The 57,671-nt window shown below is 64.1% G+C and carries 51 protein-coding genes and 1 pseudogene (2 of these 52 cut by a window edge); 25 read left to right on the top strand and 27 right to left on the bottom strand.

The features are described 5' to 3' along the window. Both QA642_RS43560 and QA642_RS43565 read right to left on the bottom strand, forming a co-directional pair. Nucleotides 1-1,518: the 5' portion of an extracellular solute-binding protein gene (locus QA642_RS43560; protein WP_283082305.1), read on the bottom strand. Its footprint begins 384 nt before the window's first position; the window shows 1,518 of its 1,902 coding nt (coding positions 1-1,518); it begins with the start codon at nt 1,516-1,518; its stop codon lies off the left edge, out of view. Nucleotides 1,519-1,730: 212 nt separating this feature from the next. Then, on the bottom strand, nt 1,731-2,288 hold the full coding sequence (locus QA642_RS43565; protein ID WP_283082306.1) for a cytochrome c family protein: 558 nt from the start codon (nt 2,286-2,288) through the stop codon (nt 1,731-1,733). A gap of 221 nt (nt 2,289-2,509) precedes the next feature. Between QA642_RS43565 and QA642_RS43570 the strand changes: the two genes are divergently transcribed. Together QA642_RS43570 and QA642_RS43575 are read left to right on the top strand one after the other, a co-directional pair. Beyond that, entirely contained in the window at nt 2,510-3,250 is a 741-nt protein-coding gene (locus QA642_RS43570; protein ID WP_283082307.1) for a 3-deoxy-manno-octulosonate cytidylyltransferase, read from the top strand. Between the two features lie 37 nt (nt 3,251-3,287). After that, the gene (locus QA642_RS43575) at nt 3,288-4,145 is read left to right on the top strand and encodes a prephenate dehydratase (protein WP_283082308.1); all 858 of its coding nucleotides are present in this window, start codon (nt 3,288-3,290) and stop codon (nt 4,143-4,145) included. A gap of 123 nt (nt 4,146-4,268) precedes the next feature. Here QA642_RS43575 and QA642_RS43580 read toward each other — a convergent pair whose 3' ends face one another. Further along, entirely contained in the window at nt 4,269-5,282 is a 1,014-nt protein-coding gene (locus QA642_RS43580) for an LLM class flavin-dependent oxidoreductase (protein ID WP_283082309.1), read from the bottom strand. Between the two features lie 384 nt (nt 5,283-5,666). On the opposite strand from QA642_RS43580, the gene metF reads away from it, so the two are divergent. Together metF and metH are read left to right on the top strand one after the other, a co-directional pair. Next, on the top strand, nt 5,667-6,587 hold the full coding sequence (gene metF, locus QA642_RS43585) for a methylenetetrahydrofolate reductase [NAD(P)H] (RefSeq protein ID WP_283082310.1): 921 nt from the start codon (nt 5,667-5,669) through the stop codon (nt 6,585-6,587). Between the two features lie 6 nt (nt 6,588-6,593). After that, complete coding sequence (gene metH, locus QA642_RS43590; protein ID WP_283082311.1) at nt 6,594-10,439, top strand: methionine synthase; 3,846 nt, start codon at nt 6,594-6,596, stop codon at nt 10,437-10,439. Between the two features lie 416 nt (nt 10,440-10,855). On the opposite strand, the gene QA642_RS43595 is transcribed toward metH, so the two are convergent. Together QA642_RS43595 and QA642_RS43600 are read right to left on the bottom strand one after the other, a co-directional pair. After that, complete coding sequence (locus QA642_RS43595; RefSeq protein ID WP_283082312.1) at nt 10,856-11,485, bottom strand: glutathione S-transferase family protein; 630 nt, start codon at nt 11,483-11,485, stop codon at nt 10,856-10,858. A gap of 152 nt (nt 11,486-11,637) precedes the next feature. After that, the gene (locus QA642_RS43600; protein ID WP_283082313.1) at nt 11,638-11,940 is read right to left on the bottom strand and encodes a winged helix-turn-helix domain-containing protein; all 303 of its coding nucleotides are present in this window, start codon (nt 11,938-11,940) and stop codon (nt 11,638-11,640) included. A gap of 27 nt (nt 11,941-11,967) precedes the next feature. Between QA642_RS43600 and QA642_RS43605 the strand changes: the two genes are divergently transcribed. Beyond that, the gene (locus QA642_RS43605) at nt 11,968-12,951 is read left to right on the top strand and encodes a threonine/serine dehydratase (protein WP_283082314.1); all 984 of its coding nucleotides are present in this window, start codon (nt 11,968-11,970) and stop codon (nt 12,949-12,951) included. 13 nt (nt 12,952-12,964) lie between these two features. Further along, nucleotides 12,965-13,387 carry a DUF6636 domain-containing protein gene (locus QA642_RS43610; protein ID WP_283082315.1) on the top strand — a complete coding sequence of 141 codons (423 nt, stop codon included), beginning with the start codon at nt 12,965-12,967 and terminating at the stop codon, nt 13,385-13,387. 43 nt (nt 13,388-13,430) lie between these two features. On the opposite strand, the gene QA642_RS43615 is transcribed toward QA642_RS43610, so the two are convergent. From QA642_RS43615 to QA642_RS43665, 11 genes and pseudogenes are all read right to left on the bottom strand, one after another. Beyond that, complete coding sequence (locus QA642_RS43615; protein WP_283082316.1) at nt 13,431-13,904, bottom strand: hypothetical protein; 474 nt, start codon at nt 13,902-13,904, stop codon at nt 13,431-13,433. A 248-nt stretch (nt 13,905-14,152) separates the two neighbouring features. Next, the gene (locus QA642_RS43620) at nt 14,153-15,760 is read right to left on the bottom strand and encodes an RNA-directed DNA polymerase (RefSeq protein WP_283082317.1); all 1,608 of its coding nucleotides are present in this window, start codon (nt 15,758-15,760) and stop codon (nt 14,153-14,155) included. A 96-nt stretch (nt 15,761-15,856) separates the two neighbouring features. Further along, a pseudogene (locus QA642_RS43625) lies at nt 15,857-16,042 on the bottom strand (glycerol kinase); the annotation flags it as partial. A 110-nt stretch (nt 16,043-16,152) separates the two neighbouring features. Further along, nucleotides 16,153-16,746 carry a GNAT family N-acetyltransferase gene (locus QA642_RS43630; RefSeq protein WP_283082318.1) on the bottom strand — a complete coding sequence of 198 codons (594 nt, stop codon included), beginning with the start codon at nt 16,744-16,746 and terminating at the stop codon, nt 16,153-16,155. Then, complete coding sequence (gene glpK / locus QA642_RS43635; protein ID WP_283082319.1) at nt 16,747-18,249, bottom strand: glycerol kinase GlpK; 1,503 nt, start codon at nt 18,247-18,249, stop codon at nt 16,747-16,749. It abuts the gene before it with no gap. Nucleotides 18,250-18,518: 269 nt separating this feature from the next. Further along, nucleotides 18,519-19,292: an SDR family oxidoreductase gene (locus tag QA642_RS43640; RefSeq protein WP_283082320.1), complete on the bottom strand. Its 774-nt coding sequence runs from the start codon at nt 19,290-19,292 to the stop codon at nt 18,519-18,521. Between the two features lie 157 nt (nt 19,293-19,449). After that, on the bottom strand, nt 19,450-20,592 hold the full coding sequence (gene pimD / locus QA642_RS43645) for a pimeloyl-CoA dehydrogenase small subunit (protein ID WP_283082321.1): 1,143 nt from the start codon (nt 20,590-20,592) through the stop codon (nt 19,450-19,452). Nucleotides 20,593-20,725: 133 nt separating this feature from the next. After that, nucleotides 20,726-21,916: a pimeloyl-CoA dehydrogenase large subunit gene (gene pimC / locus QA642_RS43650; protein WP_283082322.1), complete on the bottom strand. Its 1,191-nt coding sequence runs from the start codon at nt 21,914-21,916 to the stop codon at nt 20,726-20,728. A 16-nt stretch (nt 21,917-21,932) separates the two neighbouring features. After that, on the bottom strand, nt 21,933-23,120 hold the full coding sequence (locus tag QA642_RS43655; protein WP_283082323.1) for an acetyl-CoA C-acyltransferase: 1,188 nt from the start codon (nt 23,118-23,120) through the stop codon (nt 21,933-21,935). Then, nucleotides 23,117-24,799 (bottom strand): dicarboxylate--CoA ligase PimA, encoded by a 1,683-nt coding sequence (gene pimA / locus QA642_RS43660; RefSeq protein WP_283082324.1) that lies wholly within the window; start codon nt 24,797-24,799, stop codon nt 23,117-23,119. The genes QA642_RS43655 and pimA overlap by 4 nt, the downstream gene beginning before the upstream one ends. An 88-nt stretch (nt 24,800-24,887) precedes the next feature. Then, on the bottom strand, nt 24,888-26,984 hold the full coding sequence (locus QA642_RS43665) for a 3-hydroxyacyl-CoA dehydrogenase NAD-binding domain-containing protein (RefSeq protein ID WP_283082325.1): 2,097 nt from the start codon (nt 26,982-26,984) through the stop codon (nt 24,888-24,890). A 130-nt stretch (nt 26,985-27,114) separates the two neighbouring features. On the opposite strand from QA642_RS43665, the gene QA642_RS43670 reads away from it, so the two are divergent. The 9 genes from QA642_RS43670 to QA642_RS43710 all read left to right on the top strand — a co-directional run bounded on the left by QA642_RS43670 (nt 27,115) and on the right by QA642_RS43710 (nt 37,334). Then, nucleotides 27,115-27,981, top strand: a complete 867-nt coding sequence (locus QA642_RS43670; protein ID WP_283087102.1) for an IclR family transcriptional regulator — start codon at nt 27,115-27,117, stop codon at nt 27,979-27,981. Between the two features lie 66 nt (nt 27,982-28,047). After that, nucleotides 28,048-28,845, top strand: a complete 798-nt coding sequence (locus QA642_RS43675; RefSeq protein ID WP_283082326.1) for an ABC transporter ATP-binding protein — start codon at nt 28,048-28,050, stop codon at nt 28,843-28,845. Next, entirely contained in the window at nt 28,842-29,555 is a 714-nt protein-coding gene (locus QA642_RS43680; RefSeq protein WP_008135694.1) for an ABC transporter ATP-binding protein, read from the top strand. The genes QA642_RS43675 and QA642_RS43680 overlap by 4 nt, the downstream gene beginning before the upstream one ends. 219 nt (nt 29,556-29,774) lie before the next feature. Then, a complete protein-coding gene (locus QA642_RS43685; protein WP_283082327.1) occupies nt 29,775-30,653 on the top strand; it encodes a branched-chain amino acid ABC transporter permease in 879 nt (292 codons plus the stop codon). Nucleotides 30,654-30,655: 2 nt separating this feature from the next. Further along, a complete protein-coding gene (locus tag QA642_RS43690) occupies nt 30,656-31,675 on the top strand; it encodes a branched-chain amino acid ABC transporter permease (RefSeq protein ID WP_283082328.1) in 1,020 nt (339 codons plus the stop codon). A gap of 31 nt (nt 31,676-31,706) precedes the next feature. Next, nucleotides 31,707-32,942 carry an ABC transporter substrate-binding protein gene (locus tag QA642_RS43695; protein WP_283082329.1) on the top strand — a complete coding sequence of 412 codons (1,236 nt, stop codon included), beginning with the start codon at nt 31,707-31,709 and terminating at the stop codon, nt 32,940-32,942. Between the two features lie 116 nt (nt 32,943-33,058). Further along, nucleotides 33,059-34,285, top strand: coding sequence for an ABC transporter substrate-binding protein (locus QA642_RS43700; protein WP_283082330.1), 1,227 nt, complete (start codon nt 33,059-33,061; stop codon nt 34,283-34,285). A 242-nt stretch (nt 34,286-34,527) separates the two neighbouring features. Continuing rightward, nucleotides 34,528-35,757 carry an ABC transporter substrate-binding protein gene (locus QA642_RS43705; RefSeq protein ID WP_283082331.1) on the top strand — a complete coding sequence of 410 codons (1,230 nt, stop codon included), beginning with the start codon at nt 34,528-34,530 and terminating at the stop codon, nt 35,755-35,757. 293 nt (nt 35,758-36,050) lie between these two features. Further along, on the top strand, nt 36,051-37,334 hold the full coding sequence (locus QA642_RS43710; RefSeq protein ID WP_283082332.1) for a glycerate kinase: 1,284 nt from the start codon (nt 36,051-36,053) through the stop codon (nt 37,332-37,334). 37 nt (nt 37,335-37,371) lie between these two features. Here the strand turns inward: QA642_RS43710 and nuoB are convergent, their stop codons facing one another. From nuoB to QA642_RS43750, 8 genes are all read right to left on the bottom strand, one after another. Continuing rightward, on the bottom strand, nt 37,372-37,896 hold the full coding sequence (gene nuoB, locus QA642_RS43715) for an NADH-quinone oxidoreductase subunit NuoB (RefSeq protein ID WP_283082333.1): 525 nt from the start codon (nt 37,894-37,896) through the stop codon (nt 37,372-37,374). Between the two features lie 3 nt (nt 37,897-37,899). Then, entirely contained in the window at nt 37,900-39,408 is a 1,509-nt protein-coding gene (locus tag QA642_RS43720; RefSeq protein WP_283082334.1) for an NADH-quinone oxidoreductase subunit C, read from the bottom strand. Nucleotides 39,409-39,411: 3 nt separating this feature from the next. Continuing rightward, nucleotides 39,412-40,851 (bottom strand): hydrogenase 4 subunit F, encoded by a 1,440-nt coding sequence (locus QA642_RS43725; protein ID WP_283082335.1) that lies wholly within the window; start codon nt 40,849-40,851, stop codon nt 39,412-39,414. Next, the gene (locus tag QA642_RS43730) at nt 40,848-41,510 is read right to left on the bottom strand and encodes a hydrogenase-4 component E (RefSeq protein WP_283082336.1); all 663 of its coding nucleotides are present in this window, start codon (nt 41,508-41,510) and stop codon (nt 40,848-40,850) included. Before QA642_RS43730 ends, QA642_RS43725 begins: the two co-directional genes overlap by 4 nt. Nucleotides 41,511-41,512: 2 nt before the next feature. Beyond that, nucleotides 41,513-42,469, bottom strand: a complete 957-nt coding sequence (locus QA642_RS43735) for an NADH-quinone oxidoreductase subunit H (protein WP_283082337.1) — start codon at nt 42,467-42,469, stop codon at nt 41,513-41,515. Then, on the bottom strand, nt 42,466-44,466 hold the full coding sequence (hyfB, locus tag QA642_RS43740) for a hydrogenase 4 subunit B (protein ID WP_283082338.1): 2,001 nt from the start codon (nt 44,464-44,466) through the stop codon (nt 42,466-42,468). Before hyfB ends, QA642_RS43735 begins: the two co-directional genes overlap by 4 nt. 40 nt (nt 44,467-44,506) lie before the next feature. Beyond that, the gene (locus QA642_RS43745; RefSeq protein WP_283082339.1) at nt 44,507-44,776 is read right to left on the bottom strand and encodes a transcriptional regulator; all 270 of its coding nucleotides are present in this window, start codon (nt 44,774-44,776) and stop codon (nt 44,507-44,509) included. 220 nt (nt 44,777-44,996) lie between these two features. Further along, complete coding sequence (locus QA642_RS43750) at nt 44,997-45,518, bottom strand: MarR family transcriptional regulator (RefSeq protein WP_283082340.1); 522 nt, start codon at nt 45,516-45,518, stop codon at nt 44,997-44,999. A gap of 177 nt (nt 45,519-45,695) precedes the next feature. On the opposite strand from QA642_RS43750, the gene QA642_RS43755 reads away from it, so the two are divergent. The 3 genes from QA642_RS43755 to QA642_RS43765 are packed head-to-tail and all read left to right on the top strand — an operon-like array spanning nt 45,696 to nt 49,239. Then, nucleotides 45,696-46,736 carry a branched-chain amino acid ABC transporter permease gene (locus tag QA642_RS43755; protein WP_283082341.1) on the top strand — a complete coding sequence of 347 codons (1,041 nt, stop codon included), beginning with the start codon at nt 45,696-45,698 and terminating at the stop codon, nt 46,734-46,736. A gap of 5 nt (nt 46,737-46,741) precedes the next feature. After that, entirely contained in the window at nt 46,742-48,511 is a 1,770-nt protein-coding gene (locus QA642_RS43760; RefSeq protein WP_283082342.1) for a branched-chain amino acid ABC transporter ATP-binding protein/permease, read from the top strand. Beyond that, entirely contained in the window at nt 48,508-49,239 is a 732-nt protein-coding gene (locus tag QA642_RS43765; RefSeq protein ID WP_283082343.1) for an ABC transporter ATP-binding protein, read from the top strand. The genes QA642_RS43760 and QA642_RS43765 overlap by 4 nt, the downstream gene beginning before the upstream one ends. A gap of 180 nt (nt 49,240-49,419) precedes the next feature. On the opposite strand, the gene QA642_RS43770 is transcribed toward QA642_RS43765, so the two are convergent. Further along, a complete protein-coding gene (locus QA642_RS43770; RefSeq protein WP_283082344.1) occupies nt 49,420-50,055 on the bottom strand; it encodes a pyridoxamine 5'-phosphate oxidase family protein in 636 nt (211 codons plus the stop codon). Between the two features lie 122 nt (nt 50,056-50,177). Here QA642_RS43770 and QA642_RS43775 point away from each other — a divergent pair, with 122 nt between their 5' ends. Beyond that, nucleotides 50,178-51,062, top strand: coding sequence for a LysR family transcriptional regulator (locus QA642_RS43775; protein WP_283082345.1), 885 nt, complete (start codon nt 50,178-50,180; stop codon nt 51,060-51,062). A gap of 170 nt (nt 51,063-51,232) precedes the next feature. Here QA642_RS43775 and QA642_RS43780 read toward each other — a convergent pair whose 3' ends face one another. Further along, nucleotides 51,233-51,652, bottom strand: a complete 420-nt coding sequence (locus QA642_RS43780) for a PaaI family thioesterase (RefSeq protein WP_283082346.1) — start codon at nt 51,650-51,652, stop codon at nt 51,233-51,235. A 232-nt stretch (nt 51,653-51,884) separates the two neighbouring features. Next, entirely contained in the window at nt 51,885-53,054 is a 1,170-nt protein-coding gene (gene pobA / locus QA642_RS43785) for a 4-hydroxybenzoate 3-monooxygenase (RefSeq protein ID WP_283082347.1), read from the bottom strand. 264 nt (nt 53,055-53,318) lie between these two features. Here pobA and QA642_RS43790 point away from each other — a divergent pair, with 264 nt between their 5' ends. The 6 genes from QA642_RS43790 to QA642_RS43815 form a co-directional block, all read left to right on the top strand. Further along, entirely contained in the window at nt 53,319-54,335 is a 1,017-nt protein-coding gene (locus tag QA642_RS43790) for a TRAP transporter substrate-binding protein (RefSeq protein ID WP_283082348.1), read from the top strand. Between the two features lie 198 nt (nt 54,336-54,533). Beyond that, nucleotides 54,534-55,070, top strand: a complete 537-nt coding sequence (locus QA642_RS43795) for a TRAP transporter small permease (protein WP_283082349.1) — start codon at nt 54,534-54,536, stop codon at nt 55,068-55,070. A 2-nt stretch (nt 55,071-55,072) separates the two neighbouring features. Continuing rightward, complete coding sequence (locus tag QA642_RS43800) at nt 55,073-56,392, top strand: TRAP transporter permease (RefSeq protein WP_283082350.1); 1,320 nt, start codon at nt 55,073-55,075, stop codon at nt 56,390-56,392. 220 nt (nt 56,393-56,612) lie between these two features. Beyond that, nucleotides 56,613-57,071: a DUF3237 domain-containing protein gene (locus QA642_RS43805; protein ID WP_283082351.1), complete on the top strand. Its 459-nt coding sequence runs from the start codon at nt 56,613-56,615 to the stop codon at nt 57,069-57,071. A gap of 44 nt (nt 57,072-57,115) precedes the next feature. Then, nucleotides 57,116-57,304: a type II toxin-antitoxin system HicA family toxin gene (locus tag QA642_RS43810; protein WP_283082352.1), complete on the top strand. Its 189-nt coding sequence runs from the start codon at nt 57,116-57,118 to the stop codon at nt 57,302-57,304. Nucleotides 57,305-57,309: 5 nt separating this feature from the next. Continuing rightward, a protein-coding gene (locus QA642_RS43815; RefSeq protein ID WP_283082353.1) for a type II toxin-antitoxin system HicB family antitoxin crosses the window boundary here: on the top strand, nt 57,310-57,671 show its 5' portion. It continues 37 nt past the right edge of the window; 362 of the gene's 399 nt are visible here — the first part of the coding sequence; its start codon is at nt 57,310-57,312; the stop codon falls past the right edge of the window.

Raw genomic sequence — 57,671 nt, forward strand, 5'->3', positions numbered from 1 at the left:
ATCGCGCGTCCTGTTCTCGTATTGGGTCGGATCGACCGTCCGCACGCTGACGGCAATGCCGAGCCGCTCCAGCGACGGCTTGTAGAACAGCGTCACGCGCTCGAAGCTCGGGTCCTGGTTCAACAGTTCCAGAGAGAACTGGGCGCCGGTCTTGACGTCGACCAGCTTGCGGTCGCGCACCTCGTAGCCGGCCTCCTTGAACAGGCGCAGCGCCTCGCGCAGATTATCGCGCACGGCTTCCGGACTGCCCCCGACTGGATTGGTGTAGGCCGTCGTGAAGACTTCCGGCGGGACCTCGGCGCGGACGGTCTCGAGAATCTCGAGCTCCTTTCCTTGCGGCAAGCCGGTCGCCATGAGCTCGTCGATGCCGTCGAAATAGCTGGTGATGCGCTTGTACTGGCCGTAGAAGATCTGCTTGTTCATCTCCTCGAAGTCGAACGCGTAGTTGAGCGCACGACGCACGCGGGGATCGCTGAACTTGGCGCGACGCAGGTTCGGCACGAAAGCCTGCATGACGCCCGAGCTGCGATTGGCAAATTCCTCGAGGATCACGCGCTTTTCGGCGACGGCCGGGAAATCATAGGCGGTCGCCCAACTCTTTGCGCTGTTCTCGGTGCGCCAATCCACCTGATCGGCCTTGAACGCCTCGATCGCCACGGTGGCGTCGCGGAAATACTCGTAGCGCAGCTCATCGAAATTGTTTCGGCCGACATTGGCGGCAAAGTCGCGCCCCCAATAATCCTTGACGCGCTCCAGCGCGATCGAGCGACCGGCAACGAATTCCTTGATCTTGTAGGGGCCGGAGCCGAGCGGCACTTCCAGTGTGGTCGCGGAGACGTCGCGCTTGCGGCCTTGCGCGTCGGTGCCCTCCCACCAATGCTTCGGCAACACCGTGAGCTGCCCGACGATCTGCGGCAGCTCGCGGTTGCCCGGCGCGTCGAACACGAATTTCACTTCGCGCTCGCCGACCTTTTCGGCCTTCACCACATGGCTGTAATAGGCCGAATACATCGGATGATGCTTCTTGAAGGAATCGAGCGAGAAGATCACGTCATCCGCGGTGACCGGCTTGCCATCGTGCCATTTGGCCTCCGGCCGCAGCCGGTAGGTCACGAAGGAGAAATCGTCGGGGTGGCTCACGGCTTCAGCCAGCGCGCCGTATTCGGTCGAGACCTCGTCGAGCGCGGGCGTCAGAAGCGATTCATAGATGAACGCGACGGCCCCGGCGACCTGCCCCTTCACACCGGAGACGACGATGTTGAAATTGTCGAATGTACCGACGGCAATCTGGCGCGCGACGCCGCCTTTGGGTGCTTCCGGATTGACGTAGTCGAAACGTTTGAAGTCTGCGGGGTACTTGACCTTTCCGAACAGCGACAGCGCATGGCGCCAGGGTAACTCACTCGCCGATTGCGCCTCGGCGGCGCCGACGACGGGAATGCCGGCAACGGAGCCGAGAACGGGAAGCGCGGCAGCAGCGGCGCCGGTGAGCAGGAGATCGCGTCGGGTAATGGCCAAATCAATAGTCCTGTCTTGAAGGAGGCTACTCCTTTAAGGTCCCAATATAGGCGAGGTTTCGACGGAATATGTTGCTTTTTCCTCATGTTGGAAGGCCGGACGGCCTCTCGGATGCGGCCAAACGCCCCGATAACGTCATCGCGAGGCCCGGATAACGAAACGGCCAGGCTTTTCAGCCTGGCCGCATGTTCCAGAAGAGGTTTTTGACGCCCTTACTTCGACGCCGTCGGGATCGGCTGCGGATGCTCTGACAGCGAATTCAGATAGGCAATGACGTCGGCGCGCTCGGAATCCTTGGGGATACCGGCGAAGCCCATCGCCGTGCCCGGGATGAAACCCTTCGGACTGGCAATGAACTTGTTGAGGTCGTCGAACGTCCAGGTGCCGCCCTTGGCCTTCATGGCGGCCGAGAAGTTGAAGCCGTTGCGGCCCTCGCCCCTGGCTTCACCGACGACGCCATAGAGGTTCGGACCGACGCGATTCGGGCCGCCCTTCTCGAAGGTGTGGCAGGCGCCGCACTTCTTGGCGGCGGCAGCGCCCTTCTCGACGGAAGCGGTCTGGAGCAGCTTTTCGATCGGTTCGGACGATGCGGCGGCCGCGCCACCTTCCTTGCCACCGTGGCCGGCATCTTCCTTGACCGCGATCTCGAAGCCCGGCTTTTCCGGCATCTTGGGCGAGAACAGCGCCTGGGCGGTGAAGCTCGTCACCAGCAGGATGAGACAGGTGCCGAGCACGGCACCGAGAATCTTGTTGAGTTCGAAAGAGTCCATTTCCGGCCAGGCCCCACACCGCAAGAAGGAAACAGCGGCCCAAGCGGGCCGCCAGGACGAGCCTCGGGAGAATCAAAACGTTCCTTGTTGTTTCCCCGAGTTTTGCCATTGAGATATCGGTTTGCCCGGGGTCTGGCAACCCGTATAAGCGACCCGGCTTCGAACCCGTCCCCACCCCATTTCTCGGCGCGGAAAACGCCCCGTTTCCAGGCCCTTGACCGATGATCGATCCCCGCATTTTGGTGCTGATCCCAGCCCGCATGGCCGCCACCCGCCTGCCCGGCAAGCCGCTCGCCGACATCGCGGGCCTGCCGATGATCGTGCATGTGCTGCGCCGCGCCGAGGCCGCTGCAATCGGCCGGGTCGCGGTCGCAACCGACACTGACGAGATCGCCTCGGTGGTTACGGCCCATGGCGGCGAGGCCGTGATGACCCGCTCTACACACCCCTCCGGCTCCGACCGCATCCACGAGGCCATGCAGAAGCTCGATCCGGACGGCAAGGCCGAGATCGTGATCAATCTCCAGGGCGATTTCCCGACCATCACTCCGCAGACCATCCGCGAGGTGCTGCCGCCTTTTGACGACCCCGCGGTCGACATCGTGACACTGGCCTCCCAGATCCACACCGAGGAAGAAGACCTCGCTCCGAGCGTCGTGAAGGCGATCGGCTCGCCGATCGGACCGCGGCGGATGCGGGCACTTTATTTCACCCGCGCCACCGCCCCCTACGGCAACGGACCGCGATACCACCACATCGGCCTCTATGCCTATCGCCGCGCCGCGCTGGAGCGGTTCGTGTCGCTGCCGCCCTCACCGCTCGAAAAACAGGAGAGCCTGGAGCAGCTCCGGGCGGTGGAAGCCGGCATGCGCATCGACATCATGATCGTCGACACCGTGCCTCGCGGGGTGGATACGCCGCCCGATCTCGAAACCGCGCGCAGCATCCTTTCCAAATCCTGAGCCGCTGCTACAAGGCCGACCAGGAGCACTTCAAGACATGAGCAAGATGAAGATCGCATTCCAGGGCGAGCCCGGAGCCAATTCCCACATTGCCATCGTCGAGGCCTATCCCGACGCCGAGCCGATGCCCTGCGCCACCTTCGAGGACGCGCTGTCGGCGATCTCCTCGGGCGAGGCAGATCTCGGCATGATCCCGATCGAGAACTCGGTCGCCGGCCGCGTCGCCGACATCCACCATCTGCTGCCGGCCTCCGGCCTTTTCATCATCGGCGAATGGTTTCTCCCCGTCCGCCACCAGCTGATGGCGGTGAAGGGGACCAGGCTCGACGACATCAAGAGCGTCGAGAGCCATGTGCATGCGCTCGGCCAGTGCCGGCGCATCATCCGCAAGCTCGGCATCAAGCCGATCGTGCATGCCGACACCGCCGGCAGCGCCCGCGACATCTCCGAGCGCAACGACAAGACCGTCGCCGCGATCGCCTCGCGCCTCGCCGCCAAGATCTATGGCCTCGACATCCTTGCCGAGGACATCGAGGACGAGGCCCACAACACCACGCGCTTCGTCGTGCTGGCGCGCGAGCCGAAATGGGCGGTCCAAGGTTCGGGCCCGCTGGTCACGACTTTTGTATTTCGCGTGCGCAATTTGCCGGCCGCGCTCTACAAGGCGCTCGGCGGCTTTGCCACCAACGGCGTCAACATGACCAAGCTCGAGAGCTACATGGTCGACGGCAATTTCTTCGCCACGCAGTTTTATGCCGACGTCGATGGCCACCCCGAAGACAAGGGCCTTGCGTTTGCGATCGAGGAGCTGAAGTTCTTCTCGCGAGAATTCCGCATCGTCGGCGTGTATCCCGGCCACCCGTTCCGCGCGACGTTCAGCGAGGCACAGGATTAGTCTCGTGTCCCGGACGCGCGAAGCGCGAGCCGGGACCCAGGGGCTGCAATTCACAGGACTTCGATGGGCCCCAGCTCTGCAGCGCATCACTGCGCGCTGCGCTGCGTCCGGGGCACGAGAGATTTACGCTGCAGCGCGAAGCCCAAACGCCTCCGCCAGCAGCGAATACGACTTCTTCCGCGCCTCGTGATCGTACACGGCCGTGATCACCATCAGCTCGTCCGGCTTGCTGGCATCGATCAGCGGCTGGAGCTTCTTCTGCACGGTCGCGGGACTACCGACGAACAGGCGCGAGCGGTTGCGGGCAATCGAGACGCGCTCGGAATCCGTATAGGGATAAGCCAGCGCTTCCTCGACGCTCGGCAGCGGCAGATATTGACCGCGATCGCGGCGCAGACGGTTGAGATCGAACGAGGTGGCGAGCTTCTCGGCCTCTTCATCGGTATCCGCCGTGACGATTGCGACCGCGAGGATCGCGTGCGGGCTGTCGCTCCAGGCCGAGGGCTGGAAGTGGTTGCGATAGTGCACCATCGCGTCGATCGCATCATGGGACGCGAAATGATGGGCGAAGGCGAAGCCCATGCCGACCTGGGCGGCGAGCTCCGAGGAATAGTCGCTGGAGCCGAGCAGCCAGATCGGCGGCAGCCGCGTATCGTCGGGCATCGCGACGACGTTGTTGTAAGGATGTCCCGACGGGAATTCGCGGGTCTCCCACAGGATCAGCTCGTGCAGCCGCTCCAGGAAATCGTCGCCCTCGCGGCGGTCGAGCCGGCTGCGCAGCGCATAGGCCGTGGCACCGTCGGTGCCGGGCGCGCGGCCAAGGCCAAGATCAATGCGGCCGGGAAACAGCGCCTCCAGCATCTTGAAGCGCTCGGCCACCACCAGCGGCGCGTGGTTGGGCAGCATCACGCCGCCGGAGCCGACGCGGATGTGCTTCGTCACCGCCGCGATCTGCCCGATCATCACGTCGGGCGCGGGGCTCGCGACGGAAGCGAGGTTGTGATGCTCGGCGAGCCAATAGCGGACATAGCCGAGCCCGTCGACATGGCGCGCCAGATCGATGCTGTTACGCAACGCCGCGGCGGGTTTTGTGCCTGTGGTGACGACCGAGAGGTCGAGGACTGAAAGCGGGATCATGGCGCGGTAACGTAATGGAGGCCGGCGCGGCAGCAATGGGCAGACTGCGCAGGTCTGGCGTGTGCCGGCCGCGAGCGCAGGCGGCGGGCGGAGCTAGGGGAGTGGGACGAATTCCGTCCAAGCAACACAAGATTCACATTGCCCACTCAACGAAATCGCTACAACAGCCACTTTCATTCGCGCAATGCACTGATATATATACGTATTATAAAGCTTGCTATTTCCCACCCCATTTCTCACGCTGGCGATAATTCGTATAATTAGTTACAAAGTGGGCCACTTCCCATCAACGATGGGCTGTCGAGCGCAACCGCTTTGGCTTATCTTGGCGTCTTCCAATCTAGACCTGACCGCCGGCCGCCAAAATTTGGAGTGAGTGGTGCCATGACCGACCTGACGATTCCTGCCCGCAACGAAGGGCAAGATGGGTACCTGAAGCGGCCTGCGATCTCCTTCGAGTTCTTTCCGCCCAAGACGGAAGATATGGAGCGGAATCTCTGGGAGACAATCAATCGGCTGGCCCCGCTCGATCCGAAATTCGTCTCGGTGACCTATGGCGCCGGCGGCTCGACCCGTGAGCGGACGCATTCGACCATCTCGCGCATCCTCAAGGAAACCGCGCTGCTGCCGGCGGCGCATCTGACCTGCGTCGGCGCCTCGCGCGGCGAGATCGACGAGATCGTCGACCGCTATCACGAGGTCGGCGTCCGCCACATCGTCGGCCTCCGCGGCGATCCCGCAGGCGGCATCGGCACGCCCTATTCCAGCCATCCCGACGGCTATCAGAGCTCGGCCGAGCTCGTCGCAGGGATCAAGAAGCGGCACGCGGACATCGAAGTGTCCGTGTCGGCCTATCCCGAGAAGCACCCCGAGGCGCGCGACTTCGACGCCGACATCGACACGCTTCAGGCCAAGGTCGACGCCGGGGCGACGCGCGCGATCACCCAGGTGTTCTTCGATAACGACCTCTACTTCCGCTATCTCGACCGGGTCCGCGCCCGCGGCATCAATATCCCGATCGTGCCGGGCATCATGCCCATGCACAATTTCAAGCAGGCCCGTAATTTCGTCACCCGCGCCGGCACCACCGTGCCGGACTGGTTCGCCGCGAAGTTCGAAGGCCTCGATGACGATGCCGAGACTCGCAAGCTGGTCGCGGCGACCGTCGCCGCCGGCCAGGTGCAGAAGCTCGCCAAGCACGGCGTCGACACCTTCCATTTCTACACCATGAACCGCGCCGATCTCGTGTTCGCGATCAGCCATTTGCTCGGCATTCGCGCCAAGAGCGCCCAGAAGGCTGCGTAAGAGAAAATGACCGTGCCCGTTTCCGCCAAGCGAACTGCCCTGCTCAACGCCGCGCGCGAGCGCATCCTCGTGCTCGACGGCGCCATGGGCACGATGATCCAGAACCTGCAGCTCGACGAGGCCGCCTTCCGCGGCGAGCGCTTCAAGAATTTCCATCGCGACCTGCGCGGCAACAACGACCTGTTGATCCTGACCCAGCCGCAGGCGATCGAGGACATTCACGCCGCGTACCTGCGCGCGGGCGCCGACATCGTCGCCACCAACACGTTCTCGACGACCTCGATCGCGCAGGCCGATTACGATCTCACCGACATCGTCAACGAGATGGCGCGCGAAGGCGCCCGGCTCGCCGGCAATGCCGCCCGCCGCGTCGCTGCCGAGGACGGCAAGCCGCGCTTCGTTGCCGGTGCCATCGGTCCGACCAACCGCACCGCCTCGATCTCGCCCGACGTCGCCAATCCCGGCTACCGCGCCGTCACCTTCGACGATTTGCGCAAATCCTATGGCGAGCAGATCCGCGGCCTGATCGACGGCGGCGTCGACCTCCTGCTGGTCGAAACCATCTTCGACACGCTCAACGCCAAGGCGGCGCTCTATGCCATCGCCGAGATCACCGAAGAGCTCGGCATCGACATGCCCGTGATGGTGTCGGGCACCATCACCGACAAGTCCGGCCGCCTGCTGTCGGGCCAGATGCCGGAAGCATTCTGGAATTCGGTGCGGCACGCCAAGCCCATCACCATCGGGTTCAACTGCGCACTCGGCGCCGAAGACCTGCGCGCCCATATCGCCGATATCGGCCGCGTCGCCGACACGCTCGTATGTGCTTACCCGAACGCCGGCCTGCCCAACGAGTTCGGCCAGTATGATGAGACGCCTGAGTACATGGCCCGTCTCGTCGGCGAATTCGCCCGCGACGGCCTCGTCAACATCGTCGGCGGCTGCTGCGGCACCACGCCGGACCATATCGCGGCGATCGCCGCCGCGGTCGCCCCGCACAAGCCGCGCATCGTGCCGGAGATCGCACCAAAGCTGCGGCTTTCCGGCCTCGAACCGTTCGTGCTGACCGACGCGATCCCGTTCGTGAACGTCGGCGAGCGCACCAACGTCACGGGCTCCGCCCGCTTCCGCAAGCTGATCACCGCCGGCGACTACACCGCCGCGCTGCAGGTCGCGCGCGACCAGGTCGAGAACGGCGCGCAGATCATCGACGTCAACATGGACGAAGGCCTGCTCGACTCCGAAGCGGCGATGGTGACCTTCCTCAACCTCGTCGCCGCCGAGCCCGACATCGCCCGCGTCCCCGTGATGGTCGACTCCTCGAAATTCTCCGTGATCGAGGCCGGCCTGAAATGCGTGCAGGGCAAGCCGGTCGTCAACTCGATCTCGATGAAGGAAGGCGAGGAGAAGTTCATCCACGAGGCGAAGATCGCCCGCCGTCACGGCGCGGCGGTCGTGGTGATGGCGTTCGACGAGGTCGGCCAGGCCGACACGTTCGCGCGCAAGACCGAAATCTGCAAGCGCGCCTACGACATCCTCGTGAACAAGGTCGGCTTCCCGCCTGAGGACATCATCTTCGATCCCAACATCTTCGCGATCGCGACCGGCATCGAGGAGCACAACAATTACGGCGTCGACTTCATCGAGGCGACGCGCTGGATCCGCCAGAACCTGCCGGGCGCGCACATCTCGGGCGGCGTCTCCAATCTGTCGTTCTCGTTCCGCGGCAACGAGCCGGTGCGCGAGGCCATGCACTCGGTGTTCCTGTATCACGCCATCAAGGCCGGCATGGACATGGGCATCGTCAATGCCGGTCAGATGATCGTCTATGACGACATCGATCCCGAATTGCGCCAGACCTGCGAGGACGTCGTCCTCAACCGCGATCCCGGTGCGTCCGAGCGCCTGCTCGCGCTCGCAGAAAAATTCCGCGGCAAGAAGACCGAGAGCAAGGAAGCCGACCTCGCCTGGCGCGAATGGCCGGTGGAGAAGCGTCTGTCGCATTCGCTGGTCCACGGCATCACCGAGTTCATCGAGCAGGACACCGAAGAAGCTCGCAAGAGCTCGTCGCGTCCGCTCGACGTGATCGAGGGACCGCTGATGGCCGGCATGAACGTGGTCGGCGACCTCTTCGGCGACGGCAAGATGTTTTTGCCGCAGGTGGTGAAGTCCGCCCGCGTGATGAAGCAGGCCGTTGCCTATCTCATGCCGTTCATGGAGGAGGAGAAGGCGCGCAACCTCGCCAACGGGATCGGCACCGAGGGTTCTTCTTCCGCCGGCAAGATCGTGCTCGCGACCGTGAAGGGCGACGTCCACGACATCGGCAAGAACATCGTCGGTATCGTGCTCCAGTGCAACAATTTCGAGGTCATCGACCTCGGCGTGATGGTGCCGGCCGCGAAGATCGTCGAGACCGTGAAGGCGGAGAAGGCGGACATCGTCGGGCTGTCAGGCCTGATCACGCCCTCGCTCGACGAGATGGCGTTCTTCGCCGGCGAGTTGCAGCGCGAGGGCCTCAAGCTGCCGCTGCTGATCGGCGGCGCCACCACGAGCCGCGTGCACACGGCGGTGAAGATCGATCCGAGCTATCGCGCCGGCCCCGTCGTGCATGTCAACGACGCCAGCCGCGCCGTCGGCGTCGCCTCCTCGCTGCTCTCGCCCGAGAAGCGCGAAGCCTATGCTGCCGAGGTCCGCGCCGAATACGCCAAGATCTCGGATGCGCATCTGCGCGCGCAGGCCGACAAGAAGCGGCTGAAGCTGGCTGATGCCCGCGCCAACCGCGTGCCGGTCGATTTCGCCAAGAGCAAGCCGGTGAAGCCGACCTTCCTCGGCACCAGGAGCTTCGACGAATACGACCTCGCCGAGCTCGTGCCCTATATCGACTGGACCCCGTTCTTCCAGACCTGGGAGCTCGCGGGACGCTTCCCCGCGATCCTCAAGGACGACAAGGTCGGCGAGGTCGCGCGCTCGCTCTATGACGACGCGCGCAAGATGCTCGACACCATCGTCAAGGAAAAGTGGTTCCGGGCCCGCGCGACGGTCGGCTTCTGGCCGGCGAATGCGCAAGGCGACGACATCGTGCTCTATGCCGACGACAGCCGCACCAAGAGAATCGCGACGCTGCACACGCTGCGCCAGCAGCTGGAGAAGCGCGAGGGCCGGTTCAACGCCGCGCTCTCCGACTTCATCGCGCCTGCGGGGGTGCCCGACTATGTCGGCGGCTTCGTCGTCACCGCCGGCATCGGCGAGGACGCGGTTGCCGATCGCTTCAAGATGGCGAACGACGACTACTCCTCGATCCTGTGCAAGGCGCTGGCCGACCGCCTTGCGGAGGCTTTCGCCGAGCGCATGCATGCCCGCGTGCGCCGCGAGTTCTGGGCTTACGCGCCAGACGAGGCGCTCTCCAACGAGGAGCTGATCCTCGAAAAATATCAGGGCATCCGCCCCGCGCCCGGCTATCCCGCGCAGCCCGATCACACCGAGAAGGCGACTCTGTTCGAGCTGCTCGATGCGGAAGCCACTGCCGGCGTGAAGCTGACCGAGAGCTTTGCGATGTGGCCAGGCTCATCCGTATCAGGGCTCTATTTCGCGAATCCCGAGAGCTATTACTTCGGCGTCGGCAAGATCGAGCGCGACCAGGTCGAGGACTACGCCGCGCGCAAGGGCATGACGGTGGCGGAGACCGAGCGCTGGCTCGCGCCGGTGCTGAACTACATCCCGTCGCAGCAGGACAAGGCCTTCGCGGCGACGCCTGCGAACGACGAGACGTCAAAGGATCTCGCCTCGCATCCGCCCGGCTGCACTTGCGCGGTGCATCTGGTCTGGCAGAAGAAGCGGGTGGGCGCGGGATAGGCGCGCCCCGCCCCAAAACATGAAAATGAAAAACAACCCCATGCACAGTAGCGATGGGGTTGAAAGGGCTACGCAATTTCGGTCTTGCCGACAACGGCTTGCGCCGTCGGGCAAAACACCTGTAATATTCCATCATCGCCAGCCGCGTCGGTGTCGTACTGCGGCAGATGCGAGTGTGTCCCTCACATCTCTCGCCTACACGCACGGTCCCCATCCTCCCCTGGAGGGCTATCGCATATGGGGATTTACACGAGGTCGTCATGCCCGGGCTTGTCCCGGACATCCACGTTCTTTGTGTCGCGGGGGAAACACGTGGATGGCCGGGACAAGCCCGGCCATGACGCCGTGGAAGCTTCAATGCCCACGCGCACATCATATGCGATAGCCTTACCCTCCAGGGGAGGGTCAGAGGGGCCTCACCCCTTCGGCGGGGCGAGCGGCTGCACGATCTCTTGGAAAGGCGGCAGTGCCTCGCAGCGATCGGAATGAGCAGACAGCGCCGGATAGCGCGCCGCATCGAACAGTTGCGGATGGGCCTCGCGGGTGAAGCGGGTGACGCAGGCCACCGCCACGTCTGCGTGGCCGATGCGATCGCCCAGCCAGTACGGCGTCGTCACCTTGGCGCGCTCGGCCTCGAGCACACCGAGCACGTCGGAGATCTGCGCCTGGCAACGCTCGACCCACAACGCGAGCTGCTCCTTCCGCAGCACGCGCTCGTAGAGCAGGCTCACCCCCTTGTCGCCGAGGCCTGAGGCGAGCGCGCAGATGCGCAAATGCCTGCGCCGATCGGCGCCGCCGCGCGGCAGCATCGCCTTCGCCTCGCCGACGAGCTCGTCGAGATAGTCGAGGATGACAGTGCTCTCGATCAGCGCCTCGCCGTCGTCGAGCACCAGGGTCGGCACGCGACGCAGCGGGTTGTACGGCGCGATCTTGTCGGCATCGCCGAAGGTCGACCACGGCTTGTGCTCGAAGGCGAGCCCGTAAAGCTTCAGTGCAATGGCGACGCGGCGGACGAAGGGGGAATCATATTGGCCGATCAGGAACATGGTTCGCGCTCTTCTCGTTCAATGGGCACGGCAGGGCCGATCAGTATCCGCGAGAGGAGCGCTGCGGCGCAAGGAAGATATTGAACATGGAGCATTGAGCCGGATGCAACGGCGCGCTCGACTGCGTCCCGTGCAGCTCACGCGCGGCGCGCTCAAAGACCGTCCCGGATCTCGCGCTTGATGGCGGCGATCGCGGTCTCGTCGCGCTTGTACATCGTCCACTGCTTGATCCGCTTGGCACGCACCAGCTTTGCCGCCGTCAGCACCCGCATGTGCTCGCTCAAGGTCGGCGCGCTGACGCCGAGCTTTTCGGCGATCAGCAATCCGCAGACGCCGTCCTCGACCAGGTCGCCATCGGCCTGCTCGCGGAAATGCTTTCGCGGATCCCGCAGCCAGTCCAGGATCTGCAGGCGGCGCTCATTGGCCAGCGCGCGCAAGGCGATTGCGAATTTCATTTAGCCATTTTGCTAATTACCTAATTGATGTCAACTCTCCGATACGGTATGAAGGATGCCATCATGACAGCGACAATGGACATCAATCGGGAGCGGATCGCGGCGACCGAGGCGGTCATCCGTCCGCATATCAGGCGCACGCCGCTCATTCAGGCCGACCTCGCCGATTTCGGCCTGCCGGCGGCACCCGTGACGTTCAAGCTCGAGATGCTGCAGCATTCCGGATCGTTCAAGGCGCGGGGCGCCTTCGCCAATCTGCTGCTGCGGCAGGTGCCGGCGGCCGGCGTCGTCGCGGCATCCGGCGGCAATCACGGCGCGGCGGTCGCCTATGCGGCGCAGCGGCTCGGCATTCCCGCCACGATCTTCGTGCCCGACATCACCTCACCGGCCAAGGCCGAGCGCATCAGCGGCTATGGCGCAAAGCTCGTGATCGCCGGCAACCGCTACGCCGATGCGCTCGCCGCGAGCGAAGCGCATGTCGCGCAGACTGGCGCGCTGGCCGTCCATGCCTACGACCAGGCCGAAACCCTGCTCGGCCAGGGCAGCGTCGCCCTGGAGCTGGAGCAGGATGCGCCCGGCATCGACACGCTGCTGGTGGCAGTCGGTGGCGGCGGGCTGATCGGCGGCATCGCGGCGTGGTGTGCCGGCCGCACGCGCATCGTGGCGGTCGAGCCGGAGCAGTCGCCAACCCTGCACGCCGCCTTCGCGGCCGGCGCGCCGGTCGATGCGCCGGCCGGCGGCATTGCCGCCGACAGTCTCGCGCCGCGGCGCGTCGGGGAATTGATGTTTCCGATCGCGCGCTCCCATGTCGAGCGCGTCGTCCTCGTCAGCGACGACGCGATCCGGCAGGCCCAGGCCGCGCTGTGGTCGCGCCTGCGCCTCGTCACCGAGCCCGGCGGGGCAGCCGCATTTGCCGCGTTCCTGTCCGGCCGCTATCGTCCCGCGGCCGGCGAACGCATCGCGGTGCTGGTCTGCGGCGCCAACACCACGGCAGTGAAGTTCGACAGCTAGTTGCGGAGATTGCATGATCAGGCCGGGCACCGTTTTCCTGATGTCGATCCTGCTTGCACTGCCCCCTGGTCGCGCTCAAGCGCAGGACCGTCCGATCGGATTCCTGACTCCGTCGAGAAACATCGTCTGCCAGGTCTTTGCCGATAACGGCCAGGGTGTACTTCGCTGCGACATCATGGTGACCGACACGCTGCCGCGCCCTCCCTCCGATTGCGAGCTCGACTGGGGCCACGCCTTCGAGATGAGCACCAAGGGCAGCGCCGGCCGCATCTGCGCCGGCGACAGCGTGATGGACGCCTCGCTGCCGGTGCTCGCCTATGGCGAGGTGTGGCAGCGCGCGGGCTTCACCTGCCGGTCGGAGCAGACGGGAGTGACGTGCTTCAACGCCATGCAGCACGGGTTCTCGCTGGCACGGGCAGAGCAGAAGGTGTTTTGAGGGCAATCATCAAAGAGCGCTCGACGGTCTACATCTCCTGCATTCACCGCGAAATGTCGCCGCTTGATATTGCAGCCACGATATCGAAGAAGAGATCGCTAGATTGCTTACCACTAATCTCGGCACACAAATCGTCAACCGGTATTGTCGCCGAAACTCCGACCCGTGGATTGAACAATCCCAAACTATCAATTTGGAAGCGCTTCGAAACATAGTTCAATGCGCTATAGGTTATTAGCTGCCGAACATCGACAGAACGGAAGAGGCGATCCCCTGCCTTAATCTCGTAAAGTGCATTCGAGTAAATTAGATCGCCCTTTCCGGCGTCAATCATGCCGCATCCAGGAAAGCTTGGCTCGATTAGCAGAGCGCCGCCCATGCCATCGAAGCAAAACATGCGTGAAAGCCGATTACGCTGTTCCTCGATGTCGAAGAGCTCGTTCGCTGTGACGTTATCAGAAGCACCCGCTTGAACTCGCAGTTCTCTGTGCGAAGATCGCGAGTGAACTTCGGCCAAGGCCCTTTGCACATCCTCCGTCGTCAACTTCGGTGGAGGCCAGCTGACGTTACGCCTCACTTCCTGGCAAAAGATCGTGAATGCCGTTTCGTTGATAAGTCCACGCCTCAACGGAGACGTAGACGCCTTCAACTCCGGAAATTCACGTTCATATTGCCCAAGGTTTAGACGCCGAACGAAGACATCCATCGTCGGCGTTAGATCTCTCCAGAACGAAGAATGCACCTTGCAAAAGGAGGACACCGTGATCACAGGGGAATACTCCACCCGGTCTTATTTGCCTTTTCGCCAGCCCACCGCTGTACCAGCTGCTCAAATGGAGAGAATTCGTCTGCGGTATGGTTTCGCCAATGCTTCCCCTCGTCTCTCAAGGCATATGACGCGATAATAAACGCTCTTCTCTCGGCTACGCCCAAGGACCTGAAGCTAGCTCGCAAGTCCGACAACCAGTACCAATTTTTCCATTTAGCCATCACAAGGATGATGTCTCTCCGCAGGAGAGAAGAGGATGATGACAACTTAAAAAGTTTCGCCAGCACGGCTTCTGCCTCGGGCGAGTGCTTGCATGACAGCAACCTTATCGCAAACGCCAAATTGAGTTCGACGCTTAAAACGTGTGAGTGGCTTTCGATCAATGAGATGATCTTTTGATGAACGACGTCTTGTGCTTGGGCTGAAAGCTCGTCGAACACGCTCCTTGCGACAGTCAAGACGCTAGAAAAAATCGGGTACAATAGTTCCGCGCTGTTTATCATCGTAGCGACCGCGTCATCCCGAGACTTCGGATCGAGATACCGTACGGCAGCAACAATCTTCCGCGTTAGGCCGATGTGAACTCTGCTCTTTAGCAGTTCCTCTCGGAGCAACTCGAGAATATCGAAGCGCTCAATCTCGGCTCGCAAAGCCTCGTAGTCCTCTTCCTTGGTGGGCGAATATGGATCGAAGCGAAGCGAGAGCTTCATCAGTCCCCTCGCACGCTCGTGCAACGCGGCAACCTCTCCGTCACTTGCGTTCGGAGTGAGGGGGTTCGTCGCGATGAACTCCGCGCTGGACATAATGCGCGTTTTCGCCTTTTGTAGCTGCAGCCCTTGCGTGCGTAACAGCTTCTCCGAAAGAAAAATTAGACGCCCGTACGCCTCTTCATTGCTATTGCAGAAAATATGAAAATCGTCTGCAAAACGACAAAAGCTAATCCCCTCCATCTCTAAGAGTCGGTCAATCTGATTTAGAACCAACTCAGACAGAATCCTTGCCGCGGGACCTCCAACGGGAAGACCGAAGGAATTTGTATTGGAGAAGTTCTTCAAGAAAGCCATTATCCGGCTATGCGTGTCTCCAAGCGTAGCCAACTGAAGAAGCGCGTTTTCGAGTCGATGGTGTCCTAGTCTCGGATAAAACTCAGAGATATCACAAACCACGACAAACTTCGATGTTGCGGCGCGTTCAAGGGAGCATTCCATGAAATCGCGCCAGCCGCCGGTATCGTCAAAAATATCTGCGCTTTCTTCGCTCCATCGGTATCGATAGGAGAAGACTCTTCTAGAGCTTGTTGGAAGTCGAGCAGCTTCAACTTTCTCCGCGATCGCGAGGACAAGACCGAGGAAGTAGAGGTTCCACAATGGGTCCATTTGCGTAGCCCAGCGAAACCCCGTGTAGTTCACGGGAGCGAGGGCAGCGTCATGAGCCGGGGGGTGCCGACTCAGATATCCATCAAAATCCCGGTGTATTTCTTGAAGTAGAGTAAGTGTTTCGTTCGCTTTATCGAAGAAAATGTGATTTTCGACTGGGAACGGGAAGATGTCCGTGTCTCCATGCCGGATAACATTGGCAATGGCCCTCTTGAAGAATTCGTCCATTCGAGACCGGTCCGATCACTGGCATGCAACTACCGAAGTTGCATGTGAATGATTGTTCTACCCATCGAATGACCGACCTGCAAGTAAGCTCATATCCTATCCCTTCCCCTCATCGCTCGCCAGCACACCTTTCATCGCACGCGCCCAGCCCGCAAGCTTTCGCGCCCGTGTCGCATGGCTCATGTTCGGCTTGAAGCGGCACTCGAAGCGCCGGTTGTCGGCGAATTTTATCGGCTCGGGATAGACGCTGGTCTGGAGACCGGCGAGATAGGCGGTCCCCACACTCCGTCATTGCGAGCGCAGCGAAGCAATCCAGAGTCTTTCCGCAGAGGCAGTCTGGATTGCTTCGTCGCAAGGGCTCCTCGCAATGACGGTGGGGAGGCAGCCGCGTACTACTCAATGATCGGCACATGCTTCGCCGCGTCGCGCGGCGCCGTTCCATCGAGCCGCGGATCGTCCGCCACCTCGACCTGGCGGCGGAACGGACGAAATCCCGAGCGCTGGTAGAACGCGACGGCGGAGGGATGATCGAAGGTGAAGGTGTGCACCCAGACGCGGTGGAGGTCGCGCGACCACGCGATCTCCAGCGCACGGTTCATCAGGAAGCGGGCGGCGCCGGTTCCGATCAACGCTGAAGTGACACCGAAATAGACCAGCTCGCATTGGCCGGGCTGGCGAAAGTCCAGCTCCAGCAGGCCTTCGTCGCGACCGTCCGCAACCAATGCGTAGACCTCGATATCAGGCGCATGGATGATCGCAGCAAGCTCCGCATCAGTCATGCGCGGCCGGGAAAACCACAGCCACTCCTCGCCCACGCGACGATAGAGGTCGCGGTACCAATCAAGCGGGGGCGCATCGACCTTGCGCAAGATCCACGCGCCGGGCGGATTGTCACGGCGCGCGGGAGGTGCGGTCATCTCCAGATGGGTGACGACCGCCGCGAGCTTGCCGTTCGGCACATCGGAATAGCCGTCGGGGAGGATCACTCACTCCCCCTCATCGCTCGCGAGCACGCCCTTCACTGCCCTTGCCCAGCCGGCGAGCTTCCGCTCGCGCGTCGCCTCGCTCATGTTCGGCTTGAAGCGGTGCTCGAGGCGCCAATTGTCGGCGAACTTCGTCGGCTCAGGATAGACGCCAGCGTGAAGGCCGGCGAGATAGGCGGCACCCAGCGCGGTGGTCTCCTGGATCACGGGGCGATCGACCGGTGCGTTGAGGAGATCGGCGAGGCGCTGCATGGTCCAGTCGGAGGCGGTCATGCCGCCGTCGACGCGGAGCACGACGCTGGCGGTTTCCGAGCTCGGCCAGTCCGCGCGCATCGCGGCCCAGAGGTCGAAGGTCTGATAACAAACGCTCTCCAGCGCGGCATGGGCGAGCTCGGCGGGGCCGGTGTTGCGGGTGAGGCCGAACAGCGCGCCGCGCACGCGCGGATTCCAGTAGGGCGCGCCCATGCCGACAAAGGCCGGCACGAGATAGACGCTCTGCATGGAGTCGGACTGGTCGGCAAGCGGTCCGGTCTCGGCGGCGTGCTTGATGATGCCGAGGCCGTCGCGCAGCCACTGCACCGCGCTGCCGGCGACGAAGATCGAGCCTTCGAGCGCGTAGGTGCGTTTGCCATCGAGCTGGTAGGCGACGGTGGTGAGCAGCTTGTTGTTGGAGACGACCGGCGTGGTGCCGGTGTTGAGCAGCGCAAAGCAGCCGGTGCCGTAAGTGGATTTCATCATGCCCGGGCGGAAGCAGGCCTGGCCGATGGTCGCGGCCTGCTGGTCGCCGGCGATGCCGGAGATGGCGATGGCGCCGCCGAACAGATCCGGCGTGGTCTCGCCGAAGCGGGCCGAGGAATCCTTCACCTCGGGCAGCATCGAGCGCGGCACGCCGATGATCTCCAGCAGCTCGTCGTCCCACTGGCCGGTGTGGATGTTGAACAGCAGCGTGCGCGAGGCGTTGGTGGCGTCGGTGGCGTGCACCTTGCCGCCGGTGAGGCGCCAGAGCAGGTAGCAGTCGATGGTGCCAAACATCAATTCTCCGCGCGCGGCGCGGGCGCGCGCGCCGGGAACGTGGTCGAGGATCCAGGCAACCTTGGTGCCGGAGAAATAGGGATCGATGATCAGGCCGGTCTTCTGCGAGATCACGGGCTCGCGACCGTCGGCCTTCAGCTTGGCGCAGATGTCGGCGGTGCGGCGGTCCTGCCAGACGATGGCGCGGTGCACGGCCTGGCCCGTGGCGCGGTCCCACACCACGGTGGTCTCGCGCTGATTGGTGATGCCGATCGCGGCGATGTCCTTTGCGCTGATGCCGACCTGCTCGATCGCCTCGCGGCAGACGATCACGGTCGAGGTCCAGATGTCCTCCGGCTCGTGCTCGACCCAGCCCGAGGCCGGGAAATGCTGCGGAAACTCGGCCTGCGCCTTCGCCGCAATGGAAATATCGCCGCGAAACACGATCGCGCGCGAAGAGGTGGTGCCCTGGTCGATGGCAAGGACGAAAGACATGGCGGCTTACCCTGGCGTTTACCCTTGGAGGGGTCATTGTGTCGCGCCAAAGGGAGCGGATTGGAGGCGGAAGGTCAAGGTTGGATGCGGGGCGCGACTGCCCTACCCTTCTCCCCTTGTGGGAGAAGGTGGCGCGCGGAGCGCGCCGGATGAGGGGTCTGCTTCAGCGCATACAAATGTGAGAGCATCACCCCGCGGAAGCAGACGCCTCACCCGTCTCGCCGCTTCGCGGCGAGCCACCCTCTCCCACAAGGGGAGAGGGAAGAAGGCTACACCGCCGCCGTGGTCACGCCACCGTCGATGACGATGGTCTGGCCGGTCATGAAGCTCGAGGCGTCGGAGGCGAGGTAGGCGACGGCGCCGGCGATCTCGTCGGGTTCGCCGATGCGGCGGAGCGGCGTGGTGGCGGTGCGGCGCTTGAGCATGGCTTCGTCTTCCCACAGGGCGCGGGCGAAATCGGTCTTGACGAGGCCGGGCGCGATGCAGTTGACGCGGACGCCTTTCGGGCCCCATTCGCCGGCGAGCGAGCGGCACAGCGCGAAGTCGGCGGCCTTGGAGATGCCGTAGGCGCCGATCACGGTGGAGCCGCGCAGGCCGCCGATCGAGGAGATGATGACGACGGAGCCGCTGCCGCGCTCGGCCATCTGCGGGATCGCGAGCGCGGAGAGCCAGATGTTGCTCTTGACGTTCGAGCCCATGATCTTGTCGAAGGCCTCGTCGGTGATGTCGAGCAGCGGGCCGTAATAAGGGTTCACCGCGGCGTTGCAGACGAGGATGTCGATCTTGCCGTAGTGTTTTGTGGCGCCCGAGATCAGCGCCACGACCTCGTTCTTGCGCGCGATGTTGCAGGGGATGACGATGGCGTCACCGCCTGATGCGTTGATGCCGTCGGCGACTTCCTTGCAGGCTTCCGCTTTCCGGGAGGAGACCACGACCTTGGCGCCGAGCTTGGCGAGCAGCTCGGCCGAGGAGCGGCCGATGCCGCGGCTGGAGCCGGTGACGACGGCGACTTTTCCGGTGAGATCGAACGGGGTGTTTTTCATTGTTGTTGCTCCGCTGATGCCGCTTGTTCGGTGTCATCGCCCGCGAAGGCGGGCGATCCAGTATTCCAGAGACAGCTCGGCTGGAATCGAGAAGCCGCGGCGTACTGGATCCCCCGCCTTCGCGGGGGATGACAGTGTTGGTGTGGTCTAGATCAACTCAGACCAACCCACCCGCATCCGCGACGCGGCGCTGGTGGTAGTCGGTGTCGCCAAAGGTGTTCTCGATCATGGTGAGGCGCTTGAAGTAGTGGCCGATCTTCGCCTCCATGGTCATGCCGATGCCGCCATGGAGCTGGATCGCCTGCTGGCCCACGAATTTCAGCGACTTGCCGATCTGCACCTTGGCCGCGGCGATCGCGTTGCTGCGCTCTTTCGCGTCCTCGAAATCGTTCGCCATGGTCGCGAACATCGACATCGAGCGCGCCTGCTCAGTGGCGACGAACATGTCGGAGGCGCGGTGCTGCAGCGACTGGAACGAGCCAATCGCGACGCCGAACTGCTTTCGCGTCTTGATGTACTCGACAGTGGTCTTGAGCGACTCGTCCATCAGGCCGACCGCCTCGGCGCAGAGCGCGACTCGGGCTTCGTCGACGACGCGCTCGATCAAAGCGAGCGAGTCCTCGGGATTGCCGATGGCGGCGTCGCTGCCGACTTCGACACCGGTGAAGGTGATGTCGGCGGCGTGAAGGCCGTCCTGGGTCGGGTAGGACTTCTTGGTGACGCCCTTGGCATTGGCCGGGACCAGGAACACGCCGATGCCGGCCTTGTCGCGGCGGTCGCCCTTGGTGCGGGCGGTGACGATGAGCGTGTCGGCGTTCTCGCCGTTGAGCACGACGAATTTCTCGCCGTCGATCACCCAGCCGTCGCCCTTCTTCTTCGCGGTCGTGGTGACGTCGAACAGATCGTAGCGCGAGTTCTTTTCGAGCTGGGCGAAAGCCAGCGTCTTGCTGCCGTCGATGATCCCCGGCAGGTGCGCGGCCTTCTGAGCATCAGAGCCGGCATGACGCAGGAAGCCGCCGCCGATCACGACCGTCGCCAGATACGGCTCCAGCACCAGCGCCTTGCCGAGCGCTTCCATCACGATCATGGTCTCGACACCGCCGCCGCCGAAGCCGCCATCGGCCTCGCTGAAGGGCAGGCCGAGCAGGCCCTGCTCGGCCAGCTTGCCCCAGACGGCCTGGCTCCAGCCGCCCTTCTCCTTCATGTATTTCTTGCGCTGCTCGAAATCGTAGGAATCGGTCAGCAGGCCGTCGATGCTTTCCTTGAGAAGCCGCTGCTCCTCGTTCAGGTCAAAATCCATTTTATCTACTCTCCCGGTATCTGATTTCGTCATGCCCGGCCTCGTGCCGGGCATCCACGTTCTTCGTGCCGTTAGGCGTGGATGGCCGGGTCAAGCCCGGCCATGACGGCGAGTGCGTGGTGGCGGGCAGAAATCAAAGCCCCAGCACTGCCTTGGCGATGATGTTGCGCTGGATTTCGTTGGAGCCGCCGTAGATCGAGACCTTGCGGTTGTTGAAGTAGCTCGGCGCGATCTGGGCGGTCCAGTCCATGGCTTCGTTGGAGCCGTCGTCCCCGTGCACGTCGTAGGGAGCCGCGAACGGGCCGATCACTTCCATCAAGAGCTCGGTGGTGGTCTGCTGGATCTCGGAGCCCTTGATCTTCAGCACCGAGGAGGCCGGATTGGGCTTGCCCTTGCCGTGCTTGCCCTCGTCGGCGACGACGCGGAGCTGCGTCAGCTCGAGCGCCTTCAGCTCGATCTCGCAGGCCGCAAGCTTCTCGCGGAAGGCTGCGTCCTGGATGACCGGCTTGCCGCCCGACTCGACCTTGCCGGCGAGATCGCGGATGCGGCGCAGCCGCTCCTTGGAGACGCCGACGCGGGCGATGCCGGTGCGCTCATTGCCGAGCAGGAATTTTGCGTAGTCCCAGCCTTTGTTCTCCTCGCCGATCAGGTTCTCGATCGGGACTTCGACGTCGTCGAAGAAGACCTCATTGACTTCGACGCCGCCGTCGATGGTCTGGATCGGGCGCACGGTGACGCCCTTCGACTTCATCGAGAACACGATGAAGGAGATGCCCATCTGCTTCTTGGCATTGTTGTCGGTGCGGCAGAGGCAGAAGATCATGTCGGCGTGCTGGGCGAGCGTGGTCCAGGTCTTCTGGCCGTTGATGATCCACTTGTCGCCACGGCGCTCGGCTTTCGTCTTGAGCGAAGCAAGGTCGGAGCCGGAGCCCGGCTCGGAGAAGCCCTGACACCACCAATCGTCGACATTGGCGATGCGCGGCAGGTACTGCTTCTTCTGCTCCTCGTTGCCGAAGGTGTAGATGACCGGGCCGACCATGCTGACGCCGAAGGCGAGCGGCTGCGGCGCCGGATAGGACTGCAGCTCCTCGTTGAAGATGTAGTGCTGCACGGAGGTCCAGCCCGTGCCGCCATATTGCTTGGGCCAGTGGCTGACGCCCCAGCCCTTCTTGTTGAGGATGCGCCACCACGTCACCATCTCGTCCTTGGTGAGGTGGCGGCCCTCGACCAGCTTGCGCCGCGTATCCGGCGGCACGTTGTCGCGGAAGAACGACCGCACTTCCTCGCGAAACGCCTGCTCTTCTTTCGTGAATGCGAGATCCATCGGATCCTCCTGTGAATTACTGCAACACTTCGAACAAGCCGGCCGCGCCCATGCCGCCGCCGACGCACATGGTGACGACCGCGTACTTGGCCTTGCGGCGGCGGCCTTCGATCAGGGCGTGGCCGGTGAGGCGCGCGCCGGACATGCCGTAGGGATGACCGACCGAGATCGCGCCGCCGTCGACGTTGATCTTCTCGGGGTCGATGCCGAGCTTGTCGCGGCAATACAGCACCTGCACCGCGAAGGCTTCGTTCAGCTCCCAGAGGCCGATATCGTCGACGCTGAGGCCGTGACGCTTGAGCAGGCGCGGCACGGCGAACACCGGGCCGATGCCCATCTCGTCCGGCTCGCAGCCGGCCGAGACGAAGCCGCGGAAGATGCCGAGCGGCGCAAGGCCGCGCTTGGCGGCTTCCTTGTCACTCATGATCACCGACGCGCTGGCGCCGTCGGAGAGCTGGCTGGCATTGCCGGCGGTGACGGTGAAGCCGTCGCCGCGCACCGGCTTGAGGCCGGCGAGGCCCTCGATGGTGGTCTCTGGGCGCGGGCCCTCGTCCTGCGACAGCGTGACTTCCTTCATCGACACGGCGCCGGTCGCCTTGTCGGTGACCGCCATCTGCGTCGTGATCGGCGCGAGCTCGTCCTTGAACTTGCCGCCCTGCTGCGCGGCGGCGGTGCGGCGCTGGCTCTCCAGCGAATATTCGTCCTGGCGTTCGCGCGAAATGCCGTAGCGCTTGGCGACGACCTCGGCGGTGTCGATCATGGGCATGTAGACCTCGCCCTTGATCTTGAGCAGTGCCGGATCCTGGGCGTGGAAGCCGTTCATCTTGTCGTTCTGCACGAGCGAGATCGACTCGCCGCCGCCGCCGACCGCGATCTCGACGCCGTCGAAGATCACCGAGCGCGCGGCGAGCGCGATCGCCTGCAGGCCCGAGGCGCATTGCCGGTCGATGGTGGTGCCGGCGACGGTGACGGGAAGTCCGGCGCGGAGCAGCGCCTTGCGCGCGATGTTGCCGCCGGTGGCGCCCTGCTGGAGCGCTGCGCCCATCACGACGTCCTCGACCTCCTTCGGATCGACCTTGGCGCGCGCGACGGCTTCGCCGATGGCGTGGCCGAGCAGCGTTGCACCCTCGGTGGCGTTGAGCATGCCGCGATAGGCCTTGCCGATCGGGGTGCGGGCGGTGGAAACGATGACGGCGTCGGTCAAGAGCGACCTCCTGATGAAAGTGGGGTGGATTGCGGTGGTTTCTGCTGCTGGCGCAATTCGTGGCGCGACAATTTTCCGACCGGCGTACGCGGCAGGTCGGCGACGAACTCGACCGCGGCCGGCAGTTCGTGCTTGCCGACCTTGCCGGCGAGCTGCGCGCGCAGCTCGTCGAGCGTGAACGGCTTGGCGTCCGGCTTCAGCTTGATGAAGGCTTTCGCGGCCTCGCCGCGATACTGGTCGGGAATGCCGAGCACGATCACCTCGTGCACGCCCGGAATGGTGTAGATCGCCTGCTCGATCATCTGCGGATAGACGTTGAAGCCGCCGGAGATGATCATGTCCTTCTTGCGATCGACCAGGAAGAAATAGCCGTCGGTGTCGACATAGCCGATGTCGCCGGTGAGGAAGCGGCCGTCGATGAAGGCCTCCGCGGATCCCGCCGGCTTGTTCCAGTAGCCTTTCGTGACGTTCGGGCCCTTGATGCGGATCTCGCCGACTTCGCCGGGCGGCAGCACGCGTGTCGGATCATCCAGCGCGACGACGTCGAGCTCGATGCCGGGCAGCATCAGCCCGATCGAGCCGGGCTTCTCAGGACCAACAGGCGGATGGCCGGTGCCGGGCGAGCAGGTCTCGGTCATGCCCCAGCCGCTGCGCAGCTTCTTGCCGACCTTGCGCTCGAAGAAATTCGCGATCTCGACTGGCAGCGGCGCACCGCCGGAGCCGATGGTGGCGAGCGAGGAGAAGTCGCGCTTGTCGAGATCAGGGAGCGCGGCGATCGCGATCCACATCGTCGGCACGCCCGGAAAGTACGTCGCGCGCTTGACCTCGATGTCGCGCATCACGGCTTCGACGTCGAAACGCTGATGGATCGAGATCAGATTGCCGCGGCTGAGCGAGGACAAGAGCACGACGGTGAGCGCGTAGATGTGGAACAGCGGCAGCACGCAGATGACGCGTTCGATCACATCGGCGCGCGCGGCGCGGTTCGGCTTGCCCCAGACGTCGTAGATCGACACCGCCGAGGTGAGGTTGCCGTGCGTGAGCATGGCGCCCTTGGGCAGGCCGGTTGTGCCGCCGGTATATTGCAGCAGCGCGACGTCGTCGGCCGTGACTTGCGGCCATTGCGAAGGTGCAGTGGCGCCCTCGACAAAGGTCTTGAAGGTGACGATGCGGGGATCCCCAGGGATCGGCGCCTGCGGCGTGCCGACCTTGCCCCAATCGTCGTCCTCGCAGACGACGAGGCGATCGATCAGGCCCTTCTCCAGAAATTTCAGCGCGGTCGGCAGCAACGCTTGGAGGTTCGAGGTGACGAGCACGCGCGAGCCGGAGTCGGAGACCTTGTGCGTCAGCGCGATCTCGCCGTCGAGCGGGGAGAGATGCGCGACGCGGGCGCCGGCTTTGAGCGCGCCGAAGAAATTGACGGGATGGTCCGGTGTGTTGCCGAGGAACAGCGCGACAGAGCCGTTCTTGCCGATGCCTTCGCGCAGGAACGCCGCCGCGGCGCGCTCGGCCATCGCGGCGAGCTCGGTATAGGTGATCGGGCGCTCCCGGAACTCCAGCGCGGTGCGCGGGCCGTAATCGGCGGCGGCTTTCGACAACAGGTCTGGCAGCGAGCCCTGGGCGATGGTGTCGTCCCAGTGCACGCCCTCGGGATAAAACTGTTCGCCGGGATGGGTCATGGAGTCCTTAAACCGCACAAACCGTCATTCCGGGGCGATGCGAAGCATCGAACCCGGAATGACTGAGAGGTTGGAGCACAAAGCTCCCTCAAGCCGCCTTCGACGCCGCGGCCAGCGACGCGAACGTCTTGCCCTCGGCCGCGAGCTTCTTCAGCAGCGGCGCGGGCTCGAGGCTGGGGTCGTTGGTCTCCTTGGCGTAGAACGACAGGCGATCGGCGATGTGCTTGAGGCCGACGGTGTCGGCCCAGAACATCGGGCCGCCGCGATAGATCGGCCAGCCATAGCCGTAGAGCCAGACCACGTCGATGTCGGAGGGGCGCGCCGCGATACCCTCTTCGAGGATCTTCGCGCCCTCGTTGATCATCGGGTACATCATGCGCTCCAAAATCTCCTCGTCGCTGACGACGCGCTTCTTGCGGCCGAGACGCAGCAAGGTCTCGTCGATCAGCTTCTCGACATCAGGATCGGGCAGCGGCGCGCGGGAGCCGGCTTCGTACTTGTAGTAGCCCTTGCCGGTCTTCTGGCCGAAGCGGCCGGCTTCGCACAGCGCGTCCGCGATCTCCGACTTGATGCCGCGATCTTTCCGCGAGCGCCAGCCGATGTCGAGACCGGCGAGATCGCCCATCGCGAACGGCCCCATCGGCATGCCGAACTTGGTGACGACGGCATCGACCTGCTGCGGCAGCGCGCCTTCGAACAGCAGCTTTTCCGACTGCTTGCCGCGCTGGGCGAGCATGCGGTTGCCGACAAAGCCGTCGCAGACGCCGACCACGGCCGGCACTTTTGCAATTTTACGCGCAATCGTAACGGCCGTCACGAGGGCATCCGGCGCGGTCTTGTCCGCGCGCACGATCTCGCACAGCTTCATGACGTTGGCCGGCGAGAAGAAGTGCATGCCGAGCACGTCCTGCGGACGCTTGGTCGACTTCGCGATCTCGTCAATGTTCAGATACGAGGTGTTGGAGGCCAGCACCGCGCCCGGCTTGACGTATTGATCGAGCTTGCCGAACACTTCCTTCTTCACCGCCATGGTCTCGAACACGGCTTCGATGACGAGGTCGGCATCGCCGACATTCTCGATGCCGACGACGCCGTTGATCAGCGCCATGCGCTTGGCCGGCGCATCTGCCGGGATGCCGCCGCGCGCCGCGGTCGCTTCCCAGTTCTTCTGCATGATGCCCATGCCGCGCTTGAGCTGCTCCTCGCCGGTCTCGATCAGCGTGACGGGCACGCCGGCATTGGCAAAGGACATCGCGATGCCGCCGCCCATGGTGCCGGCGCCGAGAATGGCGACACGGTTAACGGGACGCGCCTTGGTGCCTTCGGGCACGCCCGCGACCTTGCTGGCCTCGCGCTCGGCGAAGAAGGCGTAGCGCTGCGCCTTGGACTGGTCGCTGGCGACGAGCTTCAGGAAGCCCTCGCGCTCCTTCTTCAGACCTTCGTCGAACGGCAGGTCGATGGCGTAGCCGACGGCGTCGGCCGCCGCGAACGGAGCTTCCAGGCCGCGCGACTTCTTGGTCATGGCGGCGACCGCGTTGGTGAAGATGGAGCGGTCGGCCTTGGCGGCCGCGATCTTGGAATCGTCATCGCGCAGGCGGCGCAGCGGACGCTTCTCGGCGATGAGCTTGCGGACGAAGGCCTCGCCGCCGGAGGCTGGGCCTTCGATGATCTCCTCGATCAGGCCGTTCTTCAGGGCTTCAGCGGCACCGATCGGATCGCCACCGACGATCATCTTGACCGCGAGCTCGGGCCCGACCGCGCGCGGCAGGCGCTGGGTTCCGCCGGCGCCCGGCAAGAGGCCGAGCTTCACCTCGGGCAGGCCGAGCTTGGCTTCTTTCACCGCAACGCGGAAATGACAGGCGAGCGCGACCTCGAGGCCGCCGCCGAGCGCGGTGCCATGGATCGCGGCAACGACGGGCTTCGGCGAATTCTCGATCTCGGCGAGCACATCGTTGAGCGCGGGCGGCTTCGGCGGCTTGCCGAATTCGGTGATGTCGGCACCGGCGATGAAGGTACGGCCGGCGCAGGTCAGCACGATGCCCTTGATGGCGGGATCGGCGATCGCGGCCTTGATGCACTCCAGAATGCCGCCGCGGACTGCGGCACTCAGCGCATTGACCGGAGGGCTGTCGACCGTGACGATGCCGACTTCATCATGACGCTCAAGCTTGACCACTTCGCTCACGGTGTCCCTCCTTGGTGGGGATTTACTTTTGTTCGATTTCGCGGTGCGGAATTTAATTCCGCATCTTGACGGCAGGGTTATTTTGAAGCACGTGGCTTGTCAACGACTCCGCGCAAGAAGCAGATCAGGGATGAAGCGTACAGCAAAGAAAACTGCGACCGATCGGAATTTCGTCGTCGCGCTTTCCCGCGGACTGGATGTATTGCGCGCATTCCAACCCAATGACGGCCTGCTCGGCAATCAAGAGATTGCGGCCCGCACCAACCTGCCGAAGCCGACGGTTTCGCGCCTGACCTACACGTTGACGAAGCTCGGCTATCTGACGCCGGTTCCCCGCTTCGAGAAGTACCAGCTCGCGCCTGCAGCGATGTCGCTCGGCTACGCCGCGCTCGCCAATCTCGGCGTTCGGCATTTGTCCGAGCCGTTTCGCGAGGAAGTGATGCGTGCGACCGGCGGCGCCGTGGCCGTCGGCGGCCGCGACCGTCACAGCATGATCTATTTCGGGCAAAGTCGCGGCAGCGAGACGGTCGGCGTTCAACTTGACGTCGGCTCCCGCGTGCCGATTGCAACCAGCGCGATGGGCCGCGCCTATTTCTGGGCGCTCGACGACGAGGATCGCGCCGAATTGTCCCGCATGCTGCGCGAACATTACGGCAGCCGTTGGCCCAAGATGCGCGACGGATTGGAACGCTCCGGCGAGACCGTCGCGAAATACGGCTTCGCGATTTCGGTCGGCGACTGGCACGACGACATCGGTGCCGCCGGCGTCGCGCTCAGGCTCAACGACGGAACCGGACCTTACGCATTCAACTGCGGCGCGCCCGCATTCCGTTTCACGGAAGAGCGTTTGATCAACGACATTGGACCGCGTCTGCTGGCGATGGTAAGGAACATCGAAGCGGCACTCGGGGGATTGATGCCGCAATCCAAAAAAGAAATCAGCAAAAAGCTGAAATCAGGAGGGAAAGTTGCGCGTGTGGCCGAGGGGATCAGATAGCCTTTGTCATCACCGGGAGCGGTTCGCATCGCCCCTTCGCCCACTGAACAAAGTGGGCGAGACGAGATGACGCAGGCACAGCTCGCGCAGGGAACATCGCCCCTGCTCGCGGTTCGCGACGTCAGCGTCGTGTTCGGCGGCATCGTCGCGCTCAACGGCGTGTCGTTCGACATGCACAAGGGCCAGATCCTCGGCTTGATCGGCCCCAACGGCGCCGGCAAGACCACGCTCTTCAACTGTCTCTCGCGGCTTTATCAACCGTCGTCCGGCGACATCCTGATGGAAGGCGTGAGCATCCTGTCGCGCCCGCCGCACCGCATCGCCGAGATCGGCATCGGCCGCACCTTTCAGAACGTGGCGCTGTTTCCGAACCTCTCGGTGATGGACAACGTCCGCGTCGGCGCCCATTCGAAGACCTCCAGCGACATCATCAGTGACTCCCTTCGGCTCGCCTGGGTCCGGCGCAGCGAGAGCGACGTCAACAAGAAGGTGCACGAGATCCTCGCTTATCTCGACCTCGAGGACGTCGCCCACACGACCGTCTCCGGCCTGCCGTTCGGCACGCAGAAGCGCGTCGAGCTGGCGCGGGCGCTGGCGGCCGATCCGAAGATCCTGCTGCTCGACGAGCCCGCCGGCGGCCTCAACCACGAGGAAGTCTATGTGCTCGGCGACCTCATCCGCCGCATCCGCGACGAACGCCACATGACCGTGCTGCTGGTCGAGCACCACATGGGCCTCGTGATGTCGATCGCCGACCATGTCGTCGCGCTCAATTTCGGCAAGAAGCTCGCGGAAGGCACCCCTAGCCAGGTGCAGGCGGACCCCGACGTCATCAAGGCCTATCTCGGGAGCAAGGACCAATGACGACACTGCTCAACGTCAAGGACCTGCGCGCCTATTACGGCCAGGTCCAGGCGCTCCATGGCCTGTCCTTCTCGCTCAACGAGGGCTCGCTGACGACGCTGCTCGGTGCCAACGGCGCCGGCAAGACCACCACGCTGCGCGCGATCTGCAACATGGTGCGATCCACCGGCGGCATCGAGTTCGACGGCAAGCCGCTCAACAACCGCTCCACCGAGAGCATCGTGCGCTTCGGCATCGCGCACGTGCCGCAGGGCCGCGGCACCTTCACCACCATGACGGTGGAGGAGAACCTCCAGCTCGGGGCCATCACCCGCAAGGACAGCGCCGGCATCGTCTCTGACATCGAGCGCATGTATGCGCATTTCCCGGTGCTGAAGCAGCGCCACACCCAGCAGGCCGGCACGCTCTCCGGCGGCGAGCAGCAGATGCTCGCGGTCGCCCGCGCGCTGATGCTGCGGCCGCGCCTGATGCTGCTGGACGAGCCGTCCTTCGGCCTTGCGCCACTCGTCGTGCGCGACCTGTTCGGCATCCTCGGCAAGATCAACCGCGAGGACAAGGTGTCGATCTTGGTAGTCGAGCAGAACGCCCAGCTCGCGCTCGAGCTCGCCGACCAGGCCTATGTGATCGAGACCGGACGCATCGTGATGTCGGGCAACGCCAAGGACATCGCGAACAACGAAGAAATCCGCAAATCCTATCTGGGTTACTGAGGAGCGATGATGGCAGTGATCTGTCCGCGCGCTCGTTACACCTCTCCCCGGCGGGGAGAGGTCGGATTGCGAAGCAATCCGGGTGAGGGGCCGCAGCCTCGCCGTGAGACCGTAACCCCTCACCCGCGCCTTCGGCGCGACCTCTCCCTAAGGGAGAGGTGGACCTTCGACGCCGTTACAGCTCAAACCCAATCTGGCAAGTTTTAGGGAGCCGGCACGATGGAGCTTTTCACCAACCAAGTCCTGGCCGGCATTGCCACCGGCGCGATCTACGCCTGCATGGCGCTGGCCGTGGTCATGATCTACCAGGCGATCGACCATCTCAACTTCGCGCAAGGCGAGATGGCGATGTTCTCGACCTTCATCTCCTGGCAGCTGATGCAGTGGGGCGTGTCCTATTGGGCCGCCTTCCTGATCACGCTGGCCTTCTCCTTCGTCGCCGGCATCGCGATCGAGCGGATCCTGTTCAAGCCGCTGGCGAAGGCGCCGGTGCTGACCAACGTCGCCGGCTTCATCGCGCTGTACGCGATCATCAACTCCTCGGCCGGTCTGCTCTGGGACTTCACCATCAAGCAGTACCCTACCCCGTTCGGCTCCGCGCCGTTCCTGGGCAGCCAGCTGATCTCGACCCACCAGGCTGGCATGATCGGCGTCACCGTGCTGCTGCTGCTCGGCCTCTACTTCTTCTTCCAGTACACCAGGATCGGCCTTGCCATGCGCGCCGCGGCCTCGGTGCCTGAATCGGCCCGCCTCGTCGGCATCAACACCTCCTGGATGATCGCGCTCGGCTGGGGCATGGCGACCGCGATCGGCTCGATCGCCGGCATGCTGATCGCCCCGGTCGTGTTCCTCGAGCCCAACATGATGGGCGGCGTGCTGATCTACGGCTTTGCCGCCGCGGTGCTCGGCGGTCTCACCAGCCCGTTCGGCGCCGTCGTCGGCGGCTTCCTCGTCGGCATCTTCGAGAACCTCGCCGGCACCTACATCCCCGGCGTCGGCAACGAGCTGAAGCTCCCGATCGCGCTCGCGCTGATCATCTCCGTCCTGGTCGTCAAACCCGCTGGCCTGTTCGGCCGGCACATCGTCAAGCGAGTTTGATCATGAGCGCTGCAGAAGAAGTCGTTGCAGAAGGCCACCAGGCGGTCGAGGCCGTTCCGAAGCGCGCCATGACGCTGGGTACCGGCACCTCGCTGGTGGTGCTGGCGGCGCTGATCATCGCACCCGTCTTCGTCAAGAACTTCATCATCTTCCAGATGACGATGCTCCTGATCTACGGGCTCGCGGTGCTGGCGCTCAACATCCTGACCGGCGGAAGCGGCCAGTTCTCGCTCGGCCAGAGCGCGTTCTACGCCGTCGGCGCCTACACCACCGCGGTGCTGATGGAGCACTTCAACGTCAATTATGCGCTGACGCTGCCGGTTGCCGGCGTGGTCTGCTTCGGCTTCGGCTTCCTGTTCGGACAGCCGGCGCTGCGGCTCAGCGGCGTTTACCTCGCGCTCGCGACCTTCGCGCTCGCGACCGCGATGCCGCAGCTGCTCAAGCTGAACTTCCTCGAGCACTGGACCGGCGGCGTGCAGGGCCTCGTCGTCACCAAGCCGGACGCACCGTTCGGCCTGCCGATGTCGCAGGACATGTGGCTGTACTACTTCACGCTCGTCGTGACGATCGCGATCTACATCTTCGCGGTGAACCTGTTGCGCTCGCGCTCGGGCCGCGCCTTCATGGCGATCCGCGACAACGAGATCGCGGCCTCCGCCATGGGCGTCGACGTCGCGCTCTACAAGACGCTGGCGTTCGGCGTCTCCGCCGCCATCACCGGCATCGCCGGCTCGCTCGGCGCCATCGCGGTGCAGTTCGTCGCGCCCGACAGCTACACCATCACGCTCGCGATCTCGCTGTTCCTCGGCATGGTGGTCGGCGGGGTCGGCTGGCTGCCCGGCTCGATCGTCGGCGCCGCCTTCATCATCTTCGTGCCGAACATCGCGGAGGGCATCTCCAAGGGCCTCTCCGGCGCCGTGTTCGGCGTGCTCCTCTTCCTCGTCATCTACCTCGTGCCGCACGGCGCAAGGCAGGTCGCGATCCTGGGCCAGCAGCTCGCCGGCAAGCTCAGGAAGACCTGAAGACCCGTTCGTTAAACCAAGGAGACCCGAATTGCTTTTTGAAAGAACACTCCGAGCCGCCGCGCTGGTCACGGCAACGGCGGCCTTCACTGTCACCTCCGGCGCGGCACTCGCGCAAAAGAAATACGACACCGGCGCTTCCGATACCGAGGTCAAGATCGGCAACATCATGCCGTATAGCGGGCCGGCGTCGGCCTACGGCATCATCGGCAAGACCGAAGAAGCCTATTTCAAGATGATCAACGACAAGGGCGGCATCAACGGCCGCAAGGTCAATTTCGTCACCTATGACGACGCCTATTCGCCGCCGAAGGCGGTCGAGCAGGTCCGCAAGCTGGTCGAGAGCGACGAGGTGCTGGCCGTGTTCAACCCGCTCGGTACACCCTCGAACACCGCGATCCAGAAATACCTCAACGCCAAGAAGATCCCGCAGCTGTTCGTCGCCACCGGCGCCACCAAGTGGAACGACCCGAAGAACTTCCCCTGGACCATGGGCTGGCAGCCGTCCTACCAGAGCGAAGCGCAGATCTACGCGAAGTGGCTGATGAAGGAGAAGCCGAACGCCAAGGTCGCGATCCTCTATCAGAACGATGATTTCGGCAAAGACTACCTCAAGGGCACCAAGGATGGCCTCGGCGCCAAGGCCTCGTCCATGATCATCCTGGAAGAGAGCTATGAGGTGTCCGAGCCGTCGATCGACGGCCACATCGTCAAGATCAAGGCCGCCAATCCCGACGTGCTGCTGATCTATGCCACGCCGAAATTCGCCGCGCAGACCATCAAGAAGACGGCCGAGCTCAGCTGGAAGCCGCTGCAGATCCTCACCAACGTGTCGATCTCGGTCGGCAGCGTGATGAAGCCGGCGGGCTTCGAGGCCGCGCAGGACGTGCTGTCGGCGGCCTATGCCAAGGACTCCACCGACCCGCAGTGGAACAACGACCCCGGCATGAAGAAGTGGAACGAGTTCGTCGACAAGTACATGCCCGGCGCCGACAAGACCGACACCGGCATGGTCTACGGCTACGGCGCAGCCTCGACGCTGGCCAAGGTGCTGGAAATGTGCGGTGACGATCTCACCCGCGCCAACCTGATGAAGCAGGCGGCCTCGTTGAAGGATTTTGCACCGGACACCCTGCTGCCCGGCGTCAAGATCAACACCAGCGCCACCGACTTCGCCCCGATCGCGCAGCTCCAGATGCAGCGCTTCAAGGGCGAGAAATGGGAACTCTTCGGCGAGATCATCAGCGGCGACGTCGCCTCCGAGTGACAAGCTGACGCGACAGTCCGAAACAAGAAGCCCCCGCGAACGATCGCGGGGGCTTTTTGTTGACGTCGGGCGCCAATCTTGTTCAATGCGCCGATCCGAGCCCGGGTAGGAGAACAATGACTGCCGTTCGTCTTCAGGTTGCGTCCCCGTGGGTCGCACTCGCGTTGTGCATTGCGATGACCGGCCCTGTGCTGGCGCAAAAGAAATACGACAGCGGCGCTTCCGATACCGAGATCAGAATAGGCAACATCATGCCCTATAGCGGGCCGGCCTCCGCCTATGCCGCGATCGGCAAGGCCGAGGAAGCCTATTTCAACAAGGTCAATGCCGAGGGCGGCATCAACGGCCGCAAGATCAAGTTCATCTCCTATGACGACGCCTATTCGCCGCCGAAGACGGTGGAGCAGGCGCGCAAGCTGGTCGAGAGCGACGGGGTGCTGCTGATCTTCGGCTCGCTCGGCACCTCCACCAACACCGCGATCCGCAAATACATGAACGAGAAGAAGGTGCCGCAATTGTTCGTGGCGAGCGGCGCCTCGAAGTGGAACGATCCCAAGCAGTATCCGTGGACGATGGGCTGGCAGCCGAGCTACGCCAGCGAGGCGCGCATCTACGCCAAGTACATCATGAAGGAGAAGCCGGACGCCAAGATCGGCGTGCTCTATCAGAACGACGATTTCGGCAAGGACTATCTGAAGGGCTTGAAGGACGGCCTCGGCGCGAAGGCGTCGATGATCGTGATGGAGGACGGCTACGACACCGCCGAGCCGGCGATCGACGAGCACGTCGTGAAGCTGAAGGCCTCGGATGCCGACGTCTTCATCAGCATCACCACACCGAAATTCGCGGCCCAGGCGATCAAGAAGGCGGCCGAGATCAACTGGCATCCGGTCCACATCATCTCCAACGTCTCGGCTTCCGTCGGCGGCGTGCTCGAGCCGGCGGGCATCGAGATCTCGCAAGGCATCCTGTCGGCGACCTACACCAAGGACGGCTCCGACCCGCAATGGAACTCCGATGACGGCATGAAGAAGTTCTATAACTTCATCGCGCAGTACGACCCCAAGGTCAACAAGCTCGATGCCGGCGTGGTGTTCGGCTATGCCGCGGCGCAGACCATGGTGAAGGTGCTTCAGATGTGCGGCGACGATCTCACCCGCGAGAACGTCATGAAGCAGGCGGCGAGCTTGAAGGATTTCGCGCCCGACACCTTGCTGCCGGGGATCAAGATCAACACCGCACCGGACAATTTCGCCCCGATCGAGCAGCTCCAGATGATGCGCTTCAAGGGCAAGAAATGGGAGCTGTTCGGCGACATCATCTCGAGCGACCACGGCCATTGAAGTCCATACAACTCTAGATCGCTCGTGACTGGTTAAACAACTCCAGACAGCTGCGCCGTCTCGCAATCGCACACGGGCGCGCGGCCGCCACTGACTACTAAAGACGCAGCCCCCGCGACGCCGTCGCGGGGGCTTTCTGTTGAAGGCACCTGCCAAATCGTATTGAATTGCGGCCGCGTCACCAAAAACAAGCAAGACAAGAAAAGGAAGCGCACACACACCAAGAAAATAGGGAGATTGGAATGCCCGCTGTCACCGGCAAACTTGCGGCCGCGTCACTGGCGCTCGCGCTCATTGCGGCCTCGACCTCCACTGCATCGGCCCAGAAGAAATACGATACCGGCGCCACCGACACCGAGATCAAGATCGGCAACATCATGCCCTACAGCGGACCGGCCTCCGCCTACGGCATCATCGGGCGGACCGAAACCGCCTATTTCAAGAAGATCAACGACGAGGGCGGCATCAACGGCCGCAAGATCAACTACATCTCTTACGACGACGCCTATTCGCCGCCGAAGACGGTGGAGCAGGCGCGCAAGCTGGTCGAGAGCGACGAGGTGCTGTTCATCTTCAACTCGCTCGGCACGCCGCCGAACTCGGCGATCCAGAAATACATGAACTCGAAGAAGGTGCCGCAGCTGTTCGTCGCCACCGGCGCCACCAAGTGGAACGATCCGCAGAACTTCCCGTGGACCATGGGCTGGCAGCCCAACTACCAGAGCGAGACGCAGATCTACGCGAAGTGGCTGCTCAAGAACAAGCCGGACGCCAAGATCGCCGTGCTCTACCAGAACGACGATTACGGCAAGGACTACCTCAAAGGCCTGAAGGACGGCCTCGGCTCGAAAGCGGCCTCGATGATCGTGATGGAGGAGAGCTACGAGACCTCCGAGCCGACCATCGACAACCACATCGTCAAGCTGAAATCGACCGGCGCCGACGTGTTCATGAACATCACGACGCCGAAATTCGCGGCGCAAGCGATCAAGAAGAATGCCGAGATCGGCTGGAAGCCGCTGCACTTCCTCAACAACGTCTCGGCCTCGGTCGGCAGCGTGATGAAGCCCGCCGGCTTCGAAAACGGCCAGGACATCATCTCGGCCGATTATCTCAAGGACGTGTCGGATCCGGAGTGGAACAACGATCCCGGCATGAAGGAATTCCTCGCCTTCATGACAAAATACTTCCCCGAAGGCGACAAGCTCGACAAGGGCACCATCGTCGGCTACGCCGTGGCGCAGACGCTGGTCCAGGTGCTGAAGCAATGCGGTGACAATCTCACCCGCGAGAACATCATGAAGCAGGCCGCCAGCCTGAAGGACTTCCGCACCGAGGCGCTGCTGCCGGGCATCCAGATCAACACCTCCGCGACCGACTTTGCGCCGATCAGCCAGCTCCGGCTCGAGAAGTTCAAGGGCGAGCGCTGGGAACTGTTCGGCGACGTGATCAGCGCCGACGTCGGCGGCTAAAGCGCGATGAGATCAGGATGAATCGTCATCGCGCTTTAGGTTGTTGTTTACGCATGATCTTTCCGGAAAACCGCTGCGCACTTTTCCGGATCATGCTTTAGCCGGACGACGCACGCGACGCTTCAAGCCCCCTGCGAGACGATCGCAGGGGGCTTTTGTTTGCGCGCCGATTATGATCACGCGATTGCACAATCGAATGATGGTAAAGCCTGCTTACGCTTTGGCGCCCGATGCGCTAGGCATGTGAACGGCGTTCGCCGCCAGCCTGTTCTGTCCGCTTAGGGCTTTTCGTCATGACCGACCGACGTCCCCTGCTCCGCGCGCTCTACGACGCCGCCGTTGCCGCCGCCCATCCGAGCACGATCCTGGCGCCGCATCTGCGCCCCCTGCCGAAGGGGCGCGTGATCTGCCTTGCCGCCGGCAAGGGCGCCGGCGCGATGGCCGCCGCGGCGGAGCGGCATTATCTCGACACGCTGGGGCTGGCGCCGGAGCGCCTCGTCGGCATCGCCACCACGCGGCACGGCTACGGCGTGCCGACGCGCCGCATCCGCGTGGTCGAGGCCGGCCATCCCGTGCCGGACGAAGCTGGCCTCAAGGGCGCGGCCGACACGCTCGCGCTCGCGAGCGAGGCCGGCCCCGATGATCTGCTGCTGGTGCTGCTCACCGGCGGCGGCTCGGCGAACTGGATCGCGCCGGTGGACGGCATCAGCTTTGCGCAGAAGCAGGCGGTCAACAAGGCGCTGCTGCGCTCCGGCGCGCCGATCGGCGAGATGAACACGGTGCGCAAGCATCTGTCGCGCATCAAGGGCGGGCGGCTGGCGCGCGCCGGCAAGAATGCCGCCGAGATCGTCACGCTCGCGATCTCCGACGTGCCGCATGACGATCCCTCCGCGATCGCCTCCGGTCCCACCGTGCCCGATCCGACCACGCTGGCGGATGCGCGCGCGATCGTGGCGAAATACAAGCTCGCCATCGACGATGCCGTCCGCCGCGCGCTTGACGATCCCGCCAACGAAAGCTGCAAGGCTGATGATGCCGCCTTCGCGCGCGCGACGTTCGAGCTGATCGCGCGTCCCAAGCAGTCGCTCGACGCGGCGGTGAAGCTTGCGCAAGAAGCCGGCTACGAGACCATCGATCTCGGCGCCGACCTCGAGGGCGAAGCCCGCGAGGTCGCGGCCGAGCACGCCAAGCTCGCGCTTCAAGCCCGCGCGCGAGGCAAACGCGTCGCGATCCTCTCCGGCGGCGAGCTCACGGTCACCGTGCGCGGCAATGGCCGTGGCGGCCCCAACCAGGAATATGCGCTGGCGCTCGCCGACCTGCTGCAAGACACGCCTGACATCGCGGCGCTCGCCGGCGACACCGACGGCGCCGATGGCGGCGCCGGCCACCCGACCGATCCCGCCGGCGCGCTGATCGATGCGGCGACGTTTGCCAAGATGAAGGCGCTGGGGCTTCAGGCGCAGGCCTCTCTCGACAACAACGATGCCACCACGTTCTTCGAGGCTACGGGGGATCTCTTGCAGCCGGGCCCGACGCTGACCAACGTCAACGACATCCGTGTGATCCTGGTGGATTAGGCGCGCCCTGTTCGACGCCACCGCGGCCTGACCCGGCTTACCGCTTGCCGCTGACGTGCTCCAGCAGTGCAAGCAGGCCCTTCAACAGGTCCGTCGGCGACGGCGGGCAGCCCTTGATGTGCAGATCCACCGGAATGGTCTCGGACACGCCGCCAACGCAGGCGTAGCTGCCTCTGAAAAGACCGCCATCGATAGCGCAGCCGCCGACCGCGACGACCCATTTCGGATCGGGCGTCGCATTGTACGTCCGCTCGAGCGCCTGTCGCATGTTTTTCGTCACCGGACCCGTGACCAGCAGCACGTCGGCATGGCGTGGCGATGCGACGAAGCGCAGGCCGAAACGTTCGACGTCGTAGAAGGCGTTGGACAGCGCGTGGATCTCCAGTTCGCAGCCGTTGCAGGACCCGGCATCGACCTCGCGAATGGCAAGAGAACGCCCCAGCGTGGCCTGGGCAGCGCGATCGACTTTCGCGGCGAGCTCGGCCAGTGCCGAATCGTCCGGCGCCGGCGCGGGCTCCGTCAGCGAACCATAGGTGAGGCTTTCGAGCAGGGTCTTGCGCATGGCTTAGAGGTCCGCGCCAGAATAGGAACAGTTGAACGACTTATTGCAGAGCGGGAAGTCGGCAATGATGTTGCCCTCGATTGCGGTCTCCAGCAGCGGCCACTGGAACCACGACGCATCGCGCAGATGGCAGCGTTCGACGCGCAACTCGCCATCGAGCCGCAGCCACGCCAGAACGTCGCCGCGGAAGGCCTCCGTCAGCGCCAGACCTTCGCATCCGCCGCGCCCTGCCGGCGGTGCGTTCCTGATCTCGCCTGGCTCCATCAGGTCGAGCATCTGCGCGATCAGTTCGACGCTCTGCTCGACCTCGCGGATGCGGATCCAGACCCGCGCGTTGACATCGCCGGCTTCCAGCACCGGCACCTCGAACGACAATTGATCGTAGGGCGCGTAAGCAAACGTGCGGCGTGCATCGAAATCGCGGCCCGAGGCACGGCCGACATAGCCGCCGGCGCCGAACTGCCGCGCATAGTCCGCCTTCACGATCCCGGTCGTGACGGTGCGGTCCTGCAAGGATGCGGTGTTGTCGTAGAGCTCGATCAGGCGCGGAAATACCTTTCGGATCTCGGCGAGCAGAGCCCGCATGGCGGGGATGCCGTCCGCCGAGACGTCGCGCGCCACGCCGCCGGGTACGATGACGTCCATCATCAGGCGATGACCGAAGGCCGTGTCCGCCGCCCGCAGGCAGCGCTCGCGCAAGATGCCGGTCTGGGCGTGCATCAGCGCAAAGGACGCGTCATTACAGATCGCGCCGATATCGCCGAAATGATTGGCGAGCCGCTCGACTTCCGCCATCAGCGCCCGCAAAAAGATCGCGCGCCGCGGCACCTGGATGTCGAGCGCCGCTTCCGCCGCGCGGGCAAAGGCGAAGGCGTAGGCCACCGCGCTGTCGCCGGAGGTACGGTTGGCGAGCTTTGCCGCGGCCTCGAGATTCGCGCCTTGCATCAGCAACTCGATGCCCTTGTGGGTGTAGCCGAGCCACTGCTCCAGCCGCACCACATGCTCGCCATTGGCGGTGAAGCGGAAATGGCCGGGCTCGATGATCCCGGCATGGACGGGGCCGACCGCCACCTGGTGTAACGCCTCACCCTCGGCCGGCAGGAACTGGTACGGCCGCACCTCGCGCGATGCGTTACGGCCGGAGAGCGGATAGGATTGGCCCCAGGCATCGTGATCGAGCCATGGCCGCAGATCGTCGGCGGCACTTGGAACAAGCCCGAACAGATCATGGATGGTCCGTTCCAGCCGTAGCGCGGGCAGATGACGGCTGGCGACGCTTGGAAATGCGCCGGCCGTACACTCGTAGGTGACGACCGCGACATCGGCCGAGCCGCCATCGAGCAGCGCCAGATGCACTGCGGCTGGCTCGCCCCAGAAGCCAAGCAGTGTGAGGCCTCCCTCGACCAGTCGATCGATCGCGGCCTGCCAGCCCGCCTCCGTCACGACCGCGCGCGGCCAGGGCCGGTGCGACAAGATCGCATTGACATGGGGGATGCTGTCGAGGATGCCCATCGCTTACCCCAGGAGCTTCGCGACGTTCTGGAAGCCGGTGACCAGCACCGGCGGCAGATAGATGCCGGCCATCATGACCAATCCGAGGTGCGTGAACATTGGCACATAGGAGGCCTCCGCGGGCGCCGTCTTGCCTTTAGGCTCGCCGAACATCACCGCGCCGATCCGCAAGACAAGCCCGCCGAGCGCGATGATGATGCCGAGCACCAGGATCACCGTCAGCCAGGGCGCGCGGGCGAAGGTCGAGCTCACCACCAGAAACTCGCTCATGAAGATGCCGAGCGGCGGCAGCCCGACGATGGCGATGACGCCGAGCATCAGGCCCCATCCGAGCACGGGATTGGTCACCGTGAGCCCGCCGATGTCAGCGATCTTCTGTGTGCCCTTGACCTGTGCGATGTGGCCCACCGCGAAGAAGATTGCCGACTTGGTCAGCGAATGCATGATCATGTGCAACAGCCCTGCGAAATTCGCGAGCGGCCCGCCCATGCCGAAGGCGAAGACGATGATGCCCATATGCTCGATCGAGGAATAGGCAAACATCCGCTTGATGTCGCGGCGCCGGTACAGCATCAGCGCGGCGAAGATCACCGAGATCAGACCCATGGTCACCATCAGTGGACCCGGCGTGATCGCCGCGGAGTTGACCGCGAGCATCATCTTGAAGCGCAGGAGCGCATAGAGCGCGACATTGAGCAACAGGCCGGACAGCACCGCCGAGATCGGCGTCGGGCCCTCGGCATGCGCATCCGGCAGCCAAGCGTGCAGCGGTGCGAGACCGACCTTGGTGCCGTAGCCGAGCAGGAGGAAGACGAAGGCGACGTTGAGCAACGCCGAGTCGAACTGTGCGGCGTGCTTCACCAGCACCGTCCACACCATGCCGTCCATCCCCTCGCCCACCACGGGGCGCGCCGCCATATAGACCAGGATCGTCCCGAACAGCGCGAGCGCGATGCCGACGCTTCCGAGGATGAAATATTTCCAGGCCGCCTCCAGCGCCTCATGGGTGCGGTAGATGCCGACCATCAGCACGGTCGTCAGCGTCGCCATCTCGATCGCGACCCACATCAGGCCGATATTGTTGGCGATCAGCGCGAGGTTCATCGCGAACATCAGCATCTGGTACATCGCGTGATAGAAGCGCAGGAAGGCCGGCGTCAGCCGCCCGATCTCGATCTCGTGATGGATGTAGCTCGCGCTGAACACCGATGTCGTGAAGCCGACGAAGGTCGTCAGCACGATGAAGACCTTGTTGAGGTCGTCAAGCAGCAGATATTGTCCCGACGTCGTCTCGATCACGAACAGCAACAGCGAGGTGAGGAACGTCGCGAGCGCCGCAACGACGTTGAGCTTCGCCGTCAGCAGGTAGCCTGGCAGGATCGCGAGCAGCGTGGCCGAGATGGCCGGGATCAGGAGGATCGCACCGAGCGCATCGATCGTCATCGCCGCTCTCCCCTGAAGCGATCGAGCGCCTGCACGTCCACGCTGTCAAAACGCTCGCGGATGCGGAACAGGAAGATGCCGATCACGATGAAGGCGATCAGCACCGAGAAGGCGACGCTGATCTCGACCACCAGCGGCATGCCTTTCGCGCCGGTTGCCGCCAGCACCAGCCCGTTCTCCAGCGACATGAAGCCGACGACCTGGCTCACCGCGTTGCGCCGCGTCACCATGATCAGGAGCCCCAGCAGCACCACAGACAACGCAAAGGCAAGGTCCTCGCGCGCCAGCGCGTCGGCACCCGGGGTAACGCGCAGCATCACCACCATCGACAGCGCGACGAGCCCGATGCCGGCCATCATGGTCAGCCCGATGCTGATCACGTTCTCGATCTCGCGGTGGATGCCGAGCCGCTTGATGATCCGGTGCAGCGCGACCGGGATGATGATGGCCTTGAAGACCAGTGCGATCAGCGCCGTGACATAGAGATGCGGCGCGTGCTGCACATAGGCCTGCCAGGCGACCGACAGCGCCAGCACGCCGGCGTGCAGCGCATAGACGTTGAGCAGCGCATAGAGCCGGTCCTGGTAGAGCATCATGAAACTTGCCAGCACGAGAGACCCGGCGAGCAGATGCGCGATATCGAATTGCAGGCTGCTCATCACTAGAGACTCCCGGACACAAAGCGCAACAGGGTGGCAAGCAGCGCCAGCATCAGCGCCGCGCCCAGGAACTCGGGGATCCTGAATACCCGCATCTTGGCGATCGACGTCTCGAAGACGGCGAGCAGGAAGCCGAGGACCACGAGCTTGCCGAGATAGAGCAGCGCACCAAGGCTCAATCTCGCAACGCTTGCATCCGCTGTCGCCGTTCCCCAGGGCAGGAACACGCAGGCGATCAGTGAAACATAGAGCAGGAGCTTGAGCTGCGACGACAGGTCGACCAGCGCGAGATGCCGCGCCGAATATTCCAGCACCATGGCCTCGTGCACCATGGTGAGTTCGAGATGGGTGGCCGGATTGTCGACGGGGATGCGGGCATTCTCCGCCAGCGCCACGACGGTCAGCGCGACGAAGGCCATGCCAAGCGACACGCGCAGGCCGACCGCGTCCGAGCCCATGAATTCGGCGACGTAGGCGAGCTGGGTTGAGCCCGCGATCATCGCGACCGAGAAGACGGTGATCAGCATTGCAGGCTCGGCGAGCGATGCGATCATCACCTCGCGACTGGAGCCGATGCCGCCGAAGGCGGTGCCGACGTCCATGCCGGCGAGCGCCTGGAAGAAACGCGCGCTGCCGAGCAGTGCGATGATCGCGATAAGGTCGGCGGTCCACGAGAACAGGAGCCCGCTGCCGAAGGTCGGCACCAGCGAGGCCGCGACCCAGGTGCCTGCGAACATCAGATAGGGAATGACGCGGAACAGCCAAGAGGCGTTGTCTGCCAGCACGACGTCCTTGCGCATCAGGCGGATGAGATCTCGATAGGGCTGCAGGAGCGGCGGACCGCGCCGACGCAACAGCCGCGCCTTCACCTTGCGGACGAAGCCGGTGAGCAATGGCGCAAGCAGCAGCACGAGGCACATCTGGACGCCTTGCGAGAGGATGTCGCGAAGCGTGGTCATAGCGCCACCACCAGGAGCAGCACGATCAACGCGGCGAAAACGAGCGTCAGATAGCGGCGGATGGTGAGGAATTGCAGCAGATTGATGCGCTCGGTCACAACGCCGATCACCTTGGCGATCGGTGCGTAGAGCGCATCCCAGATCAGGTCGCGCATGTCGACGGTGAGCCGTGCCGGCGCGGGCGACAGGGGCTGCGGCATCTCGCCGATCTCGCGCGCAGCGAAGATCACGCTGCCGAACACGCGGCGGATCGGCTGCGAGAAGCTGGAGGCGGAGTATTGGATCGCGGGGTTCGAATCCGGATAGCCGCAATCCCAGGCCGGTGCGCGACGCAAGCGATCCGACGCGAGGCGATGAATGGCGGTGGCTGCGGCCATGCCGCTGAGCGCTGCAAACAGAAACACCAAGAGGCCGTTATAGGAGCTGCGGCTCTCCGCGATCGGAACGATGGTCAGCCACTCCAGTCCAGTCTGGTGCGGCATGACGTTGCCGACCATAGCCTTGCTCACCGGCGCGAGCGCGTCGATGAAGAGGCCGGGCAGGATGCCGGCGACGAGGCAGAGAGCGGCTAGCGCGAACATGGCGGAGAGCGAGAAGAGATCGGTCTCGTGCGCGGATGCGGCAACATCCGAACGGGGACGGCCGAGGAAGCTGACACCGTAGAGTTTGACGAAACACGCCGCGGCGAAAGCAGCGGCGAGCGCCAGCAGTCCGCCGACTGCCGGGACGATCAACTTCAGTCCCCAGTTCGGCAGTTGCGGTGAGAGCAGGATCGCCTGGAAGGTCAGCCATTCCGAAACGAAGCCGTTGAACGGCGGCAATGCCGAGATCGCGACGCAGCCGACCAGCACCGCGAACGCCGTCTTCGGCATGCGATGGATCAACCCGCCGAGCTTCTCCATGTCGCGCTCGCCGGTGACTTCCAGCACGGCGCCGGCGCCAAAGAACAACAGGCTCTTGAATAGCGCGTGATTGAAGACGTGCAGCAGCGCCGCAGTGAAGGCGAGCGCGGCCACCCAATCGAGCCCCTGGGCCTTGAAGGCGAGCGCCAGCCCGAGGCCGGTGAAGATGATGCCGATATTCTCGATGGTCGAATAGGCGAGTACGCGCTTGATGTCGCGCTGCATCAGCGCATAGAGCACACCTAGCGTCGCGGTCGGCCCGCCAACCAAGAGTACCACCACGCTCCACCACCACACCGGTTCGGGCAGAAGATCAAAGACGATACGCGCGAAGCCGTAGACGGCGACCTTGGTCATGACGCCGCTCATGAGGCCGGAGACGTGGCTGGGCGCGGCGGGATGGGCGAGCGGCAGCCAAGCGTGTAGCGGCACCAGGCCAGCCTTGGAGCCGGCACCCAGCAGCACGAGGATCACCACCATGCCGGTCAGCGCAGCGGAAGGATGCGAGGCTCGGATCGCATCGAAATCGTAACCGGCGCCGCTCGCGAGCAGGCCGAAGGCGAGCAGCAGCGCCAGCGTGCCGAAACTTGCCATCAGAAGATAGACATAGCCGGCGCGGACATTCCCGGCCTCCCGGTGATGCGACACCACCATCGCCCAGGAGCTCAGCGACATGAATTCCCAGGCGACCAGGAAGCTGAAGGCATCGTTTGCCAGCACGACGACGTTCATCGCCGCGAGATAGGCAGGATAGAACGGTAGCACGCGGCCTGGGGAGTCCTCGTGCCTGGAGTAGCCGAGCGCGAACAGGCTCGCAGCGGCGCCGCCGAGATTGACGACGACGAGGAAGAAGGCGGACAGTGCATCGAGCCGGAAATGGGCACCGAGCCAGGGCAGGCCGATCGGCAGTGTCGCGCTCAACACGGGATGGGCGGGATCGAGCAAATGAAGGAGCACGGTAGCGCAGAGCGCCGCAGTGATGACGAGGCAGGCGCCATACAGCACGACCGAGCCGCGCGGGCGCATCGACAGCACGATTCCAGCCGGCGCCAGCACCAGCAGAGCCGCCACTGACCATAGCGCCACGGCGATCATGGCCGCTCCTCGATCATGATTTGCGCGCGCGTCGCCATCGCTATTGGCCGCCGGCGCTCGGTCGCGGAGACTTCAGCCGCACACCGCGCCCCCCGGAACTCGACGCCGCCCCCTCGGCGATCAACTCGATGCCGGCAACTGACAGCCCCTCGACCAGCTTCACCAGGGAATCGACATTGCCGCGGATCACCCCTTCGGAGGCTTCCATGCGCTGAATCGTTGGCAGCGACAGCGAACAGAGCTGCGCGAGTTCGCGCTGGTCAATCCTGAGCAAGGCACGGGCGGCACGAAGCTGCGCGGCGGTGATCACGGGGCGAATGTCCGTGGCAGTTACAGGGATCAACTTACCAAGCTTAGGGCGCGCAAAATGACGTTTCAAGCGTCATTTTCTATATGCGACGCATCATTGCGTTCGAGGCCCTCGAAGCTCGCGCCCTCGCGCTAATTCAAGCCCGGGCATGACAACCGCGCGAATGCGGCGCGAGCTTCCGCGGTCGCGCTCGCACGCACCCAAGAATGATTGGTCCGCCTCAAAACTCGTTCGCGATCTTCGATAGCATTTCCAGCAGGGCCTCGCGGTTGGCTTGCCCGAGCAACTCGTTCAGCCGCGCCTCGTGCTTGGTGGCGACGAGCTTCTTCGCCCGCGTCAGCACGGCCTTGCCCTTGTCGGTCAGGACCAGGATGTGCGAGCGGCGGTCGTTGGTGGAGCGGATCCGCGCGCAGAGGTCGCGGCTCTCCAGATTGTCGAGCATGGCCACGAAGTTCGGCCGGAGGATGCCGAGGGTCGAGGCGATCTCGGTCTGGTTACGGCCGGGGTTCTTGTCCACCAGCAGCAGCACCGAGAACTGCGCCGGCGTCAGCTGGAGCGAGGCCATGCAGCGCAAGAAGTTCTCGAACACCTTGAGCTGCGCCCGCTTCAGGACATAGCCGAGCTGCTCGGAGAGCTCGCCGAGCTGGAGGGCCTCGGCCTGCGGCTCGGCCGCGTCCTTGCGGCCCTTGGCCGCGTCGGTGGCCTTTTCGGAAGACTTTTCAGCGGTTTTGGAAACGGTCATCGCCTCTTGCTCGTAATCCCGCTAAATTCAGGACGGGTCGTTTCCCGCCCTTGAAGTTATATTTGATAATTGTTATGGACCATATCAAATATCGTCAGCGTATTTCAATGGCTGTGTGGGGACCATCCACCGCAATTGCGGAGGCCGGTCCTCGATCTTGAGGGGGAGCGTCCGGTCTTGAACACCACTATCATGCTGTTCCTGGTGCAGGACGGCATCACCAATGGCGCGATCTACGCGCTGCTCGGCCTCGCCCTGGTGCTGGTGTTCGCCGTCACCCGCGTCATCCTCATTCCTCAGGGCGAGTTCGTCACCTATGGCGCGCTGACCTATGCTTCGCTCGCCGCCGGCCAGATGCCGGGCACGGCGAAGCTGGCGCTGGCGCTGGGCATCGGCGCCTTCGCCTTCGACCTGTTCGTGGCGCGCAAGGCGCTGCACGGTCGGCTCATCGTGCGCAGCCTCCTCACCAACGTCGTGCTGCCGGCCATCGTGCTGGCGCTGACGATTTACTTCGCCGCCCAGAAGCCGCCGGTCGCCATCTGCATCGCGCTCGCGCTGGTGATCGTGGCGATGATCGGCGTCTATCTCTACCGCATCGCGTTCCAGCCGCTGGCGCACACCTCGGTGCTGGTGCTGCTGATCGCCTCGGTAGGCGTCCATCTCGCGCTGCAGGGCCTCGGCCTGTTGTTCTTCGGCGCCGAAGGCCAGCGCGGACCTGCGGTGCTCTCAGGCGCCTTCACCGCCGGCGCGCTGCGCTTCACCGGCCAGAGCATCACCGTCTACGCCATCACCATCGCCTTCATCGTCGGTCTCTGGCTGTTTTTCGGCCTGACACTCTACGGCAAGGCGCTGCGCGCGACCGCCGTGAACCGGCTGGGAGCGCGACTCGCCGGCATCCGCACCACGCTGTCGGGGCAGATCGCCTTCCTGCTCGCCTCCGTCATCGGCGCGCTGTCGGGCATCATGATCGTGCCGATCACGACGCTCTACTACGACTCGGGCTTCCTGATCGGCCTCAAGGGCTTCGTCGCCGCGATCATCGGCGGGCTCGTCAGCTATCCCCTCACCGCCGTCGCGGCGCTGGTCGTCGGCATCGTCGAGGCGTTCTCGTCCTTCTATGCCTCCAACTACAAGGAAGTGATCGTTTTCATGCTGCTGATCCCCGTGCTGCTGCTGCGCTCGCTCGCCGCGCCCGCGGTCGAGGAAGAGAAGGACTGACGCGCATGCAGAGCCGGCTTCCCATTCTCGTCTTTGCACTGGTCATGGCGGCAATTCCATTCGTCCCTGGCATGCCGCCGTTCTGGATCGTGCTGCTCGACAACATCGGCCTTGCCGCCCTGGTCGCGATGGGCCTCGTGCTGCTCACCGGCGTCGGCGGCCTCACCTCGTTCGGTCAGGCCGCCTTCGTCGGCTTCGGCGCCTACACCACGGCGGTGCTGACGACGACCTATGGCCTGTCGCCGTGGCTGACGCTGCCGCTGTCGCTCGTGGTCAGCGGATCGCTGGCGGTGTTGCTCGGGCTGATCACCGTCCGCCTCTCCGGGCACTATCTGCCGCTCGGCACGCTCGCCTGGGGGCTCGGCCTGTTCTACCTGTTCAGCAAGCTGGAGTTTCTCGGCCGTAACGACGGCATCTCGGCGATCCCGCCGCTGTCGGTCGGCACGTTCAAGATGCTGTCGCCCGGCTCGATCTATTACGCGATCTGGGTCGCCGTGATCGTCTCGGCGCTTCTGACCATGAACCTGCTGGACTCCCGCACCGGCCGCGCCATCCGCGCGCTGCGGCGCGGTCATGTCGCGGCGGAAGCTTTCGGCGTGCACACGCCGCGCGCCAAGCTCCTGGTGTTCATCCATGCCGCGGTGCTCGCCGGCCTCTCCGGGTGGCTCTACGCCCATCTCCAGCGCGCGGTGAACCCGACACCGTTCGGTGCGCAGGCCGGCATCGAATATCTCTTCATCGCGGTGGTCGGCGGCGCCGGCTACGTCTGGGGTGGCGTGCTGGGCGCGGCGATCGTCGTGGTGCTGAAGGAGGTGCTGCAAAGCTATTTGCCGCTGATCCTGCCGGGCTCCGGCCAGGTCGAGACCATCGTGTTCGGCATCATGCTGGTGGCGCTGCTGCAGCTCGCGCCCGGCGGCGTGTGGCCCTGGCTGATGTCGTTCCTGCCCGAGCGCAGCGGTGGCAAGAAGCCCGACACCTCGTTGAAGCTGGAGCACCGCCCGCGCTCGTCCGGCGAGTCCCGCATCCTCCTTCAGGTCGAGAAGGCGCGAAAACAGTTCGGCGGCGTGGTTGCGGTCAACAACGTCTCCTTCGACGTCCAGGCCCGCGAGATCGTCGCGCTGATCGGCCCGAACGGCGCCGGCAAGAGCACGACCTTCAACCTGATCACCGGCGTGTTGTCGGCTACATCAGGCTCGATCTCGGTGCTCGGCAGGAAAGTCGACAAGGCGCCGCCGCAGGAAATCGTCAAGCTCGGCATCAGCAGGACCTTTCAGCATGTGAAGCTGGTGCCTGACATGACCGTGCTGGAGAATGTCGCGATCGGCGCGCATCTGCGCGGCCATTCCGGACCCGTTTCCTCGATGCTGCGGCTCGACCGCGCCGACGAGGCAAAGCTGATCGCCGAGGCCGCCCGCCAGATCGAGCGCGTCGGCCTTGCCGACCAGATGCACCAGCTGGCGGGCTCGCTGTCGCTCGGCCAGCAGCGCATCGTCGAGATCGCCCGCGCGCTCTGCGTCGATCCGATGCTGCTGCTGCTCGACGAGCCGGCCGCTGGCCTACGCCACATGGAGAAGCAGCGGCTCGCGACGCTCTTGCGCGAGCTGCGCGACGGCGGCATGAGCGTGCTTCTGGTCGAGCACGACATGGGCTTTGTGATGAACCTCGCCGACCGCATCGTGGTGCTCGATTTCGGCACCAAGATCGCGGAAGGCACGCCCGCCACGATCAAGACCAATCCCGAAGTCATCAAGGCCTATCTCGGAGTGGCGGCATGAGCGCCCTGTTGTCCGTCACCGACGCGCATGTGTCTTACGGCAAGGTCGAAGCCGTGCGCTCGGTCTCGCTCGAGGTCGGCGCCAACCAGATCGTCACCATCGTCGGCGCCAACGGCGCCGGCAAGACCACGCTGCTCTCGGCCATCATGGGCATCCTGCCGCTGAAGGGCCGCGTCGCCTTTGCGGGCCAGGATCTCGCCCGCCTCGACATCGAGGATCGCGTCGCGATGGGGCTTGGCCTCGTGCCGGAACACCGCGAATTGTTCGTGACCATGAATGTCGAGGACAATCTCGAGCTCGGCGCGTTCCGGATCGAGAAGAGCAGGGCGAAGACCTCGATCGAGCGGATCTACACGCTGTTTCCGCGCCTGAAGGAGCGCCGCAAGCAGCTCGCCGGCACCTTGTCCGGTGGCGAGCAGCAGATGCTGGCGATGGGGCGTGCGCTGATGGGCGAACCAAAGCTCCTGATGCTGGACGAGCCGAGCCTCGGCCTTGCCCCGATCATCGTCGCCGACATCTTCCGTATCGTCACCGAGCTGCGGGCTGCCGGCGTCTCGGTGCTGCTGGTCGAGCAGAACGCGCAGGCCGCGCTGAAGATCGCGGACCATGCCTATGTGATGGAGCTCGGCGAGTTCGTGCTGAGCGGCAAGGCCAGCGACATCGCCGCGAACGAACGGGTGGCGGCGAGCTATCTCGGCTTCCAGCACGAAGCCGCGAGTGTGATCTGATTTCGCGGCCGACTCTTCTTCCCTTCTCCCCTTGCGGGAGAAGGTGGCGCGAAGCGCCGGATGAGGGGTTCTTTCCGCTCGCCACTGTGTTTGTGAGGATAGAGACCCCTCACCCGTCTCGTCGCTACGCGACGAGCCACCCTCTCCCGCAAGGGGAGAGGGTGCACCGAGCAAGCCGCTCTAGCTTTCGTTAGCGGATGGACTCGCCTTCCCCTTCAGCGCCGCGACCTCCGCCTCAAGCTCGGCGATCCGCTGATCCCGCGCCGCGAGTGCCGCTGCAACATCCGGCGCATCAAACTTCTGCGGGATGTGCTGCGGGCAGTTGGTGTCCCAGGCTGCGATCTTGAACAGGATCACCTGCTCCGGCCTCGCGCGGTAACCCTTCGGCATCAGGGCCGTCATCAGCGCCTCGTCGTCCTCGACCACGCGCGCCTCGCCCCAGATCTTCACCCTCCGGCGATGGGCGTAGTCCATGACGAAGATGTAGGCCTTGGGATTCTCGGACAGGTTTCCTTGGGTGATGTACTGCCGGTTGCCGGCGTAATCGGCGAAGGCGAGCGTCTGCTTGTCCAGCACCTTGAGAAAGCCCTTGGGCCCGCCGCGGTGCTGGATGTAGGGCTGGCCGTCGGCCGAGGCCGTCGCAAAATAGAAGCTGTTGGCGTCAGCCAGGAACGCCGCGAGGTTCTCGTCGACCTCGGTGCGCCATCCCCGCTGCTCGGCATGGGCATAGCCCTCGCGCGATCCCTTTCGGGTCTGGATCGATTTCACGGCCGGCGAGAAGGCGACGTCGCTGGCATAGGTGTGGACTGCGGTCATCGGAACATCTCCTGAAATTCCGGCGCATTTTCTGCGTCTTTCGGTGACTAAAATGGACCTTCCGGCGATTAAAACAATCTCGCCGCTTGACACCTCATCATTGCGTAATATGCAATAATGCCATGGACCGCCTTGAGGCCATGCACGTCTTCGTCACCGTCGCCGATCTGCGTGGCTTTGCGCCGGCGGCGCGAAAACTGCGGCTGTCGCCCTCGGCGGTGACGCGGCTGATCGCGGCGCTGGAGGAGCATCTCGGCGCCCGGTTGCTGCAACGGACCACGCGGCAGGTGCGGCTGACCGATGTCGGCACGCGCTATCTGGAGCGCGCGCGGCGCATCCTCGCCGATGTCGAGGAGGCCGACGGCTCGGCGCAGGAGGAGCGCAACCGGCCGAGCGGACGCCTCGTGGTGTCGGCGCCGGTCGGCTTCGGCCGGCTGCATGTCGGACCGGTCATGACCGAATATCTGAAACGCTATCCAGAGATCGCTTGCGAGCTCCGACTGTCTGATAATCTCGTCAATCTCGTCGAGGACGCGGTCGACGCCGCCGTGCGCATCGGCCATCTCGCGGATTCCTCGCTGGTTGCGCGCCAGGTCGGCGAGATGCGGCGCCTCGTGGTGGCCGCGCCGGGCTATCTCAAACGCCATGGCGAGCCGAAGACGCCGGAGGCGCTGCCCGACCATCAGACCATCCAGTTCGGCCCGTCGGCCGGCTGGCGCTTCGAGCAGGACGGCCGCGAGATCGAGGTGACTCCGTCGCCCCGCTTCACCAGCAACAGCGCCGACGCAGCGCTGCAATATGCCGAGGCCGGCGGCGGCGTGACGCGCGTGCTGGCGTATCAGGCCGCCGAAGGCCTGAAGCGCGGGCGGCTCAAAATCGTACTGGCGAAATACGAGCAGCCGGCGCTGCCGGTCCACATCGTCTACCCGACCTCGCGCCTGCTCTCGGCCAAGGTGCGCGCGTTCATCGATCTCGTGGTGGAGACGGCGGAGTGGCGGTTTGGGTGAGGTCTCGTGTCCCGGACGCGCTGCAACGCGTAGCGTTGCTGCGCAGAGCCGGGACCCAGGAGGCCACGCCGTAAGCTGCGGATGGATGGGCCCCGGCTCTGCAGCGCACCGCACCGGACGATGCTACGCATCGCCGGGAGCGCTGCGCCGCGTGCGGGGCACGAGACCGGCTACCCCGGCTTCGGCACCACCCTAAACGTCCCGCTGGCGCGCGCGATCACGACGTCGTCGGCTTTCACCAGGGCTTGCGCGAAGCAGATCGTCTTGCCGGTCTTGATCACATCGCTCTCGATCGAACACCACTGGCCGATCTCGGCGGAGCCGACGAAATCGACCGAGAGCGAGACCGTCACGAATGACGTGGTCCAGCCCGTCGCCTGTGCGCAGCTATAGCCCATCGCGTTGTCGGCGAGCGCCGTGATGAGGCCGCCATGGATCAGGCCGCGCCCGTTGGTGTGCGGCTTCGCCAGCCGCAGGCCGATGATGACGGCCTTGTCGGTTTTCTTCGCGTATAGCGGCTCCCAGGGTTCGGTGAGCGGGCTCTTGCGGAACAGCGGCTCGAAGCCGTCGGGGATGTCGGTGGAGGTCATGACTGTCTCGCGTGTCGTTGGCTGCCGCCATTGAACGCGATGTGGATGACAGTTTCACCGCCTACAAAGTTTTAAACGGGATTTGCGCGGGTGTTTGAAATGGATAGCACCGCAATGACAGCGCCGTAGGGTGGGCAAAGGCGCGAAGCGCCGTGCCCACGATCTTCCCATCATTACGAAAGCTCGTGGGCACGCTTCGCTTTGCCCACCCTACGGCACCGACTGTGCCGCTCTAAAATGGCAGGCCCACGTAGTTCTCCGACAGCGAGGTCATGGCGGCTTGCGACTGCGTGACGTAATCGAGCTCGGCGAGCTGGATCCGTGCGCCGATGGTGCCGGTGTCGGGGAATTTGTGCAGCATCGACGTCATCCACCAGGAGAAGCGCACGGCCTTCCAGACCCGCGCCAGCGCCGTGGCGGAATAGGCGTCGATGCCGGCGCTGGATTTCTCGTCATAGAACTCGCGCAGCGCGCTGGACAAATAATGCGCATCGCTGGCCGCCAGATTCAGGCCCTTGGCGCCGGTCGGCGGCACGATATGGGCAGCGTCGCCGCACAGGAACATCTTGCCGAAGCGCATCGGCTCGGCGACGAAGCTGCGCAAGGGCGCGATGCTCTTCTCGATCGACGGGCCCGTGACGAGACTGTCGGCCGCCTCCTGGTCGAGCCGGCTCTTCAATTCGTCCCAGAAGCGGTCGTCCGGCCACTGGTCGACATGGTCGTCGAGCGAGCACTGCACGTAATAGCGGCTACGCTTCATGGAGCGCATGGTGCAGAGCGCGAAGCCGCGGGCGTGGTTGGAATAGATCAACTCATGGCTGACCGGCGGCGTCTCGGAGAGGATACCGAGCCAACCGAACGGATAGACCCGCTCGAACTCCTCGATCGCGGAGGCCGGCACGCTGGCGCGGCTAACGCCATGAAAACCGTCGCAGCCGGCGATGAAATCGCAATCGAGGGTATGGGTGACGCCGTCCTTCACATAGGTTACGCGCGGGTGACCGCCGTCGAAATCATGCGGCCGCACGTCCCTGGCTTCATAGACCGACACAAGACCGGCGGCCTTGCGCGCATTCATCAGGTCGAGCGTGACCTCGGTCTGGCCGTAGATCATGACCGTCTTGCCGGTCGCGCCCTTCATGTCGATGCGGTGACGGCGTCCGGAGAAGGCAAGCTCGATGCCCTCGTGCACCAGGCCTTCGGCATGCGCCCGTCCGCCGGCACCGATCTGGTCGAGCAGCGCCACGGTTCCCTCCTCCAGGAGGCCGGCGCGGATGCGCCCGAGTACGTAGTCCGGGCTCTGCCGCTCCAGAATGACGTTGTCGATGCCGTATTGATGCAGCAGTTGCCCAAGCAACAATCCGGCCGGACCGGCCCCGATGATTGCGACTTTTGTCCGCAATACTTGCTCCTCCCGATTTTGTAGAGTGCGGCGCGGTCACGCTTGTCGCGTCGATCCGCAGACGATAATTATATCATATAATCGTTGGGCAAAAGGGGACCGCTCGTCGCCGCACCGCGACAAACCCGTGCAACATCGCTGACGTAGATGACGCGACAAGGTGCGCGCCAGTTCCGGCTTGAACCCGCCGGCCAATTAGATAACATGTTAACTAACGAGACCGGGCCAGCGAAGCCCGCGGTCAGAAAGAGGGAGAGACGTGTGATGAGGAAAGCCTGTCTGGCTTTGCTGCTGGCAGCAAGCATGACGCCCGCGTTCGCGCAGGACAAGACCTTCGACCTGAAGGTTTCGCACTGGGTGCCGGCGTCGCACCCGCTGCAGAAATCCCTGGAGGACTGGGTAGCCGCGGTGAACAAGGATTCCGGCGGCACCATCACGGGCAAGGTGTTTCCGGCCCAGCAACTCGGCAAGGCCTTCGACCATTACGACATGGCCCGCGACGGCATCGCCGACGTCACCTATGTCAATCCCGGCTACCAGCCCGGCCGCTTCCCGATCATCGGCGCCGGCGAGTTGCCGTTCCTGATCTCCGACGCCAAGGGCGGCTCGATGGGGCTGGACGCCTGGTATCGCAAATATGCCGAGAAGGAGATGAAGGACGTCAAATACTGCCTCGCCTTCGTCCATTCGCCCTCCTCCTTCCACTCCAAGACCAAGAAGATCGTGATGCCGGAGGACGTGAAGGGCCTGAAGATCCGCCCGGCGCACGCCACCATGGCGAATTTCGTCACCTCGCTCGGCGGCACCAATGTGCAGTCGTCCGCGCCGGAAGTGCGCGACATCATCGAGCGCGGCGTCGCCGACGGCGTCACCTTCCCCTGGGGCTCCCTGGTGCTGTTCGGCATCGACAAGGTGACCAAGTACGACATGGAGGCGCCGCTCTACACCACGACCTTCGTGTTCGTGATCAACAAGGACAAGTACAATGCGATGTCCGACAAGCAGAAGGCCGCGATCGACAAGAACTGCACGGTCGAGATGGCCGGCGCGGTCGGCGAGCATTGGGGCAAGTTCGAGGATGCCGGCATCGACAAGGTGAAGGCGGAATCCGGTCACGAGGTCTACAAGCTCACGGCGGAACAGACTGCCGCCTGGAAGAAGGCGTCCGAGCCGCTGGTGAAGACCTGGGGCGACGGCGCCAAGAAGGCCGGTGCCGATCCGGATGCGGCGCTTAGCGAGCTAAAGGCCTCGCTGAAGAAGTACAACGCGCTGGCGGAGTGAGGCCGCGACGCGATGGGTCTTTCCTCCCTCTCTCCCCGTCCTTACGGGGAGAGGGTTGGGGTGAGGGGCTGCTTCTACAAAGACGGTGACAGCGCGTTCGCGGAGAGGCCCCCTCACCCGAATTCGAGCTACGCTCGAATTCGACCTCTCCCCGCAAGCGGGGCGAGGTGAAGTCCGCGGCGAGACCGAGATCAAACAATGACCTCACACGACGACACACTTCGCACAAAGCGCTCCTGGATGGACCGCATCATCGACACGATCGAATGGATCGCGGCCGGCTTCGTCGGCATCGTCGCGCTCGACATCTTCCTGTCGGTGCTGCTGCGCAACACGCTGAACTATTCGATCCCCGACAGTTTCGACATCGGCCGCATGTTGCTCGGCATCCTGATTTTCTGGGGCATCGCCGCGACCTCCTATCGCGGCACCCACATCACCGTGGACCTCGTCTGGGGCAATGTCGGGCCGCGCTATCAGCGCTGGATCGACGTGTTCGCAACCCTGGTGCTGCTGTTCGTCGTCACGGTGCAGACCTGGACGCTGTTCGACAAGGTGCGCGGCACCTACAACGACAACGTCCAGACGTTCGACATGCACATGCCGACCTGGCCATTCTTCGCGATCGCCTGGATCGGCGACGTCTCGGCCGTGCTGCTGATCGCGATCCGCACCTACCGGCTGATCTTCCATCCCGAAGAGATGCACGACCCCAAGCTGAAGGCGACGGAGTAATCATGAGCACCGATGCCGTCGCCGTTATCGGCTTCGTTTCCCTGTTCGTCCTGATGCTGCTGCGCGTGCCGGTCGGCATGGCCATGGGCCTCGTCGGCGTGTCCGGTTTTGCCTATCTCGTCAACGGAACGGCGGCGCTGAAGCTGGTCGGCCAGACCTCGATGCGCACCGTCACCGACTACACCTTCGGCGTCATCCCGATGTTCCTGCTGATGGGCTCCTTCGTCAGCCATTCCGGCATGAGCCGCGAGCTGTTCCGCGCCGCCAACGGCTTTGTCGGACATTTGCGCGGCGGGCTCGGCATTGCCACGGTCGGCGCCTGCGGCGGCTTTGCCGCGATCTGCGGCTCGTCGGTGGCGACCGCCGCAACCTTCTCCGCCGTCGCCTATCCCGAGATGCGCCGCTTCGGCTATCCGCAGTCCTTTGCGACCGGCGTGATCGCCGCCGGCGGTACGCTGGGCGCGATGCTGCCGCCCTCCACCGTGCTCGCGGTCTACGGCATCATCACCGAGCAGGACATCGGAAAGCTCTTCATCGCCGGCATCATTCCGGGCCTCTTGGCGATGACCATGTACATGATCACGATCTTCCTGATCGGATACTTCCGGCCCGACTTCCTGCCCAAGGGCAAGGTGCTGCCGTGGCGCGAGCGCTTTGCCGGCCTGAAGGACATCTGGGCGCCGGTGCTGCTGTTCGTGTTCGTGATCGGCGGCCTCTACGGCCTGCCCTTCCTGCCGCGCTTCACGCCGACGGAAGCCGGCGGCGTCGGTGCCGCGGGCGCGTTCATCATCGGCGTGGTCACGGGACGGCTCGACCGCGAGAAGATCCTGGCCTCGCTGCTCCAGGCAACGCGCACCGCGGCCGCGGTCTTCACCGTGCTGATTGGCGCGTTGATCTTCGGCTATTTCCTGACGGTGACGCAGACGCCGCAGAAGGTGACGGAGTTCCTCACCGGGCTCGGCCTCGGTCCCTACGGCGTGCTGGCGCTGATCATGGTGATGTATCTCGTGCTCGGCTGCCTGATGGACGCCATGGCGATGATCATCCTGACCGTGCCGATCATCTTCCCCGTGATCACCCATCTCGGCTTCGACCCGATCTGGTTCGGCGTCATCATCGTGATGACTGTCGAGCTCGGCTTGATCCACCCGCCGGTCGGCATGAACGTCTTCGTCATCAAGAGCGTGGTGAAGGACGTATCGTTCTCCACCATCTTCAAGGGCGTGATCCCGTTCGTGGCGACGGACCTGATCCGGCTACTGATCCTGATCGCGTTCCCGCTGCTGGCAACGTGGCTGCCGACGCGGATGATGGCGCATTGATGGGGTCTGTATGAGTGCGCGCCGCATGGCGAGCTCTCTTCCCTCTCCCCTTGTGGGAGAGGGTGGCTCGCCGCGAAGCGGCGAGACGGGTGAGGGGTCTCTCTCCGCATGCACACTTGCCTTTGCGGAGACAACCCCTCATCCGGCGCTTCGCGCCACCTTCTCCCACAAGGGGAGAAGGAAGGGCACCACGCTTGGCGCGATGGATTGGAGATAACCAATGGCTCCCACCCTCGAAACAAAATACGTCTTCACCATCACTGCCCGCATCGGCGACGTCGTCACCGCCGGCGAGACCGGGATCGGCGTTCGCCGCATCATCCCGATCATCGGCGGCGAAGTCACGGGCACGATCACCGGCAAGGTGCTGCCGTTCGGCGCCGACTTCCAGACCATCCGCCCCAACGAGCTGATCGATCTCGAAGCCAAATACGCCTTCGAGACCGACGACGGCGCGACCGTCTATGTCGAGAACAAGGGCCTGCGCTTCGGCCCCGTCGAGCTGTTGCAAAAGCTCAAGCGCGGCGAGCCGGTCGATCCGAAGCTGATCTATTTCCGCACCGTGCCGCGGTTCGAGACGGGGCACGAGAGATATCGCTGGCTGATGGAGCACATCTTTGTCGGCTCGGCGGCGCGGCATGCGGACCGGGTGGTGATCGACGTGCATCAGGTGATCTGACCTGTTCGTTGACAGATATACGCAAATGTGTATAAATACACACCATGAATAGCCGAGACATCATCTCGGCCCTTCAGAGGGATGGCTGGGTCCAGGCGGCTCAAAAAGGCAGCCACGTCCAACTCAAGCACCCAACGAAACCAGGTCGCGTCACCGTCCCTCATCCGAATCGGGACATCCCGCTAGGGACATTAAAGAGCATCGAGCGGCCGTCCGGCCTGAAGCTGAGGTGAGCGCTATGCGTCATTACATCGGTCTCATCCATAAAGATGCCGACAGCGATTTCGGCGTGTCGTTTCCCGATCTGCCGGGCCTTGTCACCGCAGGGACCACGCTCGATGAAGCGCGCGACGTGGCCGAGGAAGCGCTAGCGCTTCATCTCGAAGGCATGGCTCAAGACGGCGAAGCCATTCCCGCGCCATCGTCGCTCGAGCAGATCATGTCGGATCCAGAGAACCGCTCGGGCGTTGCCATTCTGGTGTCGGTGAAGGACGCGCAGCCAAAGATCGTCCGCGTCAATGTCACCTTGCCCGGCGATGTGCTGGAGCAAATCGATAAATACGCCGAGGCCCACGGCTACACGCGATCGGGCCTGCTTGC

Source organism: Bradyrhizobium sp. CB2312, assembly GCF_029714425.1.
Classification (GTDB): Bacteria; Pseudomonadota; Alphaproteobacteria; order Rhizobiales; family Xanthobacteraceae; genus Bradyrhizobium.

What these genes read in the sequence shown, in the direction of transcription:
- QA642_RS43595 (WP_283082312.1), bottom strand. Translation starts at nt 11,485, where the DNA reads ATGTTCCTGATCGGCCAATATGATTCCCCCTTCGTCCGCCGCGTCGCC.
- glpK (WP_283082319.1), bottom strand. Translation starts at nt 18,249, where the DNA reads ATGTCTTTCGTCCTTGCCATCGACCAGGGCACCACCTCTTCGCGCGCG.
- QA642_RS43770 (WP_283082344.1), bottom strand. Translation starts at nt 50,055, where the DNA reads ATGACCGCAGTCCACACCTATGCCAGCGACGTCGCCTTCTCGCCGGCC.
- QA642_RS43725 (WP_283082335.1), bottom strand. Translation starts at nt 40,851, where the DNA reads ATGACGATCGATGCGCTCGGTGCGATCCTCCTGATCCCGGCCATCTCG.
- QA642_RS43765 (WP_283082343.1), top strand. Translation starts at nt 48,508, where the DNA reads ATGAGCGCCCTGTTGTCCGTCACCGACGCGCATGTGTCTTACGGCAAG.
- QA642_RS43775 (WP_283082345.1), top strand. Translation starts at nt 50,178, where the DNA reads ATGGACCGCCTTGAGGCCATGCACGTCTTCGTCACCGTCGCCGATCTG.
- QA642_RS43760 (WP_283082342.1), top strand. Translation starts at nt 46,742, where the DNA reads ATGCAGAGCCGGCTTCCCATTCTCGTCTTTGCACTGGTCATGGCGGCA.
- QA642_RS43750 (WP_283082340.1), bottom strand. Translation starts at nt 45,518, where the DNA reads ATGACCGTTTCCAAAACCGCTGAAAAGTCTTCCGAAAAGGCCACCGAC.
- QA642_RS43710 (WP_283082332.1), top strand. Translation starts at nt 36,051, where the DNA reads ATGACCGACCGACGTCCCCTGCTCCGCGCGCTCTACGACGCCGCCGTT.
- metH (WP_283082311.1), top strand. Translation starts at nt 6,594, where the DNA reads ATGACCGTGCCCGTTTCCGCCAAGCGAACTGCCCTGCTCAACGCCGCG.
- QA642_RS43800 (WP_283082350.1), top strand. Translation starts at nt 55,073, where the DNA reads ATGAGCACCGATGCCGTCGCCGTTATCGGCTTCGTTTCCCTGTTCGTC.
- QA642_RS43735 (WP_283082337.1), bottom strand. Translation starts at nt 42,469, where the DNA reads ATGACCACGCTTCGCGACATCCTCTCGCAAGGCGTCCAGATGTGCCTC.
- QA642_RS43640 (WP_283082320.1), bottom strand. Translation starts at nt 19,292, where the DNA reads ATGAAAAACACCCCGTTCGATCTCACCGGAAAAGTCGCCGTCGTCACC.
- QA642_RS43700 (WP_283082330.1), top strand. Translation starts at nt 33,059, where the DNA reads ATGACTGCCGTTCGTCTTCAGGTTGCGTCCCCGTGGGTCGCACTCGCG.
- QA642_RS43675 (WP_283082326.1), top strand. Translation starts at nt 28,048, where the DNA reads ATGACGCAGGCACAGCTCGCGCAGGGAACATCGCCCCTGCTCGCGGTT.
- QA642_RS43680 (WP_008135694.1), top strand. Translation starts at nt 28,842, where the DNA reads ATGACGACACTGCTCAACGTCAAGGACCTGCGCGCCTATTACGGCCAG.
- QA642_RS43730 (WP_283082336.1), bottom strand. Translation starts at nt 41,510, where the DNA reads ATGAGCAGCCTGCAATTCGATATCGCGCATCTGCTCGCCGGGTCTCTC.
- QA642_RS43795 (WP_283082349.1), top strand. Translation starts at nt 54,534, where the DNA reads ATGACCTCACACGACGACACACTTCGCACAAAGCGCTCCTGGATGGAC.
- QA642_RS43620 (WP_283082317.1), bottom strand. Translation starts at nt 15,760, where the DNA reads ATGGACGAATTCTTCAAGAGGGCCATTGCCAATGTTATCCGGCATGGA.
- QA642_RS43690 (WP_283082328.1), top strand. Translation starts at nt 30,656, where the DNA reads ATGAGCGCTGCAGAAGAAGTCGTTGCAGAAGGCCACCAGGCGGTCGAG.
- QA642_RS43575 (WP_283082308.1), top strand. Translation starts at nt 3,288, where the DNA reads ATGAGCAAGATGAAGATCGCATTCCAGGGCGAGCCCGGAGCCAATTCC.
- metF (WP_283082310.1), top strand. Translation starts at nt 5,667, where the DNA reads ATGACCGACCTGACGATTCCTGCCCGCAACGAAGGGCAAGATGGGTAC.
- QA642_RS43705 (WP_283082331.1), top strand. Translation starts at nt 34,528, where the DNA reads ATGCCCGCTGTCACCGGCAAACTTGCGGCCGCGTCACTGGCGCTCGCG.
- pimC (WP_283082322.1), bottom strand. Translation starts at nt 21,916, where the DNA reads ATGGATCTCGCATTCACGAAAGAAGAGCAGGCGTTTCGCGAGGAAGTG.
- QA642_RS43610 (WP_283082315.1), top strand. Translation starts at nt 12,965, where the DNA reads ATGATCAGGCCGGGCACCGTTTTCCTGATGTCGATCCTGCTTGCACTG.
- QA642_RS43810 (WP_283082352.1), top strand. Translation starts at nt 57,116, where the DNA reads ATGAATAGCCGAGACATCATCTCGGCCCTTCAGAGGGATGGCTGGGTC.
- QA642_RS43570 (WP_283082307.1), top strand. Translation starts at nt 2,510, where the DNA reads ATGATCGATCCCCGCATTTTGGTGCTGATCCCAGCCCGCATGGCCGCC.
- QA642_RS43780 (WP_283082346.1), bottom strand. Translation starts at nt 51,652, where the DNA reads ATGACCTCCACCGACATCCCCGACGGCTTCGAGCCGCTGTTCCGCAAG.
- QA642_RS43670 (WP_283087102.1), top strand. Translation starts at nt 27,115, where the DNA reads ATGAAGCGTACAGCAAAGAAAACTGCGACCGATCGGAATTTCGTCGTC.
- QA642_RS43720 (WP_283082334.1), bottom strand. Translation starts at nt 39,408, where the DNA reads ATGGGCATCCTCGACAGCATCCCCCATGTCAATGCGATCTTGTCGCAC.
- pimD (WP_283082321.1), bottom strand. Translation starts at nt 20,592, where the DNA reads ATGGATTTTGACCTGAACGAGGAGCAGCGGCTTCTCAAGGAAAGCATC.
- QA642_RS43790 (WP_283082348.1), top strand. Translation starts at nt 53,319, where the DNA reads ATGAGGAAAGCCTGTCTGGCTTTGCTGCTGGCAGCAAGCATGACGCCC.
- nuoB (WP_283082333.1), bottom strand. Translation starts at nt 37,896, where the DNA reads ATGCGCAAGACCCTGCTCGAAAGCCTCACCTATGGTTCGCTGACGGAG.
- QA642_RS43685 (WP_283082327.1), top strand. Translation starts at nt 29,775, where the DNA reads ATGGAGCTTTTCACCAACCAAGTCCTGGCCGGCATTGCCACCGGCGCG.
- QA642_RS43565 (WP_283082306.1), bottom strand. Translation starts at nt 2,288, where the DNA reads ATGGACTCTTTCGAACTCAACAAGATTCTCGGTGCCGTGCTCGGCACC.
- QA642_RS43605 (WP_283082314.1), top strand. Translation starts at nt 11,968, where the DNA reads ATGTCAACTCTCCGATACGGTATGAAGGATGCCATCATGACAGCGACA.
- pimA (WP_283082324.1), bottom strand. Translation starts at nt 24,799, where the DNA reads ATGACCCATCCCGGCGAACAGTTTTATCCCGAGGGCGTGCACTGGGAC.
- QA642_RS43600 (WP_283082313.1), bottom strand. Translation starts at nt 11,940, where the DNA reads ATGAAATTCGCAATCGCCTTGCGCGCGCTGGCCAATGAGCGCCGCCTG.
- QA642_RS43580 (WP_283082309.1), bottom strand. Translation starts at nt 5,282, where the DNA reads ATGATCCCGCTTTCAGTCCTCGACCTCTCGGTCGTCACCACAGGCACA.
- hyfB (WP_283082338.1), bottom strand. Translation starts at nt 44,466, where the DNA reads ATGATCGCCGTGGCGCTATGGTCAGTGGCGGCTCTGCTGGTGCTGGCG.
- QA642_RS43805 (WP_283082351.1), top strand. Translation starts at nt 56,613, where the DNA reads ATGGCTCCCACCCTCGAAACAAAATACGTCTTCACCATCACTGCCCGC.